Origin of the sequence: Burkholderia sp. AU30198, from assembly GCF_020419825.1 — a bacterium.
Lineage (GTDB): Bacteria > Pseudomonadota > Gammaproteobacteria > Burkholderiales > Burkholderiaceae > Burkholderia.
Window position 1 is genome coordinate 1,203,744 of the sequence record NZ_JAIZSA010000001.1, and the last position, 52,155, is coordinate 1,255,898.

The 52,155-nt window shown below is 66.6% G+C and carries 45 protein-coding genes (1 of these 45 cut by a window edge); 22 read left to right on the forward strand and 23 right to left on the reverse strand.

Features of this window, described 5'->3' with window-relative positions; translation table 11 throughout:
- From LGN19_RS05225 to LGN19_RS05260, 8 genes are all read right to left on the reverse strand, one after another.
- On the reverse strand, positions 1–888 hold the 5' end (the start) of the coding sequence (locus tag LGN19_RS05225; protein ID WP_226213474.1) for a hydantoinase/oxoprolinase family protein. The gene continues 1,110 nt to the left of window position 1, outside the view; only the first 888 of its 1,998 coding nucleotides appear in the window; its start codon is at positions 886–888; the stop codon falls past the left edge of the window.
- 252 nt (positions 889–1,140) lie between these two features.
- A complete protein-coding gene (locus tag LGN19_RS05230) occupies positions 1,141–1,956 on the reverse strand; it encodes an SDR family oxidoreductase (protein ID WP_174956224.1) in 816 nt (271 codons plus the stop codon).
- A gap of 34 nt (positions 1,957–1,990) precedes the next feature.
- The gene (locus tag LGN19_RS05235; protein ID WP_226213475.1) at positions 1,991–3,076 is read right to left on the reverse strand and encodes a porin; all 1,086 of its coding nucleotides are present in this window, start codon (positions 3,074–3,076) and stop codon (positions 1,991–1,993) included.
- A 539-nt stretch (positions 3,077–3,615) separates the two neighbouring features.
- Positions 3,616–4,152, reverse strand: a complete 537-nt coding sequence (locus LGN19_RS39740) for a MarR family winged helix-turn-helix transcriptional regulator (RefSeq protein WP_226213476.1) — start codon at positions 4,150–4,152, stop codon at positions 3,616–3,618.
- Between the two features lie 52 nt (positions 4,153–4,204).
- A complete protein-coding gene (locus tag LGN19_RS05245; protein WP_226213477.1) occupies positions 4,205–4,873 on the reverse strand; it encodes a TetR family transcriptional regulator in 669 nt (222 codons plus the stop codon).
- A gap of 98 nt (positions 4,874–4,971) precedes the next feature.
- Positions 4,972–6,420: an AdeC/AdeK/OprM family multidrug efflux complex outer membrane factor gene (adeC, locus tag LGN19_RS05250; RefSeq protein ID WP_226213478.1), complete on the reverse strand. Its 1,449-nt coding sequence runs from the start codon at positions 6,418–6,420 to the stop codon at positions 4,972–4,974.
- Positions 6,417–9,575, reverse strand: coding sequence for an efflux RND transporter permease subunit (locus LGN19_RS05255; RefSeq protein WP_226213479.1), 3,159 nt, complete (start codon positions 9,573–9,575; stop codon positions 6,417–6,419). Before LGN19_RS05255 ends, adeC begins: the two co-directional genes overlap by 4 nt.
- Positions 9,576–9,586: 11 nt before the next feature.
- A complete protein-coding gene (locus tag LGN19_RS05260; RefSeq protein WP_413227180.1) occupies positions 9,587–10,747 on the reverse strand; it encodes an efflux RND transporter periplasmic adaptor subunit in 1,161 nt (386 codons plus the stop codon).
- A 970-nt stretch (positions 10,748–11,717) separates the two neighbouring features.
- Between LGN19_RS05260 and LGN19_RS05265 the strand changes: the two genes are divergently transcribed.
- Positions 11,718–12,686, forward strand: a complete 969-nt coding sequence (locus tag LGN19_RS05265) for a LysR family transcriptional regulator (protein ID WP_226213480.1) — start codon at positions 11,718–11,720, stop codon at positions 12,684–12,686.
- A 96-nt stretch (positions 12,687–12,782) separates the two neighbouring features.
- Here the strand turns inward: LGN19_RS05265 and LGN19_RS05270 are convergent, their stop codons facing one another.
- The 3 genes from LGN19_RS05270 to LGN19_RS05280 form a co-directional block, all read right to left on the reverse strand.
- A complete protein-coding gene (locus LGN19_RS05270) occupies positions 12,783–13,442 on the reverse strand; it encodes a TetR/AcrR family transcriptional regulator (protein ID WP_226213481.1) in 660 nt (219 codons plus the stop codon).
- A 364-nt stretch (positions 13,443–13,806) separates the two neighbouring features.
- Positions 13,807–14,901 carry a potassium channel family protein gene (locus tag LGN19_RS05275; protein WP_226213482.1) on the reverse strand — a complete coding sequence of 365 codons (1,095 nt, stop codon included), beginning with the start codon at positions 14,899–14,901 and terminating at the stop codon, positions 13,807–13,809.
- Positions 14,902–14,983: 82 nt separating this feature from the next.
- Positions 14,984–16,318, reverse strand: coding sequence for an NAD(P)/FAD-dependent oxidoreductase (locus LGN19_RS05280; RefSeq protein WP_226213483.1), 1,335 nt, complete (start codon positions 16,316–16,318; stop codon positions 14,984–14,986).
- Positions 16,319–16,542: 224 nt separating this feature from the next.
- On the opposite strand from LGN19_RS05280, the gene LGN19_RS05285 reads away from it, so the two are divergent.
- Together LGN19_RS05285 and LGN19_RS05290 are read left to right on the forward strand one after the other, a co-directional pair.
- Complete coding sequence (locus LGN19_RS05285) at positions 16,543–17,397, forward strand: helix-turn-helix domain-containing protein (RefSeq protein WP_122947402.1); 855 nt, start codon at positions 16,543–16,545, stop codon at positions 17,395–17,397.
- Positions 17,398–17,522: 125 nt separating this feature from the next.
- Positions 17,523–19,190 carry an ATP-dependent helicase gene (locus LGN19_RS05290; protein WP_226213484.1) on the forward strand — a complete coding sequence of 556 codons (1,668 nt, stop codon included), beginning with the start codon at positions 17,523–17,525 and terminating at the stop codon, positions 19,188–19,190.
- Positions 19,191–19,245: 55 nt separating this feature from the next.
- Here LGN19_RS05290 and LGN19_RS05295 read toward each other — a convergent pair whose 3' ends face one another.
- Positions 19,246–20,805: a methyl-accepting chemotaxis protein gene (locus LGN19_RS05295; protein ID WP_122947404.1), complete on the reverse strand. Its 1,560-nt coding sequence runs from the start codon at positions 20,803–20,805 to the stop codon at positions 19,246–19,248.
- A gap of 230 nt (positions 20,806–21,035) precedes the next feature.
- Between LGN19_RS05295 and LGN19_RS05300 the strand changes: the two genes are divergently transcribed.
- Entirely contained in the window at positions 21,036–22,550 is a 1,515-nt protein-coding gene (locus LGN19_RS05300; RefSeq protein ID WP_122949550.1) for an MDR family MFS transporter, read from the forward strand.
- Between the two features lie 59 nt (positions 22,551–22,609).
- On the opposite strand, the gene LGN19_RS05305 is transcribed toward LGN19_RS05300, so the two are convergent.
- Positions 22,610–23,608: a quinone oxidoreductase family protein gene (locus LGN19_RS05305; protein ID WP_226213485.1), complete on the reverse strand. Its 999-nt coding sequence runs from the start codon at positions 23,606–23,608 to the stop codon at positions 22,610–22,612.
- Between the two features lie 131 nt (positions 23,609–23,739).
- Between LGN19_RS05305 and LGN19_RS05310 the strand changes: the two genes are divergently transcribed.
- The 7 genes from LGN19_RS05310 to LGN19_RS05340 all read left to right on the forward strand — a co-directional run bounded on the left by LGN19_RS05310 (position 23,740) and on the right by LGN19_RS05340 (position 30,487).
- A complete protein-coding gene (locus LGN19_RS05310) occupies positions 23,740–24,612 on the forward strand; it encodes a LysR family transcriptional regulator (protein ID WP_226213486.1) in 873 nt (290 codons plus the stop codon).
- A gap of 87 nt (positions 24,613–24,699) precedes the next feature.
- The gene (locus LGN19_RS05315; RefSeq protein ID WP_226213487.1) at positions 24,700–25,260 is read left to right on the forward strand and encodes a GNAT family N-acetyltransferase; all 561 of its coding nucleotides are present in this window, start codon (positions 24,700–24,702) and stop codon (positions 25,258–25,260) included.
- A gap of 9 nt (positions 25,261–25,269) precedes the next feature.
- Positions 25,270–26,109: a MerR family transcriptional regulator gene (locus LGN19_RS05320; protein ID WP_122947408.1), complete on the forward strand. Its 840-nt coding sequence runs from the start codon at positions 25,270–25,272 to the stop codon at positions 26,107–26,109.
- A 123-nt stretch (positions 26,110–26,232) separates the two neighbouring features.
- Positions 26,233–27,213: a sulfonate ABC transporter substrate-binding protein gene (locus LGN19_RS05325; protein WP_122947409.1), complete on the forward strand. Its 981-nt coding sequence runs from the start codon at positions 26,233–26,235 to the stop codon at positions 27,211–27,213.
- Between the two features lie 359 nt (positions 27,214–27,572).
- Complete coding sequence (gene ilvA, locus LGN19_RS05330) at positions 27,573–29,141, forward strand: threonine ammonia-lyase, biosynthetic (RefSeq protein ID WP_226213519.1); 1,569 nt, start codon at positions 27,573–27,575, stop codon at positions 29,139–29,141.
- A 641-nt stretch (positions 29,142–29,782) separates the two neighbouring features.
- Complete coding sequence (locus LGN19_RS05335) at positions 29,783–29,986, forward strand: cold-shock protein (RefSeq protein WP_006485974.1); 204 nt, start codon at positions 29,783–29,785, stop codon at positions 29,984–29,986.
- A gap of 276 nt (positions 29,987–30,262) precedes the next feature.
- Positions 30,263–30,487, forward strand: a complete 225-nt coding sequence (locus tag LGN19_RS05340; protein ID WP_122947410.1) for a hypothetical protein — start codon at positions 30,263–30,265, stop codon at positions 30,485–30,487.
- A 124-nt stretch (positions 30,488–30,611) separates the two neighbouring features.
- Here LGN19_RS05340 and LGN19_RS05345 read toward each other — a convergent pair whose 3' ends face one another.
- Entirely contained in the window at positions 30,612–30,839 is a 228-nt protein-coding gene (locus LGN19_RS05345) for a hypothetical protein (protein ID WP_226213488.1), read from the reverse strand.
- A 9-nt stretch (positions 30,840–30,848) separates the two neighbouring features.
- Positions 30,849–32,282 carry a CoA transferase gene (locus LGN19_RS05350; protein ID WP_226213489.1) on the reverse strand — a complete coding sequence of 478 codons (1,434 nt, stop codon included), beginning with the start codon at positions 32,280–32,282 and terminating at the stop codon, positions 30,849–30,851.
- A 103-nt stretch (positions 32,283–32,385) separates the two neighbouring features.
- Here LGN19_RS05350 and LGN19_RS05355 point away from each other — a divergent pair, with 103 nt between their 5' ends.
- Positions 32,386–33,681 (forward strand): citrate synthase family protein, encoded by a 1,296-nt coding sequence (locus LGN19_RS05355; RefSeq protein WP_226213520.1) that lies wholly within the window; start codon positions 32,386–32,388, stop codon positions 33,679–33,681.
- 228 nt (positions 33,682–33,909) lie between these two features.
- Here the strand turns inward: LGN19_RS05355 and speB are convergent, their stop codons facing one another.
- Entirely contained in the window at positions 33,910–34,878 is a 969-nt protein-coding gene (speB, locus tag LGN19_RS05360) for an agmatinase (RefSeq protein ID WP_089452548.1), read from the reverse strand.
- Between the two features lie 370 nt (positions 34,879–35,248).
- Between speB and LGN19_RS05365 the strand changes: the two genes are divergently transcribed.
- The 5 genes from LGN19_RS05365 to LGN19_RS05385 all read left to right on the forward strand — a co-directional run bounded on the left by LGN19_RS05365 (position 35,249) and on the right by LGN19_RS05385 (position 40,537).
- Entirely contained in the window at positions 35,249–35,920 is a 672-nt protein-coding gene (locus LGN19_RS05365; RefSeq protein WP_226213490.1) for a lysoplasmalogenase, read from the forward strand.
- A gap of 246 nt (positions 35,921–36,166) precedes the next feature.
- Positions 36,167–37,756: a flavin-containing monooxygenase gene (locus tag LGN19_RS05370; RefSeq protein WP_174956259.1), complete on the forward strand. Its 1,590-nt coding sequence runs from the start codon at positions 36,167–36,169 to the stop codon at positions 37,754–37,756.
- A gap of 21 nt (positions 37,757–37,777) precedes the next feature.
- Entirely contained in the window at positions 37,778–38,713 is a 936-nt protein-coding gene (locus LGN19_RS05375) for an SDR family NAD(P)-dependent oxidoreductase (protein ID WP_122947415.1), read from the forward strand.
- Positions 38,710–39,615 carry a metal-dependent hydrolase gene (locus LGN19_RS05380; RefSeq protein ID WP_122947416.1) on the forward strand — a complete coding sequence of 302 codons (906 nt, stop codon included), beginning with the start codon at positions 38,710–38,712 and terminating at the stop codon, positions 39,613–39,615. The genes LGN19_RS05375 and LGN19_RS05380 overlap by 4 nt, the downstream gene beginning before the upstream one ends.
- A gap of 4 nt (positions 39,616–39,619) precedes the next feature.
- Positions 39,620–40,537 (forward strand): alpha/beta fold hydrolase, encoded by a 918-nt coding sequence (locus LGN19_RS05385; protein WP_226213491.1) that lies wholly within the window; start codon positions 39,620–39,622, stop codon positions 40,535–40,537.
- Here LGN19_RS05385 and LGN19_RS05390 read toward each other — a convergent pair.
- Positions 40,492–41,052 (reverse strand): putative glycolipid-binding domain-containing protein, encoded by a 561-nt coding sequence (locus tag LGN19_RS05390; RefSeq protein ID WP_226213492.1) that lies wholly within the window; start codon positions 41,050–41,052, stop codon positions 40,492–40,494. The genes LGN19_RS05385 and LGN19_RS05390 overlap by 46 nt on opposite strands.
- A gap of 255 nt (positions 41,053–41,307) precedes the next feature.
- Between LGN19_RS05390 and LGN19_RS05395 the strand changes: the two genes are divergently transcribed.
- The 4 genes from LGN19_RS05395 to LGN19_RS05410 all read left to right on the forward strand — a co-directional run bounded on the left by LGN19_RS05395 (position 41,308) and on the right by LGN19_RS05410 (position 48,226).
- Entirely contained in the window at positions 41,308–42,201 is an 894-nt protein-coding gene (locus tag LGN19_RS05395) for an urea transporter (RefSeq protein ID WP_226213493.1), read from the forward strand.
- Positions 42,176–42,952, forward strand: coding sequence for a class II aldolase/adducin family protein (locus tag LGN19_RS05400; RefSeq protein WP_226213494.1), 777 nt, complete (start codon positions 42,176–42,178; stop codon positions 42,950–42,952). The genes LGN19_RS05395 and LGN19_RS05400 overlap by 26 nt, the downstream gene beginning before the upstream one ends.
- Before the next feature lie 51 nt (positions 42,953–43,003).
- Positions 43,004–43,192, forward strand: coding sequence for a 4-oxalocrotonate tautomerase (locus LGN19_RS05405; protein ID WP_226213495.1), 189 nt, complete (start codon positions 43,004–43,006; stop codon positions 43,190–43,192).
- Positions 43,193–43,384: 192 nt separating this feature from the next.
- Entirely contained in the window at positions 43,385–48,226 is a 4,842-nt protein-coding gene (locus tag LGN19_RS05410) for an NAD-glutamate dehydrogenase (RefSeq protein WP_122947421.1), read from the forward strand.
- Positions 48,227–48,248: 22 nt separating this feature from the next.
- On the opposite strand, the gene LGN19_RS05415 is transcribed toward LGN19_RS05410, so the two are convergent.
- The 6 genes from LGN19_RS05415 to LGN19_RS05440 all read right to left on the reverse strand — a co-directional run bounded on the left by LGN19_RS05415 (position 48,249) and on the right by LGN19_RS05440 (position 51,708).
- Complete coding sequence (locus tag LGN19_RS05415; RefSeq protein WP_226213496.1) at positions 48,249–49,109, reverse strand: class I SAM-dependent methyltransferase; 861 nt, start codon at positions 49,107–49,109, stop codon at positions 48,249–48,251.
- Between the two features lie 7 nt (positions 49,110–49,116).
- Positions 49,117–49,467: a VOC family protein gene (locus LGN19_RS05420; protein ID WP_174956265.1), complete on the reverse strand. Its 351-nt coding sequence runs from the start codon at positions 49,465–49,467 to the stop codon at positions 49,117–49,119.
- A 1-nt stretch (position 49,468) separates the two neighbouring features.
- Entirely contained in the window at positions 49,469–49,645 is a 177-nt protein-coding gene (locus LGN19_RS05425; RefSeq protein WP_122947424.1) for a ribbon-helix-helix domain-containing protein, read from the reverse strand.
- 86 nt (positions 49,646–49,731) lie between these two features.
- Entirely contained in the window at positions 49,732–50,562 is an 831-nt protein-coding gene (locus tag LGN19_RS05430) for an arylamine N-acetyltransferase family protein (RefSeq protein WP_226213497.1), read from the reverse strand.
- A 122-nt stretch (positions 50,563–50,684) separates the two neighbouring features.
- Positions 50,685–51,371: a hypothetical protein gene (locus LGN19_RS05435; RefSeq protein WP_226213498.1), complete on the reverse strand. Its 687-nt coding sequence runs from the start codon at positions 51,369–51,371 to the stop codon at positions 50,685–50,687.
- A 199-nt stretch (positions 51,372–51,570) separates the two neighbouring features.
- Positions 51,571–51,708 carry a hypothetical protein gene (locus tag LGN19_RS05440; RefSeq protein ID WP_174956268.1) on the reverse strand — a complete coding sequence of 46 codons (138 nt, stop codon included), beginning with the start codon at positions 51,706–51,708 and terminating at the stop codon, positions 51,571–51,573.
- Positions 51,709–51,889: 181 nt separating this feature from the next.
- Between LGN19_RS05440 and LGN19_RS05445 the strand changes: the two genes are divergently transcribed.
- Positions 51,890–52,155: hypothetical protein (locus LGN19_RS05445; protein ID WP_226213499.1), on the forward strand; the 266-nt coding region annotated here is incomplete at its 3' end.

Here is a 52,155-nt window from a genome sequence, read left to right on the forward strand (position 1 = left end):
GTCCATCGACAGCAGATGCGTCAACCCGTAGTGCCGGGCCAGCACGCGCGCGCCTTCCATCCCGCCGCGCGGGCCGGAACTGTAGGTCTTCAGCGCGATCGTCTTGGCGACGCGTCCCGCATATCCATCGTTGCGGAACACGAGCAGCGGGCTCTGCGCGCGCGCGTCGCGCAGCTTCTGTTCGGCGCTGTAGAGAAAGCGCTCCATCGCCGGATGCAGGAACGCGTTGAACAGCGCGGTCCACGTGCGGCGCACGTCGCTCGCATCGTCGGCGATTTCGTGCGCATACAGGATCGGCAGTGCGCCGAGCAGGTGCGGCGGAAAGCTGCGCAGCAGCCTGCGCTTCAGGCGCTGTTCGAGTTCGACACGCTGCGGGCCGCCGATCGCCACGACGAGCCGGTTGGCCCCCGACGCCGCGAGTTCGCCGACCGCGCGCACCACGTCGGCTTCGGGCGAATCGCCGGACAGCGTGATTGCGCGGCTGCCGATCACCGCATCGAACAGATCGGCGGCGCCGTCGGCGTCGCGCACCTGCGCGGCCGACAGCGTCCCGCCGACCACGAGCCCGAGCCGCGGCCCCTTGCGCTCCACGAGCGCGTTCGTCCCCTGTGTCGTCGAGTAGCGGATCGCAGCCGTCGACAACAGCAGCGCCTCCAGGTCCTCGTTGCCGTAAATCGCCACGGACGCCTTGCGCAGCCCGTCGAACAGGCATTGCGACAGGTCGTGCGGCGTGGTCAGCGTTTTCGTGCGGATCACGTTGTCGCCGTCCATCACGCAGATGTCGGTCAGCGTGCCGCCGTTGTCGATGTTGATCAGGCGATGCCGCGCGGTCCGTGTGCCGGACGTGCCCGATACCGCGGGCTGGATCGAATCGGTTGGGATTGTCATGAGCTCTCTCGCTTCGTGATCGGCCGGTTCAGGCGCGGCCCGGCTGCCGTGCCCGCGCGGCACGGCGCGTGTCGATGGGCTCGCGCGGTTCCGTCATGCAACCGTGCGGCGTCGGAAAAGGAAGGGAATGCACGTCGTCTCCTGTCTGGTTATGTTCGTCGTGGGATCAGTGTAGGCAGCGGCCTGTCGGCTGCCGCCACCCGTCCGGGTAGTTATCGGGTATGGATTGCCCGTATCGGTCGCGCTCGCGCGTCAGGCACCGGCCGACGCGTTCGCGCCCGCCCGTTCGATCGCCGGTTTCACGCTGTCGATCGCACCGCCGCCGTCACACGGAATCACGGCGCCGGACACGTACGACGCATACGGCGATGCAAGGAACAGCGCGAGATTGGCTATGTCGTCGGTCGTGCCGAACCGGCGCAGCGGCACGGCCGACTCGGCCAGCGCGAGTTCGTCGTCGGTGCGGGCGATCAGCTTGCGAAAGCCTTCCGTGCCGTCGATCGGGCCCGGCGAGATCGCGTTGACGCGCACACCGTCGGCGCCCCATTCCAGCGCGAGCACGCGCGTGAGTTGGTCGATACCGGCTTTCGCCGCGGAAGCGTGTGCCTGATGGCGCATCGGCACCGTCGCCTGCGGCGCGGTGATGCTGATGATCGACGCGCCGGGCTTGCGCAGATGCGGATAGGCCTGCCGCATCACGTTGAACGAGCCGACCAGGTCGATATCGATGACCGTGCGGAATCCGTTCGCCGACATCGCATTCGCGTCGCACAGGAAATTGCCCGCCGCGCCCGATATCAGCACGTCGATCGGGCCGAATTCGCGTGCCGCATCGCCGAGCGCGGTGCCCACCGCGTCGAAATCGCGTACGTCGGCGCATGCGCCGTACACCGATGCATGCGTCATGCGCAGCGTCTGCACGGCAGCGTCGACGTTCTCGCGTTTGCGGCTCGCCACGCTGACAGCCGCGCCGCATCGCGCGAAGGCTTGCGCGATGCCGAAGTTGATGCCGGTCGTGCCGCCGAAGACGAACACGTGGCGTTGCTCGAAACCTAACTCGATCTGCATGCTGCCCTCCTGTCGATATCTGGGAACCCCATCGTCAGAACAGGTGGCGCACGCCGAGCACGGTGCCGAACGTCGACCCGTTCGCGCCGTACAGCGCGCCGTTCGTCGACAGCCCCGTATTCATCTTGCCGTGGTTGTTCACATAGCCAAGCTGCCCGTACAGCAACGTCGCCTTCGACAGGCTGTAGGTCAGCCCTGCCGCGGCCATGATCGAGTGATTGTTGGTATCGTTGCCGTCGCTCGTGTACCAGACGCCGGCATCCGCGCTCACGACCGGCGTGAACTGATAGGCGGCGCCGCCGCCGTAGACGCGGCTGTCGAACGAACCCGCGATCTTGTAATTGACGTACGCGGCTTTCACCGTGAGCGCGTCGTACTGATAGCTCGCGCCGAGCGTGCGCCCGGTAAACGGCACCGTGCTCGGCACCGGCGTCGATGCGGCCGTGCCGCCCGCATTGCCGTTGTACATCGCGGCGCTGACGAGCAACGGCCCAAACGTGTAATTGAGGCTCGCCGAATACTGCCGGCCCGCCTGGAAATCGCCGGCCGTGCCGCCGAGCGCAAACATCGCACTGCCCTGGAAGCCCGCCACCACCGGGCTCGTGTATGAAATCGCATTCGCGTTGAAGATCCCGGTCACGAGCACGCCGCCGACATAGATCGGCACGCCGCTGCCGAAGTACGACACGCTGCGCGCATCGGTGGCGATCAACGACAGCACGAACGGCGAGAACTGGACGCCGGCCTTGACGGTGCCGTAGCCGCTTTCGATCCCGACCCACGCCTGCCGGCCGAACAGATTGCCGTTCGAATCCGCATAGCCGCCGTTCGACACGTCGATGCCGCTTTCGAGCGTGAAGATCGCCTTCACGCCGCCGCCGAGATCCTCGGTGCCTTTCAGGCCGAACAACGACGGTGTCATCCCGCCAGTGATCATCGATACCTGGTGCCCGGCATTCAGCCCGGTCTTCGGATCGATCGCCTTGCTCGTATAGAGGATGCCGGCGTCGACGACACCGTAAAGCGTGACACTGCTTTGCGCATGCGCGGGCAACGCGGCGGCGGCCAGCAGGATGCCGGCAACGGACGCGAAACGTTTACGGGAAGGGATGGTCGTCATCGGGGATGTCTCCTGTTCTAGTCTCTGTTTGTTGGATTTCAGTGCTTCGCTGGTGCGAATGCCCGTCGGACCGGATGCCGCGGCTTGCCCGGGCCCGTTCGACGCGCGGCGGAGTCCGGCCGGCCGTGCACATTGATCGACAGGATTGCCGTCGACGCGAATGCGTCAATCGGAAGCAGAACGAAACAAATCACGTCCCGCGTGCCTGTTTTTTGGCGCGGGAGTCACGACCCGGCGGTATCGCCGCCGTTCTGTCGCGTTGTTTCCGGAAAGGAGTGTAGGTTTGGGGGGGACGGGTGGCAGCTACCCGTTCGGGTAGTTTGAGAGCATGGATTCCCCTGATCGGGGGGTGTGCAGGCCAGCGTGGGCAACACCGGCCAATGCATGCGCGACGGCAAAGATATTACGAATTACTTTCGCGCAAGCCTGACCCGGTCACCCCGCGCGGTACGGGAACCCGTACGCTCGCCGCCTTCAACTCCGGGGAGGTACGGGCGAAGTCCGTATTTCGGTACGTACGAAGGACCCGGCCATGACGTTCATCCAGCCGCATCGCCCCTGGCAGCATTGATGAGCATGCGCGACAGCAAATTGTGCAGCATTCGACACTCGTCGTCGCTCACGAAGGCGCTCAACTCGCGCTGAATCCTGTATTGCATATCGCGCCACGCAGCCGCGATCCGGCGCCCGTCACACGTGAGCGACACGTAGACGATACGGCGGTCATCCGCGTTTTGCGTTCGCAACGCGAGATACTGCGACTCCAGCCGGTCCACGAGGCGCGTCACCGCACTGCGGGCAATGCAGCAGGCATCGGACAGTTCGCCCGCCGTCAACGGTTTCCCGCAATCGAGCACGTTCAGGATCGACGCCTGCGACTTCGTCATGCCGAGCGCCTGCTCGACACGCCGGTCGACGTACCTGGACCGCGACGATTCGGCGGCCGACAGCAGTTGCGCGATGGACATGCCATGGCGAATCCCTCCCGGTTGTCCGGACTCCGAATCCGACATTTCCGGCGCCATTTCATTGCATCCTTCGTTAGCGATTTCAAGCTCTTTCGAGTCGGGATTCACGACAACACGCGCGGAACCCGGCCCAGCACCGTTCACCGGCCCCCTGGCGCATTCATCCTTGAATCAGCGTCCGGACGACTTCGGTAATTTCAGCCATGTCCGGATTGCGACGCCCGGGCCGCGTCAACTCCCGATGCAGCAATCCGCTCAACGTCGCGTGAACCACGCTGGCGATCACCGCCGGTTCATGTTCGCTCACCAACTGTCCGGCCGATGTCGCACGACGCAACCATGCATCGATGCGCTGTTCCGCCGCGTACGCAGCCTGGCAAACACGTTCGCAGAAAACCGCCGTTTCCTTCGCGTTTTCGCATCGCGTGTACGACAGCGTGTACAGCCGGCGGGACAGTTTCGAACGTGTCGCCATCCGCCAGCACGCACCGAGTGCATCGATCAGCGCGTCGAGCTCATGCTCCGCATCGAGTCGCGAGGCAATCAGGAAAGGATCCAGCGGGATCGCCGCATCGGCGAAGATGGCATCGAGCACCTCGAGCTTGTTCTCGAAGTGCCAGTACACGGCGCCGCGCGTGACGCCGGCCCGGCGGGCGATTTCCTCGAGCGACGCATGCGCGAAGCCACGGTCGAAGAACACACCCTGTGCCGACTCGACGATGATGGCCCGTGTCGCCTGTGCCTGTTCACGGGTTCGTTTCACCATAACGTTTCCGAACGTCCATCCGGGTCGGGATGGCTCGCCTGTTACATCGCAGCGGCCCGGCAAGGGCATGCGATTGCGTGCCCCGGGTGTCGGGGCACGCATCCTGAATCACCGAACGGGCCGGGCCCGCTGCGGTGTCCTGCTTCACGTCAGCGCACGGGTCAACCCGGCGGATGCGCAGCTTGCCCGGTCGGCACGTCGGCTTTCACGGTCCGGTCCTGCCAGCCGCCGCCCAATGCGCGGTAGAGGTCGACCGTGTTCGTCATCCGCGCCAGCCGAACCTTCACCAGATTCTGCCGCGCGTCGTACAGCGACCGCTGGTTGACGAGCACGTTCACGTAGCCATCGACACCCTCGCGATAGCGTACGTCGGACAACCGGTACGCCGACTGGCTCGCCTCCACCAGCAGGCGCTGGGCCGTTTCCTGCTGGCCCCAGGTCGCCCGCCCGTCGAGCGCATCGGACACTTCGCGAAACGCCGTCTGGACCGCCTTCTGGTACGTCGCGACTTCGATGTCGCGATTGACCTTCGAGACGGCCAGGTTCGCGCTGTTGCGCCCGTAGTCGAAGATCGGCACGCTGATCGTCGGCCCGAACGACCACGCCGCGCTGCCGGGATCGAACAGGTTGCGCAACGATGCACTGGCCGTGCCGCCGCTGGCCGTCAGCGAAATGCTCGGGAAGAACGCCGCGCGGGCGGCGCCGATGTTCGCGTTGGCCGCCATCAGCTGATGCTCGGCCGCCATGATGTCCGGCCGCCGCGCGAGGAGATCCGACGGGAGCCCGGCCGGCAGATCCTCGTCGAGCCGAACCGTCGCCAGCGATTCGCGCGACAGCAGCGCATCATCGAGCGGCGCGCCGACCAGCAGCGTCAGCACATTGATGTCGGTCCGCACCTGCCGCTCGTACTGCGCGAGATTCGCTTCCGCGGCACGGACGGTCGTCTCTGCCTGACGCAGATCGAGCAGCGACGACGTGCCGTTCCGGTACCCCGATTCGACGATCTTCAGCGACGCGCGCTGGCTGGCGAGCGTATCGGCCGTCAGCGACTTGATGTCCTGGTCGGCCTGCAGCGTCAGCCACGCGGTGGCCACCTCGGCGATCAGGCTGATCTGGGTGGCCTTGCGTGTGGCCTCGGTCGCGAGATACGTCTGCATCGCCTGCTCCGTCAGGCTCCGGATCTTGCCGAACAGGTCCAGCTCGTACGACGCGACACCCCCGACGTTGTAGGACCGCGTGACACCGGCCTGCCCCGTCGTCGACAGGTCCGACGGCAGCCGCTGGATCGACCCGGACGCACTGGCCGACAACGTCGGCAGCAGGTCCGCCCGCTGGATCCGGTACTGCGCGCGCGCCGCTTCGATGTTCAGCACGGCCACACGCAGGTCGCGGTTGTTTTCCAGCGCCATGCCGATCAGCGTCTGCAGGTGCGGGTCGGTGTAGAAGTCGCGCCAGCCGACTTCCGCGGCCGACGGCTGGCCGGCGGTGTCCTGCGCGGCCGTCGCGTACTGCGCGGCGACCGACGGGTCGGGACGATGATAGGTTGGGATCATCGTGCAGCTCGCCATCAGCAGCGCCGCGGGCAATACCGCAAGTTTCAGGATCTTCATGCGGTCACCTCGTCAACCTTGTCGATGTCGTCGGCCTTGTCGGCCTTGCCTGTCTTGCCGCGCGAGAACAGGCCTGTCACCAGCACATAGAACAACGGCACGTAGAACACAGCCAGGAACGTCGCGGTCATCATCCCGCCGACCACGCCCGTGCCGACCGAATGCTGGCTACCCGAGCCGGCGCCGTTCGAGATCGCGAGCGGCAGCACACCGAGCACGAACGCCATCGACGTCATGATGATCGGGCGCAGCCGCAGCCGTGCCGCCTGAGTAGCCGCCTGCATCAACGACATGCCTTCTTTTTCGTACAGCTCTTTCGCGAACTCGACGATCAGGATCGCGTTCTTCGCCGACAGGCCGACCGTCGTCAGCAGGCCCACCTGGAAGAACACGTCGTTCGTCAGGCCGCGTGCCAGCGTGGCGACCACGGCGCCGATCACGCCGAGCGGCACGACCATCAGCACCGAGAACGGCACCGACCAGCTCTCGTACAGCGCGGCAAGACAGAGGAACACGATCAGGATCGACAGCGCATAGAGCGCCGGCGCCTGCGAGCCCGACAGCTGTTCCTCATAGGACAGCCCCGTGACCGCCAGCCCGAATCCGTTCGGCAGCTGCACCGCGATCTTCTCGATCTCCTGCATCGCTTCGCCCGAACTGTGGCCGGCTTTCGGCTGGCCCTGCAGTTCGACGGCCGGAATGCCGTTGTAACGCTCGAGCTTCGGCGAACCGTATTCCCAGTGCCCCGACGCCACCGCCGAGAACGGCACCATCTGGCCGTTGCTGTTGCGCAGATACCATTTGTACAGATCCTCCGGGCCGACGCGCGCATCCGGCACGCCCTGGACGTATACCTTCTTCACCCGGCCGCGATCGACGAAGTCGTTCACGTACTGGGAACCCCAGGCGGCGGTCATCGTATCGTTGATGTCGGCGATGCTGACCTGCAGCGCACGCGCCTTCTCATCGTCGATATCGATGTGGAACTGCGGCTCGTCGTTCATGCCGTTCGGGCGGACGTTGGCCAGCAGCGGATTCTCGTGCGCAAGCTTCAGGAACTGGTCGCGCGCCGCCATCAGCGCGTCGTGGCCCTGACCGTTACGATCCTGGAGATACACGTCGAAGCCCTGCGAGTTACCCATTTCCATGATCGCCGGCGGCACGATCGGAATCACGATGCCGTCCTTGATCTTCGAAAACGCCGCACCGGCACGCTGTGCAAGCCCGAACACGCTAGGGTCGCTACCCTTGCGCTTGTCCCACGGCTTGAGCGCGACGAAGGCCAGCGCAGAGTTCTGCCCGCGCCCCGCGAAGTTGAAGCCGTTCACGGTATAGACCGATTCGACGACATCCGCCTCGTCCTTCAACAGGTAGTCACGCACCTTCGCCAACGCGTCCTCGGTCCGTTCTGCCGATGCATTGCCCGGCATCTGGAGCTGAACGAACAGCGTCCCCTGGTCTTCGTCCGGCAGGAAAGCCGTCGGAATGCGCGTGAACAGGAAGCCCATGCCGACCACGATCAGCAGGTAGATGACGATGTAGCGCCCCTTCTTGCGCAGGATCGCCGCGACTGCGCCTTCGTAGCGGTCGGTACCACGGTCGAAGGTTCGGTTGAACCACCCGAAGAAACCCTTCTTCACATGATTATCGGCATCGCCCGGCTTGAGCATCGTCGCGCACAACGCCGGCGTGAACACCAGTGCAACCAGCACCGACAGCGCCATCGCCGACACGATCGTGATCGAGAACTGGCGATAGATCACGCCCGTCGACCCGCCGAAGAACGCCATCGGCAGGAACACGGCCGACAGCACCATCGCGATACCGACCAGCGCGCCCTGGATCTGCCCCATCGACTTGCTGGTCGCTTCCCGCGCGCTCAGCCCTTCCTCGGTCATCACGCGCTCGACGTTCTCCACCACGACGATCGCATCGTCGACCAGCAGGCCGATCGCCAGCACCATGCCGAACATGGTGAGCGTGTTGATCGTGAAGCCGAACGCGGAGAGCACGCCGAACGTGCCCAGCAGCACGACCGGAACGGCCAGCGTCGGAATCAGCGTCGCGCGGATGTTCTGCAGGAACAGGTACATCACCAGGAACACGAGGATGATGCCTTCGATCAGCGTCTTGACCACTTCGTAAATCGACGCGTGAACGACCGGCGACGTGTCGTACGGAATGACGATCTTCACGCCCGGCGGCAACAGCGCTTCCTGTTCCTTGAGCAGTTTCTTGACCGATTCCACCGTCTGGAGCAGGTTCGCGCCGGTCGCCAGACGCAGTGCGATACCGGCCGACGGCTTGCCGTTGTACATACTCGAGATCGAGTAGTTCTCCGGCCCGAGGCTCACGGTCGCGACGTCGCCGAGCTTGACCTGCGAACCATCGGCATTCACCTTGAGCAGGATCTGCTTGAACTCGTCGGCGGTACGCAGGCGCACCTTCCCGATCACCGTCGCGCTCAGTTCCACGCCGCGCCGCGTCGGCAGGCCGCCGAGCTGGCCCGACGACACCTGGACGTTCTGCGACCGGATCGCGTTCGTGACGTCGAGCGGAGTGAGCGAGTAGCTGTCGAGCTTCGCCGGGTCGAGCCAGATCCGCATCCCGTACTGCGAACCCATCAGCAGGTAGTCGCCCACCCCTTTCGTTCGCAGGATCGGATCCTGGAGGTTCGACGCCAGATAGTTGCCGAGGTCGCCGCTCGACATCTTCCCGTCTTCGGAGACGAGCGCCGCGACCATCATGAAGTTGATCTGGTACTTCACAACGCGAATCCCCTGCTGCTGCACTTCCTGGGGCAGAAGCGGCGTCGCGAGCGACAGCTTGTTCTGCACCTGGACCTGCGCGATATCGGGGTTGGTGCCCTGGTCGAACGTCGCGACGATCGTCATGCTGCCGTCGGCGTTACTTTCCGACGACATGTAACGCAGCCCGTCGAGGCCGTTGAGCTGCTGCTCGATCGGCTGGACGACCGTGTCCTGAACCGTCTGCGCGGACGCGCCCGGATAGCTGACCGTGATCGACACCGCGGGCGCCGCGATGTTCGGATACTGGTTGATCGGTAGCGAACGAATCGCCAGATAACCGGCCAGCATGATGACGATGGCGATGACCCACGCAAAGATGGGTCGCCTGATGAAGAACTGTGACATGCGCGCTCCGACTAGCTGCCGTTTGCCGTGGACGGCGCGGCAATGCGCGCGTCACCCAGGTCGACATGGACGTTCGTCGCGGGCACCGCAACGACCTTCATGCCGACCTGCAGTTTCTGCACGCCTTCGGTCACCACGCGTTCGCCCGCATTCAGCCCGGTGCGGACGAGCCACGTATTGCCGACTGTCCTGTCCACCGCGAGCTGCTTCAGTTGCACCTTGCCGTCGGCACCGACGACCCAGGCCACCGGCGTGCCCGTCGTATCGCGCGTGATGCCCTGCTGCGGCACCAGGATCGCGTCCCGTTTGACGCCCTCGTCGAGCTTCGTGCGCACGAACATGCCCGGCAGGATCTGGTGATCCGGATTCGGGAACTGGGCACGCAACGTCACCGAGCCCGTGCCTTCGTCGACACTGACTTCGGAGAACTTCAGCGTGCCGCCGTGCGCATACGACGTGCCGTCCTCGAGCAACAGCCCGACACTGGCCGCCCCTGCGCTGACCGTCTGCAACTGGCCGTCGGCGAGTTCCTTGCGCAGGCGCAGCATGTCGGACGACGACTGCGTCACGTCAACGTAAATGGGATCGAGCTGCGTGATGACGGCCATCGACTGCGCCTGGCCGTTCGTGACCAGTGCGCCTTCCGTCACGAGCGAGCGGCCGATGCGCCCGGCGATCGGCGCGTAGACCTTCGTGTAGTCCAGGTTGACCTTCGCGGTATCGAGATCGGCCTGCGCCTGGCGGTACGAGGACACCGAGTCGTCGTACTGCTGGCGGCTCACCGCGTTGTCGGCAAGCAGTTTTTCATTGCGCTCGGCGAGATGCTGCGCCGATACCAGCGCGGCACGCGCCTTTTCGTACGCGGCCTTGTACGGCGCATCGTCGATCTGGTAGAGCTGCTGCCCCTGCTTGACATCCTCGCCTTCGACGAAGAGCCGCCGCTTGATCAGGCCGTTGACCTGCGGGCGCACCTCGGCGACACGCCACGAATTCGCGCGACCCGGCAACAACGACTTGAGCGTGATCTCCTGCGGCTGCAGCGTGACCACGCCGACCTCGGGGACGGCCGCCACCGCGGTTTCCTTCTTCTGGCATCCGGCGACGGCCATCGACCCGACCACGACACACGTCGCAAGCAACGCGCTTCTCTTGGGAATGATCATCCGGTACATACAACATCCCTCACTGTTCGTTTCATGTTTCTCACTCTCAACGTTGCGAATCCGGCCACCACCGGGGAAGCCCCTCGGCGCGCCGGGCTGAACGACAAGTCCGGTTCGTCCATCCATATGGACGCCTGCGTGGCGCATCCGCCATCGCGACGCGCATACGATCCGCCACACGCAACCTCGAATCGGCAACGGGCACCGGATTCGACGATTTCTGCGCGCAGCATGACTCCCACCCATTACGTAGGTGTACTGATCTATAAGAAAGGACGTTAACGGTCCAGAACATCCCGCCCGTTAACGCACGACCCGACGCAACGAATCACCGCGTCCGAATGACGCGGGCGATGCGGCGGGACATCCACCCGACGGAGTAGGCATGCAGCCCGGGTTGCCGGGCGCCTGTCGTGCCGGGGCGGAAGCAAAGCGCGCTGCGCGCTATCCGTCCCCGATGGCCGGAATCCTCATGGTCGAAATTTATTCATCACTTGTTGATTTAATGCGATGGTAGGGCATCCGTCGCGACGCTGTCAACCGTTCGATCGTCACGCCACGCGGTATGACGGCACGCTCGAGGCAGCGCGAAGCCAGGCGCCAGCGGCGCTCATACGGCAGAACGGGTAGCAGATAGAAGTGCCACTCAGATCGGGGTAACGAGGCGCCAGGTGCACCGTCGGGCGACGGATTTCAGCGATTGCACCACCCGAACGGAGGGTCGGCGTCGAACCTGGCGAGCATGCCGCCAGCGCGACCGCCGGCCTTTGGCGCCGGCTCGATCGACGCGCTCAGACGTCGTGGCGTACATGACAGCGGGAAGCAGGTCGCGGGCACGCTTCACGCATGACCATTTTTGCGATATCATTTTATTCAACACGTGTTGAATAATGTCGGCAAACGACGCCGACGACCGTTCCCATGCACATGCCGAGCCCGTCGATTGCCGGGCACGACTTGTCCGGGATGGAAACGACGCGTGAACCCGGAAACCGAAATGGACAAACTTCAATCGATGCGGTCGTTCGTACAGGTCGTGAACGACGGGAGCTTTATCCGTGCGGCCACCAACCTCGGCATCTCTCAAATGATGATCAGCCGTCGCGTCAACTGGCTCGAGGAACAACTGGAAAGGCGCCTGCTCGTCCGCAAAACGAGAAGTGTGTCCCTCACGGATTTCGGGCGGATGTATTACACGCGTGTCAGCGACATTCTGGCGAAGCTCGACGAAGTCGAGCACGCGGTATCGGTGCCCACGCTCACGCCGTCCGGAACCCTGCGCGTGGCGGTCTCCGTCGGCCTTTCGCTGCGGCACCTGTCGTCGTGCCTGCGAGACTATTGCGATTCGTACCCGGAAGTGGTTCCCGTTCCCGTGCTGGTCGATCGCCCGGTCGATCTGGTCGCAGACGGATACGATGCCGGCATCGTCGACCTGTCGTCGTTGTCATGCACGAGCCTCGTCGCACGAGCGGTCTTCAGCTCGCCGCTCATCGCGTGCGCATCACCCGACTATCTTCAACGGCGCGGCGAGCCGACGCGCCCGGAGGCGTTGTCCGAGCACGCGTATCTCGCGATCTCGGGCCCCCAGCGCGGTAAATCCGAGCTTCAACTGGACAGTGCCGACGGCACCGTGACGATCACGTGCCATCCGGCCGTCGTGGCCAACAATATCGATTTTCTGATGCAGATGGTCCTGTCAGGTGCAGGCATCGCGTTGATCCATCCCGCACTGGTTGAGCGGGAACTCGAAAAAGGCACGCTGAAGCGAGTCCTCCCGGATTACTGGGCGCCCGCGCCCACGTTCGGCATCGTCTACCCGAGCCGTCGCCACTTGCCGGCCAAGGTGCGAACCTTCATCGACCATCTGCTGGCGACGTTCGACGAATCGGCGGCCACACCGCACGCCCCTGCACCGGCTCGATGCCAGGCCATCGCGGTTGGCGCGTGACAGCCCCTGCCCGCGCTGCGTCATGCGCCCCGCCCCGTGACTTCCGTGCGTCACATGCCGCCGAGACCTTGCGCCCCGCTCGGCACCGCTGCCGCACTATCGCAGCATCCCCATTACGATATCCAGGACGCCTTGCTTGAATTTCTCAGGGTGGTCGGGCAGCGTTGAAAACTTCGCGAACACGTGGCCATAGGAGATCGTATTGCTGATCGCATTCACGATCATCGCGTGCATCAGCTCGGGATCGTGAGACTTCATCTTTCCGGCTTCGATTGCATCCGCGAGAAGCGGAATGAACGCGTCACGATAAGGGCCGAGCAACCGTTCCACGAGCACGTTCAAGCGCTCGCCGTGCTCCGTCGTGGCGGTCGAGAAGAACATGCCGATATCCGGGTTGGCGAACACGTTGTCGATGAACAGTGTCAATGCCTGTCTGATCCGTTCGATCGGCGACATCCGGCTGTTGCGCAACTGGGTCGTCATCTCGATCAACTCCGCCAGCTGCGCGGCCAGCTGGTCGACGACCGCGATCCACAGCCCTTCTTTCGATCCGAAATGATGGGCCATCAATGCAGGATCGACGCCCGCGAGACCAGCAATCTCCCGTACGCTGGTTGCAGCGTAGCCCTGCTTGGCGAACCGCTGCCGCGCACATCGCAGCAGCGAATCGAATCCCACGTGCGACGTGCCGGACGGGCGGCCTCGGGTACGTTTGGCGGCAGGCTGGCGCTTGGCCGAAGTATCGGAGCTGGACATGCAGGCGTGACATCGAGGGCGGAAAGAGGTCGAAGTATACCAAGCGCATGGTGCCCGCCCCAGGCCGTTACCGTCGCAGATACCGCACTCGACCCAGGACGCTGGCATGCTGCTTACGCTTTCTCTTCGCGACTGCGGTTTTGCAACACGACCAGTCCGATCACACGCGTCACTACAACAAGCGTCGAGTCCTTGCTGGCATCGTTGATGAGATCTCGACGACGCATTTGATATCGATCTACGTGGATTCTCGTTGCCATAGATCGCCTACACAGCGCCTACGCGACAAAATATAAACACGCAATCACAAAACCGTTCGCCATCAAATCATGGACATCAATAGACTTTCCAGAACGCCCATCCTTCAAATATCCGGATCGGGAATCCGCGCCGACTGGATCACGACCAGCGTGTCCCCCGCCTCGATCCGGCACGGCGGGTCCTCGTAGAACGAAAAGATCTTCCCGCACCGGTCGAGCCCGACGACGATCGCGCCCGGCACGACGTTCGTCATGCAGCCGACCTCTTGCGGCATCGCCTCGCGCTCCAGCAGCGTCGCGCGGCCGCGCGTCGACAGCATGTCGTTCACGAACGGCACGATATAGCGGCTATGCACGGCATCCGCGAGCAGCAGCGCGCCGATCTTCGTCGACGACACGATCACGTCCGCCCCCGCCTGCCGCAGTTGCCGCTGGTACAGGTTCTCCTGGATCCGCACGACGATCTTCGTATCGGGTGCGATGCTGCGCACCGACAGCGTCAGCAGGATCGCGGTCGGATCGTCGGTCACCGAAATGATCACGGCCTTCGCTTCACGCACCTGTGCCTGTTGCAGCAGATCCTCGTGCGCGGGATCGCCGAGCAATCCTGCCACGCCGAGCGACGTCGCGGCCTCGATCGCCTGCTGCTGCGAATCGATCACGATGAGCGTCGCCGGATCGACGCCGCTCTCGAGCAGTTCGCGCACCGCGATCGACCCCGACAGGCCATAACCGCATACGACGATGTGATCGGACAGTTGCTTTTGCAGGCGTTTCATGCGGAATTCCTCGACGACGCGCTGGATCACGAACTGATACGCCGTGCCCAGGAAAATGAACCAGATGCCGATGCGGATCGGCACGATGAAGAACGCATCGATCAGGCGCGCCCGTGCGGTGACGGGCACGATGTCGCCGTAGCCGACCGTTGCGACGGTGACCATCGTGAAGTACACGAGATCGGCGACGGTCATCGGCGTGCTCTTGGTCGAATCGCGCAACCCGTCGCGGTCGAGATACAGCACGAGGAACGCGAGTGTGCACAGCAGCACGACCGCGCCGATACGGAACAGCAGCGTGCGCCGCGGCGACGTCGCGGGACGCGTGAACAGCGTGCGCGCACGCGGCGCCTGCCACGGATTGCGGGCGCGACGCAAGCGTGAGCGCAACGAGCGGCGCTGAGCGGAGGGCGAAGCCAACGGGGAATCTCCTGAAGGATGCGGGCTCGATTCTACGATGGGTCGGCCGCGACCGGCCGACGTCATCACGTCGATTCGTCCGTTACAGCATGCTGCGCGGCCGCACCATCGTTCCGTCGACGAAGCGCTGCGCGCGAAACGCCGACAGGTCGAGCGATGGCGCGCCCGTGTCGACCCATTCGGCAAGCAGCCGCCCGACGATCGGCCCCATCGCGAAACCGTGGCCACAGAACCCCGTCGCAATCGCGAGCCCGGACGGCGTGCCCGGCGCATCGATCACCGGAATGCCGTCGGGCAGCACGTCGATCAGGCCGGCCCAGGCCTCGACGATCTGCGCATCCTTCAGCGCGGGGAATATGGCCTTGAGTTTCGCGAGCGCGCGCGGCGCATGCGCACGATTCGGCTGTGGCTGCGGATCGCGCGGCTCGATCGGCCCGGTCGCACCGTTGATGCGGGCAAGCGCATCGCGCCACGCAGCTCCGTTCACGTGCAGCCGGAACTTGTCGCGCTGCGACCAGAATTCCGGCCAGAACAGGCTCAATCCGCGCAGGTGGCCGAGCGTCAGGTCGACGTCGACCTGCATGTCGTCGGCGAGATTGATCGCGCCATTCTTGCGCTGCCGGATGCCGAGGCCGTGCCCCCACACCGTCGACGCCGACACCGGCGGCACCACATTGGTGCGCATGCAGGTACCGCGGACGGCCTGCTGCGGCAGCCGGATGCCGACGCCGTCGAGCAGCCGGAAGCTGGTCGCGCCGGCCGCACAGATCACGCGACGCGTGCGGATCGTGCCGCGCTCGGTCACGACCCCGACCACCGCGCCGCCGGCCGTCTCGATCGCGGTCACGCCGCAGCCTTCGAAGAAGCGCGCGCCAGCCTCGGCGGCCCGCGCGGCGAACGCGGCGGCCACGCGGCGCGGCTCGGCCTGGCCGTCGGTCGCGGTGTACAGCCCGCCGAGCGTGCGTGCCTGCGACGAAAGGCCGCTGACGCGCTCGTCGATCTGCGCGCGCGTCAGCGTCCGCGTGTCGAGCCCGTGCTCACGCGCGACGGCGAGCCACGCGTTGAACGACGCCCAGTCCGTTTCGTTGTCCGCAATATAAAGACAGCCGCCCTGCCGCCATTCGAGATCAAAACCGAGGATTTCCTCTAGCCCCTCCCAGATCCGCATGCCGGCCATCATCAGTGGCACCTCGGCCGCTTCGCGGCCCTGCTGCCGCACGAAGCCCCACGCACGGGTCGACTGCTGTCCTGCGATGCGTGACTTGTCGAGCACGACGGCCTTCAGGCCGCGCAAGCCCAGGTAATACGCAGCGGCGCAGCCCATGATGCCGGCACCCGCGATCACGACGTCGGCTTCTGCCGGGAATGGCGTGCCGGCGAGGGTCAGGGCATCGTGCAGCGGATAAGTTGTCGTCATTGTTTCCTGTCAGGCGTTAATGCATCCGGATACGGACCGCGGTGGTAACGTCGTGACACACCTTTCACACAAACGCATCTTTCACGACGCTGAATACCGACCATTTTGCGGTAAAGTTATCTTTTCCGCGCGTGGCCGGTCGGCTCGCCCCTGGACGTCTTGAAGACTGTCCGTCGAGACTGCCGAAAGGCGTCGTTCTGAACGTCACGATCCGTTCCCGTAGCATGACCACTGAAGCAATCACCACGGATTCCCTCGCGGTTGCCGAGCGCGTGCGCGAGCTGATGACCCGCAACGGCATCGGCAAGCGCCAGCAGACCACCGAGCTGTGCCGCATCCTCGACCTGAGTTTCTCGCAAGGCCATCGCAAACTGCGCGGCAGCAGCCCCTGGACGCTCGCGCAAATCAAGAAAGTCGCCGAAGCCTACGGCGAACCCGCCGCCCAGCTGTTCGGCGCGCAGACGCTCGACCCCGGCATGGTCGGCGCCTATTCGCAGGAAGCCGTCCTTTACGCGGGCGTCGCCGAGATTCCGTGCACCGCATGGATCGGCGCGCCGCTCGAAGCCGGCGCACGCCCCGAGTTCGTCGCGTATGAACAAAACGGCCGCTGGCGCGTGCTGCGCCACTCCGGCGTGCTGTACCAGAACGCGTACGACGTGCACAAGATCGAGATCTATCCGCGCCGCGCGGAGAGCGACAAGCTCGTCGTCGCGGTGATCGACCCCGATCGCGTCAGCGCGACCGAGCTGTGCCGCTATCTCGAACGCCAGGGTTTCGCGACGGCCGCATTCGACGGCCTCGCGCCGTTCGTCGACGCGCTTCAGGGCCAGGCGTTCGACGCGGTCCTGACCGAATGGCTGTTCGACGACAGCACCGCCGCCACCGCGATCAAGGCGGTGCGCACGTCCGACAACCCGGGTGCGCCGATCTTCGTGCTGACGGGCGACCTGCTCACCGGCCGCGCGAGCGAGGCCGACATCAGCGAAGTGATCCGCGCGTTCGACGTGGTCTGCTACGAAAAGCCCGCGCGCATGGCGATCCTCAGCGCCGATCTCGCCAAACGGCTCGCGCGCGGGTAACGCCCCCGGGCCGTCCGCCTCCGGACGGCCAGCGTCCGCGCGGCACGGCGGTCGTGAACAGGTTCATGGCTCGGTACAATAGCCGCACCCGTTCACGCCCACGCCGGCTTCCGCCGCCCGACGCCATGGCCCGCCTCATCCCCGACGACTGGAAAAGCCTCGCCGCGACCGGCGCGGCCGAACGCGAGCGCGAAACGCTCGCCGCGCTCGAACACGCGCTGCCCGACAGCTACACCGTGTATCACGGCGTGCACTGGACCCGCGCCGACCAGGCATTCTCGGTGTTCGGCGAAGCAGCGTTCGTCGTCGTGAGCCCGGCCGGCCGCGTGCTGCTGATCGAGCAGAAAGCCGGCTTCCTGCGCGAAACGCCGAAGGGGCTCGTGAAGGTCTATCTGCAGAAGGAACGCAATGTCCCGATCCAGCTCGCGCGCACGCAGGAAACGCTGCACCGGCGCCTGACGGCCGCGCTCGGCGCGGGCGTCTACGGTGTCGAGGCGCTGCTGTACTGCCCCGACTACGCGATCCGCGACGCGTCGATCGCCGGCGTCGCGGCCGACCGCATCGTCGATGCGTCGCGCAAGGCGCAGCTCGCGCAGGTGATCCTGCAGATCCTGCCCGAGGACGACGAGCACTTTCCGAACGCGCCGAAGCTCCACCATTTCCTGGCCGACGAGCTCGCGCTCACGCCCGACACGAGCGCGCTCGTCGGGCAGGCCGGCACGCTCGTCACGCGGCTGTCGGGCGGGCTCGCCGCGTGGGCACGCCAGCTCGAATTCGCGCCGTTCCGGCTGCGCGTCACCGGCACGGCCGGCTCGGGCAAGACCCAGCTCGCGGTGCAGGCGATGCGCGATGCGGTCGCGGCCGGCAAGCGCGTGCTCTACGTATGCTTCAACCGGCCGCTGGCCGACTACATCGCGCGTATCGCGCCGCCCGGCGCGAAGATCGCGAACTACCACCAGCTGTGCGACTGGGTCGCGCGCGACGGCGGCTATACGCCCGACTTCCAGGTACCCGGCGAATTCGAGCGGCTCGAAGCACGCTTCGCGGAAGCCCCGATCCCCGACCACTGGCGCTTCGACGTGCTGGTCGTCGACGAAGGGCAGGATTTCCATGCGCCGTGGGCGGCCGCACTGGAGCGCTTGCTGGCACCGGATGGCGCATGGTGGTGGCTGGAAGATCCGCTGCAGAACCTGTACATGCGCGAACCCGTCGCGCTGCCGGGCTGGGTCACGCTGAAGGCGCTCACGAACTACCGCAGCCCGCGCGACCTGCTCGAATTCGTGCGCGGCATCGTCGGCCGGGTCGAGCCGCTTGCAGCCGAGCTACGCTCGGGCAGCCCGTTCGACGGTTCGGATCCGTCGGTGTCGGCATACGGGGAAGAAGGCGCGTCGGGAGACGCACTGGCCAACGCCTGCATCGATGCGACCAAGCGGGCGATCACGCACGCGCTGTCGCTCGGCTTCCGCAAACAGGACATCGCGCTGCTGTCGTATCGCGGCCGCGAAGGCTCGGTGCTCGCGTCGCTCGACCAGCTCGGCCCGCACCGGCTCAAGAGCTTCACCGGCAAGTACGACCTGTTCGGCAACCCGGAGTATCGCGAAGGCGACGTGCTGCACGATTCGATCTACCGCTTCAAGGGCCAGTCGGCGCCGTGCGTGATTCTCACCGAGGTCGACTTCGACACGCTCGACGCGCGTGCCGCGCGCAAGCTGTTCGTCGGCGCGACGCGTGCGACGATGAAGCTGCTGATCGTCGCGTCGTCACGCGCGGCCGCGCAACTCGCGGCCGTCTGAGGTAACGGGCGGACGACCGGCAGGCGAGCGCGCGCCCCGTCGCCGCCCCGGTCGATCAAGCGACCCGGAACGCGCCGACCGCGCGGCGCAGCCCGTCGGCCTGCTCTTCCAGCGACGCGGCCGCCGCCGCGGCCTGCTCGACGAGCGCCGCGTTCTGCTGCGACACCTGGTCCATCTGCGACACCGCCCGGTTCACCTGCTCGATCCCGTCGCGCTGCTCGTTCGACGCGGCCGCGATCTCCGTCATGATGCCCGTCACGCGCCCGATCGCCTGCTGGATGTCCTGCATCGTCGTGCCGGCCACGCCGACGAGCCGCGAACCGTTCGCGACACGCTCGACCGATTCGCCGATCAGCGTGCGGATTTCCTTCGCCGCCGACGCCGAGCGTTGCGCGAGCGTGCGCACCTCGCCCGCGACCACCGCGAAGCCACGGCCCTGCTCGCCCGCGCGCGCGGCTTCGACCGCCGCATTCAGCGCGAGGATGTTGGTCTGGAACGCGATGCCCTCGATCGTGCCGATGATGTCGGCGACCTTCTGCGAGCTCTGGTCGATCTCGTTCATCGTGCCGATCACCTCGCCGACCACCGTTGCGCCGCGCGTCGCGATCTCGCTCGCGCTGTCCGCGCACGCCTGCGCCTCGAGCGCATGGTCGGCATTCTGCTTCACGGTCGCCGTCAGTTGCTCCATGCTCGCGGCCGTCTCCTGCAGCGCGGACGCCTGTTCCTCGGTGCGCTGCGACAGGTCGGTGTTGCCGGCCGCGATCTGGTGCGTCGCCGTCGAAATCGCCTCGGAACCCTGGCTCACCTGGCGCACCGTGTCCGCGAGGCTGCGCTGCATGCCGGTCACGCCCTTGACCAGCTCGGCCATCTCGTCGTGCGACGACCAGCGCACCTCCGACGTCAGGTCGCCGTCCGACAGGCGGCGAAAGTGCGACAGCAGCCGGTTCACCGGCTGCGTGATCGCGTAATGCAGGCCGATCGCGCAGCCGAGGCATGCGGCGAGGCCGAATGCGATACCCGCGATCGCGCCCACGCGCATCCAGCCGTAATAGGTTTGCGCGGTGTCGTACACCTCCTTGCCACGCGCGGCCTGGTACGCGTCGAGCGCATCGGTCGCCTGCGTGAGCGCGACCGACAGCGGCGGCGCGACCTGCATCAGCAGCCGGTCGGCCTCGTCGCGGCGGCCGTCGCGCACCGCGTCGATCATCGGCTTCAACGCCTGCCCGATCAGCGCCTGACGCGCGGCGTCGAGGCGGCTCGCGAGCGGGCCTTCGTCGCCGTCGTGCGGCATCGCCGCGTAGCCGCGCCATGCGGTGTCGGCCTTCGCGAGATAGTTCTCGGCCTTCTGGACGAGATCGGGTACTTCCGGCGCTTCCGGATGCAGCAGCGCGCGGTCGAGCGTCGTACGCACGACCGTCAGGTTCAGGCTGGCCGCCGACAGCGCGGTCTTCGCAGCCAGCTGCTGCGTATAGGCCTCGTCCAGCGCGCGGTTCGAGCTCTGCATGCCGGCGAGGCCGATCAGCCCCGATACGACGAGCAGCGCGGCGACGAGGCCGAGCGTGGAGAAGATCCGCGTACGGATCGAGAAACGGGAAAACAGGACGTTCAGGTTCATGACGGGCCGTGAGCGATGAAAAGTGCCACGGCAATCGGTCCGCAGCACTCTGGATTACGGTTTGCCTGCAAAAAACTTGAGTCCGGCCCCGCTTTCCCCTGATCCCGGTCAATTTTTCGGGCCGGCAATCTCCTGTTACGGTTGCAACATATCGAGGCTGAGCAGAAATTGACCAGTCAACTATTCATGGCTATAGTTCGACACAATTCCCTGCCATGGCAGATATCTCGATGACCACCGACACCCTCCTCACTCCGCCGGCCGCCGAAACGGCCCGCCGCGACGCGCCGACCGGGCTGATCGTCGCCGCGCTGCTGCTGGTCATGCTGCTGTCCGCACTCGACCAGACGATCGTGTCGACCGCGCTGCCGACGATCGTCGGCGAGCTCGGCGGGCTCGACCAGTTGTCGTGGGTCGTCACCGCGTACCTGTTGTCGTCCACCGTCGTGCTGCCGCTGTACGGCAAGCTCGGCGACCTGTACGGCCGCAAGATCGTGTTGCAGGCCGCGATCGTGCTGTTCCTCGCGGGCTCCGCACTGTGCGGCGTCGCGCAGGACATGACGCAGCTGATCGTGCTGCGCGCGCTGCAGGGGCTGGGTGGCGGCGGCCTGATGGTCGTCACGATGGCCGCGATCGGCGATCTGGTGCCGCCCGACCGCCGCGCACGCTACCAGGGGATGTTCGGCGGCGTGTACGGCCTCGCGACGATCATCGGCCCGCTGCTCGGCGGCTTCCTGGTCGAGCACCTGTCGTGGCGCTGGATCTTCACGATCAACCTGCCGCTCGGCTTTCTCGCGCTCGCGGTGATCGGCGTCGCGTTCCGGCCGCACACCGCGCACGTGAAGCACCGGATCGACTACATGGGCGCCGCATTCCTCGCCACCGCCCTCACCTGCGTGATCCTGTTCACGAGCGAAGGCGGCTCGCTGCTGCCGTGGACGTCGCCGCAACTGTGGATGACGCTCGTGCTCGGCGTCGTCGCGATCGGCGGCTTCATTTATGAGGAACGGCTCGCGGCCGAGCCGATCATGCCGCTCGAACTGTTCCGTCATCGCACCTTCGTGCTGGTCAGCCTGATCGGCTTCGTCGTCGGCATCGCGCTGTTCGGCTCGGTCACGTTCATCCCGCTCTACCTGCAGGTCGTGAAGGGCTCGACGCCGTCGCAAGCCGGGATGCAGCTGCTGCCGATGATGGGCGGGATGCTCGTGACGTCGATCGTCAGCGGCCGGCTGATCTCGCGGCTCGGCTCGTACCGGATGTTCCCGATCCTGGGCACGCTGACCGGCGGTATCGCGATGGCGCTGCTGTCGACGCTGACGCTCGATACGCCGCTGCACACGATGTATGCGTACATGGCGCTGCTCGGGATCGGGCTCGGCATGGTGATGCCCGTGCTCACGCTCGCCGTGCAGAACACGGTCGAATTCCGGCACATGGGCGTCGCGACGTCGGGCGCGACGCTGTTCCGCTCGATCGGCGGCTCGCTCGGCGTCGCGGCGTTCGGCGCGCTGTTCTCGCACGGGCTGCAGTCGCGGGTGATGGCTGCGCTGCCGGCCGGCACGGAGCTGCCGCCCGCGCTCGGTCCGGCCGCCGTGCACCAGTTGCCGGATGCCGTGCGCGACGTGTACCTGCATGCGTTCGCCGGCTCGCTGCACGTCGTGTATCTCGCGGCGGCGACCGTCATCGCGATCGCGTTCGTGCTCGCGTGGTTCGTCGAGGATGCGCCGCTGCGCAAGCACCACTGAGCCTCCCGTGGATCGCGACGCGAGCATCGCGCCGCATCGCGATCCCCATCCGCCCGCCGTCAAGGCAGCAGCACGACCCCACCCGTCGTCGCGCGCGACTCCAGCAACCGGTGTGCATCGGCTGCCTGTTCGAGCGGTATCCGCGCACCGATCTCCATATGCATCCCGCCCGCCAGCCGGTCGAGCGTCGCGCGCGCAGCCTCCCGATATCCGTCAACGTCGCGCGCGATGAAGCCGAGCACGCTCGGCCGCGCCAGCGCGATCGACCGCGCCGGCCCCAGTTCGTCGAGATCGAACGTCTGCCGCGCACCGATCGCAGCCACCTGCCCGATGCTCGCGACCATCCCGAACGGACGGACCGCGCCGAGCGTGCGCGTCAGCACGTCGCCGCCGATCCCGTCGATCGCAAAATCGACCCCCGCGCCGCCGCCGAACGCGCGTGCCGCCGCGACAAAATCCGCCTCGCGATAATCGACGACCGCGTCGGCGCCGTGCGTGCGCGCGAGCGCGGCTTTCGCGGCCGACCCGACCGTGCCGATCACCCGCGCGCCGAGCGCACGCGCCCATTGCGTCGCCAGCAGCCCGACGCCGCCGGCCGCCGCATGCACGAGCACCGTGTCGCCGGCACCGACCTGCCGGACGCGATGCAGCAGCATATAAACCGTGATCCCTTTCAGCAGCCCGGCGGCGGCGGCTTCGTCGCTCAGGCCGTCGGGGATCGGCAGCACGCGCTCGACCGGCATCGTGCGCAGGCTCGCATAGCTGCCGGTCGGCATGCCCGCATACGCGACGCGCTGGCCGGGGACGAGTGCCGTCACGCCGGGCCCGACCGCATCGATCACGCCGGCCGCCTCGACGCCGAGCGCGTCCGGCAGCGCGGGCAACGCGTGCGCCCCCGTCCTGAAATAGATGTCGACGAAATTCACGCCGATCGCGGTCTGGCGAATCCGCACTTCGCCGGCGCCGGGCGGCGCGACGGCTGCATCGACGCGGCGCAACACGCCGGCGTCGCCGTAACGATCGATCCCGATCCGGATGGCAGTGGCAGTCTGGGGCATGACGTTCCTCGTAATCGAATGAAGTGACACGATCATCCCATCGTGCATAATCGAACGGAATTCACGCAAAACGCCCATCTACTGTGCAAAATTCAACCGATCAGGATTCCGCTCCCGCATCCGCGTTACCGATGAGCTGGGACGACATCCGCTATTTCCTCGCGGTGATGCGCAGCGGCAGCCTGTCGGCCGCCGCGCGGGCGCTGCAGGTTCAGCATTCGACGGTCGCACGGCGCATCGACGCGCTGGAGTCGGCGCTCGGCATCCGGCTGTTCGACCGGCTGCCGCGCGGCTGGCCGCCGACCGACGAAGGGCTGCACCTTGCCGAGCATGCCGCCCGCCTCGAAACCGACGCGCATGCGTTCGCGCGCGCCGCCCAGGGCGCGGCGGCGTTCGACGGCGTGGTGCGCGTATCGGCGTCGCCGGTGTTCGCGAGCCATTTCCTTGCGCCGCGGCTTGCCCGCGCGCAGCGCGCATGGCCTGCGCTGCGGATCGACCTGCTGGGCGAGATGCACGCGGCGAACCTGTACGCACGCGAAGCCGATCTCGCGGTGCGGCTGTCGCGGCCGACCGAGCCGGGGCTCGCCGCGCGCCGGCTCGGCACGATGCGCTTCGCGCTGTGCGCGACGCCGGAATGGGCGGACGCGCCGCCCGACACCTGGCCGTTCGTCGGCTACGACGATGCGCTCGCGCAAACGCCGCAGCACCAGTGGCTCGCCCGCTTCGCGGCCGGACGCCGTTTCGCATTCGTCACCAACGACCTGGCCGCCCAACATCGTGCGTGCGCGGCCGGTGCCGGCGTCGCGCTGCTGCCGAGGTTTCTCGTCGACGATCCGGCCGCGCACGCCGGCGCGCCGCTCGTCGAGCTGACGGCCGCACCGCGTTGCGACATCGAGCGCGAGATCTGGCTCGTCGTCCATCCGGACGTGCGTCGGTCGCCGCGCGTGCAGCGAGTCGCCGACGCGATCGCCGATGCCGTTCACGCGGCGGACGGACGGCTCTAGGCGGCCGCGGCCGCGCACGGCTTTGCCATGCGCCCAGGCGGCCGGCATAGTAGTGGTTTGCGTTCTGAATTCGCCGGACCCGCCGCCATGCACACCGCCCCCGCCTGCGTCGTTCGCGACGCGACCGACGCCGACCTCGATGCGATCCACGCGATCTATGCGCACCACGTGCACCACAGCGTCGCGTCGTTCGAGGAAACACCGCCCGACGTCGACGAACTGCGCGCGCGCCGCGACGCGGTGCTGCACCACGGACTGCCGTATCTCGTCGCCGAATGCGACGGCCGCGTGGCCGGCTACGCGTACGCGACGCCGTACCGCACGCGCAGTGCGTACCGCTTCACGATCGAGGACTCGATCTACATCGACGATGCGCAGCGCGGGCGCGGGATCGGGCGCGCGCTGCTCGCGGCGCTGATCGAACGCTGCGAGGCCGGCCCGTGGCGGCAGATGATCGCGGTGATCGCCGACGGCGGCACCGGCGGCTCGACGTCGCTGCATCGCGCGTTCGGCTTCGAGCCGGCCGGCATGCTGAAGGCGGCCGGTTTCAAGCACGGCCGCTGGATCGATACGGCGCTGCTGCAGCGCCCGCTCGGCAATGGCGCGAACACGCTCCCCGTCTCGCCGGAGCCTGTCGCGTCGCGCTAGAATGGCCGCATGTCAAAACAGACTCATTCCACACCCGACGAGGCGGCGCCGGACTCCCGCAACGAGTACACGGTCGACGAACTTGCACGCGTGTCCGACACGACCGTGCGCAATGTCCGCGCCTACCAGGATCGCGGGCTGCTCGCGCCGCCGGAAAAGCGCGGCCGCGTCGGCATCTACGACGACACGCACGTCGCGCGCCTGAAGCTGATCAACCACCTGCTCGCACGCGGCTACACGCTGTCGAACATCCAGGACCTGATCAAGGCGATCGACGAAGGCCACGACCTGCGCTCGATCCTCGGCCTCGAAAACGCGATCGGCGGCCGCTGGTCGCACGAACTGCCGAAAACGTATTCGCTTGCCGCGCTCGCGCAGATGTTCGGCCCGCAGGCGACCACGCAGCTGTCACGCGTGACCGAACTCGGCCTGCTCGAACGGCGCGGCCTGTCGTTCGTCGCGAAGAGCCCCGCGCTGCTCGAAGCGGCAGCCGCGATGACGAAGGAAGGCATCCCGCCGCGCGAACTGCTCGACGTGATCAGCCTCGCGCGGCCGCATTTCGACGCGATTGCGCGACTGCTCGTCGATCTCGTCGTGAAGCGGCTCGACCGCTACGACGCCGGCACGCTGCCGCCCGCCACCGACGTGCCCGAACTGGTCGATGCGATCTGGCGCCTGCGCCCGCTCGCGGCCGTGTTCGTCGAGGGCGAGACGAACCGCGCACTCGAAACCGCGGCGAGCGCGTATCTCGGCGGCCGCGTCGCGACGATCCTCGACAAGAAGCTCAGCGACGAGGCCGCGCGACAATCCGGCACGCCGGCATCGGAAAACGGCAGCGACGAAGCATAGGCGCGCCGCCGTCATATTGATATCGGCAATGCTTCGTTTGCGGGTGTGATCGCCCATGCGACGATTCTTCCAACCGAGCGGCACCACCGCTCGCCCGAAGACGTTTTGCATGGAGTCCGTTCGATGATTCGTTTCACCCGCTGGATCGCCCGCACCGCCGCCGTCACGCTCGTCGCACTGTCCGCCGCGTCGGCCTTCGCGCAAGGCGGCGCCGACAAGGTCGTGCGCATCGGCTACCAGAAGGCCGGCCTGCTGTCGGTCATCAAGGCGCAAGGCTCGCTCGAAGCGCGGCTCAAGCCGCTCGGCTATGGCGTCCAGTGGTTCGAATTCCCGGCCGGCCCGCAACTGCTCGAAGCGCTGAACGCGAACAGCATCGACTTCGGCTATACGGGTGCGCCGCCACCCGTGTTCGCGCAGGCGGCCGGCGTGCACTTCGTCTATGTCGGCGCGGAACCGCCGGCGCCGCACAATGAAGCCGTGGTCGTGAAGGCCGATTCGCCGATCCGTTCGGTCGCCGGCCTGCGCGGCAAGAAGATCGCGTTGCAGAAGGGCTCGAGCGCGAACTACCTGTTGCTCGAAGCACTGAAGAAGGCCGGCGTGCGCTACGACGAAATCCGCCCCGTGTACCTTGCGCCGGCCGACGCGCGCGCCGCGTTCGAGAGCGGCAACGTCGATGCGTGGGTCGTCTGGGATCCGTACTATGCAGCGGCGCAAAATGCGCTGAAGGTGCGCACGCTGTCCGACTACACAGGCCTCGCGGCGACCAACAACTTCTACGAAGCCACGCGCGATTTCGCGCAGCAGCATCCCGACGTGGTCGGCGCGATCCTGAAGCAGGCGCGCGAGACGGGCCAGTGGGTCAACACGCATCCGGCCGACACGGCCGCGCTGATCGCACCGAAGGTCGGCCTGCCGCAACCGCTCGTCGAAACGTGGATCAAGCGTGTCCCGTTTGGCGCAGTACCGCTCGACGAAAAGATCGTCGCGGCCCAGCAAGGTGTCGCCGATGCGTTTTATGCGGCGAAGCTGATTCCGCAGAAACTGAGCGTGGCCGACAACGCATGGGTCGACAAGCGCATCGCGCCCGCGCTCGCCGCAAAGTAACGCGAACATCGCGGCGCGCATTGATTCGAACCAGGCCGACCGGCACCCTGCCCGTCGGCCTGGTTCGCTGCTTGTCACGGATTGCCGGGAAAGGCGACGCGAAGTACCGGCACTCGACCAGGCAGCCATCCATGATGGCCGGAATTCGCTCGATACAGTTGACAACTACCGTTGCCATGGTTGATGCTTGAACACATGAGCTGCCGAGCATTCACCATCGCGCTGATTATTCGCACCATTCTTCGAATGGTGGGTTAGCGCGCATCCGGCTCAATGACGACAACCCGCCCCTGAGGCGGGTTTTTTCATTTCCGCCCAGGGCATTTCAAACCCGCCCTCGAAAGGAAATGACCGTGCCCTTGTACCGAAGCTCGCCTGACGCTTGCACCACGCTTGCCGCGCAAACCCGACCGCCAATCGACTACGTCAAGAAAATTCTCACTGCGCGTGTCTACGACGTCGCGCGCGAGACCGAACTCCAACCCGCCCGCAACCTGTCGGCCCGGTTGCGGAACCCCGTCTACCTGAAGCGCGAGGACAACCAGCCGGTGTTCTCGTTCAAGCTGCGCGGCGCGTACAACAAGATGGCGCATATTCCGGCGGACGCGCTCGCGCGCGGCGTGATTACGGCGTCGGCCGGCAATCACGCGCAGGGTGTCGCGTTCTCGGCGGCCCGGATGGGTGTCAAGGCGGTGATCGTCGTGCCCGTCACGACGCCTCAGGTGAAGGTCGATGCGGTACGCGCGCATGGCGGCGCGACGGTCGAGGTCATCCAGGCGGGCGAGTCGTACAGCGACGCGTATCAGCACGCGGTCAAGGTGCAAGCGGAGCGCGATCTCACGTTCGTCCACCCGTTCGACGATCCATACGTGATCGCCGGCCAGGGCACGGTCGCGATGGAAATCCTGCGCCAGCACCAGGGCCCGATCCATGCGATCTTCGTGCCGATCGGCGGCGGCAGTCTCGCGTCCGGCATTGCCACCTACGTCAAGGCCGTGCGCCCGGAGATCAAGGTCATCGGCGTGCAGACCGACGATTCATGCGCGATGGCGCAATCGCTCGCGGCCGGTCGACGCGTCGAGCTGACCGAGGTCGGCCTGTTCTCGGACGGCACCGCGGTGAAGCTCGTCGGCGAGGAAACGTTCAGGCTGTGTGCCGAACACCTGGATGGCGTCGTGACGGTCGACACCGATGCACTATGTGCGGCCATCAAGGACGTGTTCCAGGATACCCGCAGCGTGCTCGAACCGGCCGGCGCACTCGCGGTCGCGGGCGCGAAGCGCTATGCGGAACGCGAAGGCATCGAGAACCAGACGCTCATTGCGGTCACGTCCGGCGCGAACGTGAACTTCGACCGGATGCGCTTCGTCGCCGAGCGCGCGGAGGTCGGTGAGGCGCGCGAAGCCGTGTTCGCGGTCACGATCCCCGAGGAACGCGGCAGCTTCAGGCGTTTCTGCGCGCTCGTCAGTGACCGCAACGTGACCGAGTTCAACTACCGGATCGCCGACGCGCAATCCGCGCACTTCTTCGTCGGCATGCAGATCAAGCGCCGCGGCGAATCGGCCGAAATCGCCGCGAACTTCGAATCGCACGGCTTCACGACCATCGACCTGACGCACGACGAACTGTCGAAGGAACACATCCGCTACATGGTGGGCGGCCGTTCGCCGCTCGCACTCGACGAGCGCCTGTTCCGCTTCGAATTCCCGGAACGGCCGGGCGCGCTGATGAAGTTCCTGTCCGCGATGGCGCCGGACTGGAACATCAGCCTGTTCCACTACCGCAACCAGGGCGCGGACTACAGCTCGATCCTCGTCGGGCTGCAAGTGCCGCAGGCCGATCGCGTCGAATTCGAACGCTTCCTGTCGACGCTCGGCTATCCGTACATCGAGGAAGGCAACAATCTCGCCTATCGCTTGTTCTTGTAGTACGGAGCGCGCCTGTCGACGATGCGGGCCTTCAGGACAGTTGATCGTCCTTGCCGCATCGGAAGCAGCTGTCATCCATCTCGCACGATCGGTGGCGCATCGGAACACGCGCCGCCGATTGCTTCGGCCGTTTGCTCCGGCGCATGACGGGTGCACGACGCATCGGCCTTTTTCGTTCTTGTCGAATTTTCAGGAAACGCGGGACGAACGGTCGGCGTTCGACCAGAGCGCGGGTCTCGCTTTTATGTTTATCGAGGACGACCGCGAAGCGATGCCCCGTCGCAAGGTGATCCCCGATTCGAATGGCGGCTTTGGATCAGGCTCTGTGGCTGCTTCGGGTCGTTCAGCGCCACCAACCCCATCAGGCCCTGTTCAACCTGCACGTCATGCCGGGGAGCGCGCGCAGCCTGGCAGGGCCACATCGCTTCATCCGCCAATCCGACCGCCTGGTGAAATAGTTACAAGTTAACGATTGACGCCAGCACCGCCCAGCGGTTAATGTTTCGACCGAAGTTCAAGAAGTCCGATTGCTGTTCATCAATTGATCGCTCCTCGGCGGTATTCGTTGTCCTCTCCCTCCTTGACGCTTCACGCGCTCTTTTACAGAGCAAATCTTCATATTTTTTTCTCAAGGAATCTTCATGGATACCGGTATCGTCAAGTGGTTCAACGACAGCAAAGGCTTTGGCTTCATCACGCCCGACAACGGCGGCGACGATCTCTTCGCTCATTTCTCCGAAATTCGCGCCGACGGCTTCAAGACGCTGGCTGAAAATCAGAAGGTGAGCTTCGAAACGAAGCAAGGCCCGAAGGGTCTGCAAGCGGCCAACATCAAGCCGCTGTAAAGTTTGAAGGACCCGGCCTCCCGTAACGGGCGCCGGGTTGCAGCGACATCCTCGCGGAGATTGGTCTCCCAAAGTTGGCGCAATTGCTCTTAGCTGCAACGGTTCATTCCGCAGCTCGCCTAGCGCCACACGCCTCGTTGCACTTCATTCCCCCTCTGGCTGCGAAGCCCTTTTTCGCTTTACGACTGCTTCAGATTCAGCTCGCAATGGCTTGAATCGGCGCACCCGTGCACATTCCGCACGGCACGCGCGCACTCGAACATTATTAAAATTAAAATGCAGAACAAACAAATTCAACAATACAACGGCTATGCCGTTCACCCCTCGGCGCATCGTTTGCCCGACGGAAGCTTTTCATCCAACTTGCTGCTGGAACGCGCCGGCAGCCCACGCACCGAAGGCCGCTACCAGTTCTATTCGCTCGATTACTTCACGAGTGAGGAGCAGGCATTGCAGCATTCGGCCCGCTGGGCACGCAACTGGGTCGACACGCGCGGTTAAAGGCAACGCCCGGCCATCGATCCAGCAACGCGCCGGCGGCCTGCGCGCGCCTATTTGCTTCACTCGCCCGCCCCCTCTCCAGCGGCCGCGTTGACCACCATATCGAGGGTCTCGAACCGCTCTGTCAGCGTATCCCGATCGCGTTCCACCCGATCAGGCACGCCCACGCCGGCAGCCAGGGCACGGTGGAGGGCGCATCGGGAAACACGCCTTCGATCGCTTCGGCCGCGTGTTCCAACACGTTCACGCGCAGTCCGATGATGACAACCTGCGCATTGCGCTGAGCGCAATGCGTCGCCGTGGCCGGGTCGATTCCCGTCCCGCCGCCACGCACCGACACCCGCCGATTCATCGCCCCGCCTCAAAGATCGCCGTTCGAAGACAACCACTCGGGTTCGTACGCACCTAGCGCGCGTGCCGGATAAAACCATCGGAGCGGTGCATCGTCGATCTGCACTGGCGGCAGGAGCCGGGATGCCGGCCCCCATGACGTCGGTTCGACGTGCTCCGCACGATCACCTTGACCGTCGGCGACCAGTTCGACCACCTCGCTCATGGGCTCCGACCGCAGCTGCAAATCGACCGCCGTACGCGCCAGCGACGCGCGGACCTCCGTACCGACACCCTGTTTCATTCGCGTCGTCAGCCCGCGGATCGCGGCCGTCGCCATCAGGTAGCCCGTCGCGTGGTCAATGGCCTGAACGGGCAGGTTCACCGGTGCATCGCCGCCCATCACGCGCATGCCCGCCTCAGCGATTCCCGTGCTCGTTTGAATGAGGCTGTCGAAGCCGCGCCGGCACCGCCATTCACCGCTCCAGCCATAAGCGTCGAGCGACACATCGATCAGCGCAGGATTCAGTTCGCGCCGATGCGCAGCGTCGAGCCCGAGGCGCGCCAGCGCGTCGGACCGGTAACCGTGCACGACGATATCCGCGCTGCCGAGCAGCTGCTTGAGCGTATCGAGATCCGCGGCATCCTTCAGGTTCAGCCGCGCACATCGCTTGCCGAGGACGACTTCGGGCACCGTACCCGGTTCTTCCCAACCGTACGGATCGATCCGCAGCACGTCGGCGCCCAGGCCCGCAAGAAACCGCGTCGCCACCGGGCCGGCGAGAATGCGCGTCAGGTCGAGCACGCGAATGCCGCGCAACGGCCGGTCTTTCGCCGGCCGCCAGTCACGCGCGACGGCATCGGTCCCGGCATGAACATGCAGCAACGGTTCGGTTGCGACCGCCTTGCCCTGCGGATGCTCGGCCCACTCCTGTGCCGAGTACATCGCCGCGGCACAACCACCGCGCTCGACGATCGCGTCTTCGAGCGCACCGGCATCCCAGCGACTCACCGCTTGCGCGACCGCCTGTGCATCGGCGGCACAGTCGAGCACCGACAAGGCGGCCAGTCGGTGATGCGGCGCATTGGTGTGCAACCGGATCCAGCGATCGCGCGCCCGATAGTTGCCGGCCACCGGATCCCATTGAGGCGGCATCGTCCAGCCCTGCGGACGCAGCGACGTGCCGAACCACAGCGACGCCATGCGCCGGTCGACCCGCACCGACGGCGTCGTTCCGGTCGACGCATGCAGCAATTCGGCAACGGACGTCCCTGCCGCGCCGATTGCCGCCGTGGCCAGGTCGGTTACGCGAAACGCGGAAACCAGCTCGCCCGACCCGCTGAAGCTGCACGATTCGAGGAACGCCTGAGACCCACCCGCCGCCAGCCAGAACGCCCGCAGATGACGCGACACCCGATCCTCATCGGCCACGGCCCATTCCCTCGACATTTGATCGATACGCATGTTCGCCTCGCATGAATTAGGTGACGCAAAGATCGTCTCGCTCGCATTTGCTGTCAACGTTGATTATCCTGATCAACCTGTCGAACGATTCCCCCTGCGCACGATGTCGAACTACCTGAATTCGACCGAAGCCGCGGCAAGGCTCGGTGTCTCACGGCAAACCCTCTATGCATACGTCAGCCGCGGCCTGCTTCGCGCGGAACCGGGCGGCAGCCACCGTGAAAGCCGCTACCTCGCGGCCGATGTCGAGCGGCTCGCGGATCAACGCGCACGAGGCCGCAAGCCGAAGGAAGTGGCGAAGGCCGCGCTGAACTGGGGCTCGCCCGTGCTCGAGTCGAGCATCACGTTGATCGATGGCGGCCGGCTCTTCTATCGCGGTGTGGATGCACTCGATCTCGCTGCCCGCACGAGTCTCGAGGAAGTCGCGGCGCTGCTATGGCGATGCGACGAGGAGACTGCTTTCGGCCGTCACGTTCCCGCTACGCCCGCGGTACTGCGAACGCTCTTCAGGCACTACGCCGATCAACGCGCCGAGCAGGCCCTGCTACCGCTCTTCACCGTCGCAAGCGAGGACGCGCCAACCGCGATCTGGCAGCAATCGACCGATCGTCACGCGCAGGGTTGTGGTGATCTCGTGCGGATTCTGGCCGCCTGCCTGTTGCGAACCCGCATCGACACAGCGCCCATCCATGTGCAATGCGCGCGGGCGTGGGGCGTCGGGCCTGCGGGTGCAGAACTGATCCGGATGGCACTCGTGCTGTGCGCGGACCACGAACTGAACGCGTCGAGCTTCACGGGGCGATGCATCGCGTCGACGAACGCGAGCTTGCGTGCCGTCGTGGTCGGCGGCCTGGCCGGCCTGTCGGGCGAGCGGCACGGCGCCACTACCGCGCGTGGCGAAGCCCTGTGGGACGAGCTGGGTAATAAGGACATCGAGCAAAAAATGGGCGCGCGTCTGGCCCGGGGAGACGGCTTGCCCGGCTTCGGACATGCGCTCTATCCCGACGGCGACGTGCGCGCGACGTATCTGTTGTCGCGGATCCTGCCGCGCCATCCTCAATGGAAAAGGATGATCGATGCTGGCAGCGCGCTCGTCGGCCACAAGCCCTCCCTGGATCTCGCGCTGGTGGCACTGCGCAGACATTTGCGGCTTCCCGTCGGTGCCGCATTCGGCCTGTTCGCGCTTGGCCGCTCGATCGGCTGGATCGCGCATGGGCTGGAGCAGCGCGAGCAATCCGATCTCATCAGGCCGCGTGCGGTTTATACGGGAACGTGGCCTGATGGCGCCGGCATCGAGGCGGATCATTCGCGATCCCGTGGACGGTCGGGAAAGCAGCAGGCGACGCATCGTGCGGCTCCGGAAGACGACATGCTTGCTGCTTTTTTCAGGAGTCGCTAGCTTCTCGGTTGATGTTGTCCGCGCATGTCATCAGTGACACGCCAACGCCTCGTTGGCATATGGAAGCAGCCACCCGCTGACGTTTCGCGGATGTCGCCAACGAGTCGGCACGGCCCCTCTACGGAAATCCGTGAAGACTTTTTCGCCGAATCCACGGAATGCAAACAGCACATCGATCCGGCGATACGCGCACCGCGCCGGCGGCACGCGCATGCCCGGCATGCCGACTTACTTCAGCGCCCCCGCCACCTTCTTCTGCCGCCACAAACACAGCAAATCGCACGCGACATGCGCGGCCGCGATCGCCGTGATGTCCGCGTGGTCGTAAGCAGGCGCCACCTCGACCACATCCGCACCGACCAGGTTCACCGCGCCGAGCGCGCGCACGATCGCGAGCGCCTGTGCCGAAGAAAGCCCGCCCGCGACCGGCGTGCCCGTGCCGGGTGCGAACGCCGGATCGAGGCAATCGATATCGAACGTCAGGTACGCGGGCCGCGCACCGACGATATCGACGATCCGCTCGACCGCCGCGCGCGAACCGTGGTCATGTACCCACGCCGCATCGAGCCGCTCGATGCCGAGAAAATCGTCGTTCCATGTGCGGATGCCGACCTGTACCGACGTCGCCGGATCGATCAACCCTTCCTTTACGGCCTTGTAGAACATCGTCCCGTGATTGAGGCTGTCCGGATCGTCGTCGGCCCACGTATCGCAGTGCGCGTCGAAATGGATCAGCGACAGCGGCTTGCCGTAGCGCTCCGCATGCGCGACCAGCAGCGGATACGTGATGTAGTGGTCGCCGCCGAGCGTCAGCATCTTCGCGCCGGAACCGAGGATCGTGCGCGCATGCTCGACGATCGCGGGCTTGATCGACAGCGGGTTGTGCGCGTCGAACCAGCAGTCGCCGTAGTCGATGGCCGCGAGATCGTCGAACGGGTTGAAGCCCCACGGGTACGGATGAAGCTCCGCGAGCTGCACGCTCGCCGCGCGGATCGCGGCCGGGCCGAGCCGCGCGCCGGAGCGGTAAGTCGTCGCGAGGTCGAGTGGCACGCCGGAGATCGCGACGTCGACGCCGTCGAGTTCGCGCGAATAGTTGCGGCGCATGAACGACAGCACGCCCGCATAGGTGTTTTCGATCGACGAGCCGTACGGCGTCGTGCGACGGATCGCGCCGTCGCCGTGGAGAAGTTCGGTCATGGTCGGACCTGTTTTCGTGGGGAGGTCAGCCTGCCCCGCTTCGCATGAGCACACGGGCCGGGCACGGCATGGATTCATCGGGCCCGCATCGGCTTGCGCATCCAGTCGCGCGGCCGGGCGGAACAACGACAGCGACAGCAACAACCACATCGACAACGGCAATACCGCGGCGATCATAGCAAGCCGAATTGAAGTCGTTGCCCCGGTTCAACCGGGGCAAAGTGCAGAAGGCAACCGCTCCCGCACCGCCTTCGATTCCTAGAAGGATTCGCCGGTTTTCGCCCGCCCTTTCTTCCGGATAATGGCCGACAGCCGCGCCCTCGACCGCGCGCCGTCCACCGCAGACAACAACAAACCGGAGACACCCGCCTTGATCGCCACGCTTCCCGCCACCTACCGCCGGCTCTGGCCGCTCGCCGTCGCCGCCGCGTTGCTGTACGGGCTGTCGCTCGCCGCCGCGCCCTATCCCGGCCAGGCCGTCGCGAAAGCGGCGATGGGCATCCTCCTGCTCGCAGCGGGCAGCACTTGCGCCGCGCCGCGCGAACGCGCGTGGCTGTGCGCGGCACTCGTGACAGCCGTGCTCGGCGACGTGCTGCTCGCGCTGCCCGACTGGCCGCTGTCGTTCGTGCTCGGCCTCGGCGCGTTCCTGCTCACGCACCTGTGCTATTGCGCGATCTTCATGCGCTGGCGCACGCGGCCGCACGGCTGGCGCATCGTCGCGCTCGTCGGGCTGTGGATCGCCGCGCCGGCGTTCTACGTGGCCTTCCTTCCGCACCTCGGCGAGTTGCTGGCACCGGTCGCCGTCTACATGCTCGTGCTGTGCGCGATGGCGAGCTTCGCGCTCGCTGCCCGCACGCGCGGCCCGCTGGTGGCCATCGGCAGCCTGATCTTCGTCGGCTCCGATACGCTGATCGGCGTCGGCCGCTTCCTCGGCGGCTTTCCGGGCATCGATTACCTGATCTGGGGCCTCTACGCGCTCGCGCAGGTCACGATCGTGGCCGGGGTTTTCCATGAGACGGCCGCCCGAACGATCCGTCCCTGATACTGTTTCAAACAGACCGCCGCGTGCCGGCGGTCTCGTCCGCCGTCTCTCTCGCCCTACCGACGGCCCTTCCCACGCCTCCCGCGATGCGGAAAGCGGCCCGTTCCAAACCCCGCTCAGCCTTTTCCCGTCTGGCTTCCGGCCCTTAGAGCGCCGCTTCTAGCCTCTTGCGGTTTCCGGGCTCACCCACTATCGTTACATCAAACAATGTAACATTCGAAAATGAGCCAAATCGGAGACACCCGGATGAATGCTCGCACGTTGCCTTTCGGTCCGCCCGGCCACGACGGCCTGGACGAAACCATCGACATCGCCATCATCGGCACCGGCTTCGCCGGCCTCGGGATGGCGATCCGCCTGCGTCAGACAGGCGTGACCGACTTCGTCGTCCTCGAGAAGGCCGCGTCGGTCGGCGGCACGTGGCGCGACAATCATTACCCCGGGTGTGCATGCGACGTGCAATCGCACGTCTATTCGTTCTCGTTCGCGCCGAACCCGCGCTGGACGCGCATGTTCGCGCCGCAGCCGGAGATCCGCGCCTATCTGGAAGACTGCGTGCAGCGCTTCGGCGTCGGCCCGCACCTGCGCCTGAACCACGAGTTGCAGCGCGCCGAGTACGACGAAGCCGCGCAGCGCTGGCGCCTCACGTTCGCGAACGGCAAGCGGCTGTCCGCGCGCGTGCTGGTGTCAGGAATGGGCGGCCTGTCGCGCGCCGCGCTGCCGTCGATTCCCGGCGTCGAGAACTTCAAGGGCCGCGCGTTCCATTCGCAGCAGTGGGATCACGACTACGCGCTCGAAGGCAAGCGCGTCGCGGTGATCGGCACCGGCGCGAGCGCGATCCAGTTCGTGCCGCAGATCGCGCCGCGCGTGAAGGAACTCGCGCTGTTCCAGCGCACGCCGCCGTGGATCATGCCGAAACCCGACCGCAACCTGACCGGGCTCGAGAAATGGCTGTTCCGCACGCTGCCGTTCACGCAGAAGGCCGTGCGCAGCAGCATCTACTGGATGCTCGAATCGCGCGTGCTCGGCTTCGCGATCCATCCGTCGCTGATGAAGAACGTGCAGAAGCTCGCGCTGCGCCACATCCGCAAGCAGATTCCCGATCCGGAACTGCGCAAGACCGTCACGCCGAACTACACGCTCGGCTGCAAGCGCGTGCTGATCTCGAACGACTACTACCCGGCGCTGTCGCGCAAGAACGTCGACGTGATCACGACCGGCATCGACCACATCGAAGCCGACGCGGTCGTGACGACCGACGGCCGCCGCCATGAAGTCGACTGCCTGATCTACGGCACCGGCTTCCAGGTGGCCGATCCGTATCCGCGCGGCGCGATCATCGGCCGCGGCGGGCTCGACATCGTCGACGCATGGCGCGACGGTGCGCACGCGTATCTCGGCTCGACGCTGCCCGGCTACCCGAACTTCTTCATGATCGTCGGCCCGAACACCGGCCTCGGCCACAACTCGATGGTGTTCATGATCGAGTCGCAGATCGAATACATCCTCGGCGCGCTGCAGGCGATGCATCGCGAACGGGCGGATGCGATCGAGGTGCGCCCGCTCGTCGAGGCGCAGTTCAACAGCGACCTGCAAGGCCGGCTCAAGAAGGCGATCTGGTCGACGGGCGGCTGCAAGAGCTGGTACCTCGATCCGCGCACCGGCAAGAACACGACGCTGTGGCCGGGCTTCACGTGGCGCTTCCGCCAGGCGACCGCGCACTTCTCGATCGCCGACTACCACGCGTATCGCGCGCCGCAACACGACACGACCGCGCGGCCCGTCGCCGCGCCCGCCGCTTCCGCTTCGACTTCCACGTCCGCCGAAGCGGCCTGAGCCAGACAAGGAGCAACCGACATGAGAGATTTCGCCAACAAGGTCGCCGCGATCACGGGTGCCGGCTCGGGCATGGGCCGCTCGCTCGCGATCCAGCTCGCGCAGGCAGGCTGCCAGGTATCGCTCGCCGACAAGAACGGCGTCGGCCTCGCCGAAACCGAACGGATCGTCCGCGCGATCGCGCCGAACGTGCGCGTGTCGACGCGCGTGCTCGACGTCGGCGACCGCGAAGCAATGTTCGCGTGGGCCGACGACACCGCGAAGGAACACGGCAAGGTCAACCTGATCTTCAACAACGCGGGCGTCGCGCTGTCGAGCACGATCGAGGGGATGGAATACAGCGATCTCGAGTGGATCGTGAACATCAACTTCTGGGGCGTCGTGCACGGCACGAAGGCGTTCCTGCCGCACCTGAAGGCATCGGGCGACGGCCACGTGATCAACACGTCGAGCCTGTTCGGGATCTTCGCGCAACCGGGCATGAGCGGCTACAACGCGACCAAGTTCGCGGTGCGCGGCTTCACCGAATCGCTGCGCCAGGAACTCGACATGATGAAGTGCGGCGTGTCGGCAACCTGCGTGCATCCGGGCGGCATCCGCACGAACATCGCGCAGGCCAGCCGCGTCTCGAAGAACATGGTCGGCTTCATGGTCGCGAGCGAGCAACAAGGCCGGGACACGTTCGAGAAGTTCTTCATCACGACCGCCGACGACGCCGCGCGCACGATACTCGCCGGTGTACGCCGGAACAAGCGCCGGGTGCTGATCGGCCGCGATGCGAAGGCCGGGGACTGGATGGCGCGCGTCCTGCCGTGTGCGTACCAGGCGCTCGTCGTGCTCGCGACGCGCCGCGAGGCCGCGAGGGCCCGCCGCGACGCCGCGCGCGGCACGCCCGCGGCCGCACCGCTGCACGCCACCTACAACAATGCAGGCAACCAGGGAGGAGAACAATCATGACCACCCCGAACATGATGCCCGTGCGGCGTGACATCCGTTTCGCGCTGCCCCCCGAACGCGCGCGCGACTGGCACGTGCAGGGCGTGCCGGTCACGCACTTCATGAACGCGCTGTCGCTGCTGTTCCCGGCCGGCGAACGCTTCTTCATGGATTCGGTGCGCAACTACCGCGACCAGATCGAAGATCCGGAACTGAAGAAGCAGGTGCTCGGCTTCATCGGCCAGGAAGCGATGCACACGCGCGAGCACATCGAGTACAACGACCTGCTGCAGTCGTCGGGCCTGCCCGCGCACAAGCTCGACAAGCGCCTGTGGACGATCCTCGGCTGGTTCAAGAAGGTGCTGCCGCATTCGATGCAGCTCGCGATCACGATCGCGCTCGAGCACTACACGGCGATCCTCGCGAACCAGTTGCTGTCGGGCCACGAGCACCGGATCGACGGCTCGGTCGAAGGCTACCAGCAGATGTGGATGTGGCACGCGATGGAGGAAACCGAGCACAAGGCGGTGTCGTACGACGTATGGGCCACCGTGATGAAGCCGGGCCTCGGCAGCTACCTGCTGCGCACGGGCACGATGCTGACGACGACCGTGCTCTTCTGGGCGATCGTGTTCGACTTCCACGTGCGCCTGATGCGCGCGCACCGTCGCGAACACGGCAAGTTCGGCGGCATGTGGCGCCTCGTGAAGTACCTGTACAGCCCGAAGCACGGCGTGTTCCCGAGCATCGCGCGCGAATGGCTCGACTATTTCCGCCCCGGTTTCCACCCGTGGGACCACGACAACCACCAGTACCTGCAGGGGCTCGACACGCTGCTCGAGAACATCGACGCAACCAACGCGCGCTACGCCGCGCAAGCCGCCCCGCGCCGCGTGCCGCTGCACCCGGTTCCGCAGGCATGACGTCATGGCGCGCGCCCACGAGATGCTGACCGTCCAGTCCGGCGACGTGAAACTCGCCGTCTACGTAAGCGGGTCGCGTCGCGCCCCGCCACTGATCCTCGTGCACGGCTACCCCGATTCGGCGGCCGTGTGGGCACCGATCCGCGCGCGGCTCGCGAAGCGTTACCGCGTGATCGCGTACGACGTGCGCGGCGCCGGCGCGTCCGATGCGCCGCGCCGCCGCGCCGACTACACGCTGGAGCGGCTCGCCGGCGATCTGAAGGCGGTGGCCGACGCAACCTGCGGCGGCCGGCCGTTCCACCTCGTCGGTCACGACTGGGGGTCGATCCAGTGCTGGGAGGCCGTGACCGACCCCGCGTTCCGCGGCCGGATCGCGTCGTACACGTCGATCTCGGGCCCGTGCCTCGATCACGTGTTCCGCACGAAGATGCGGCTCAAGCAGAGCCTGAAGTCGTGGTACATCGCGTTCTTCCACCTGCCGCTCGTGCCATCGCTGGTGTGGCGGCTCGGCGGCGCGGCGTTGTGGCCGCGCTGGCTGCAGCTCACCGAACGCGTGCGCGCCGAGCGCGACCCCGTGCAACTGAAGAACGCGCTGAACGGCCTGCAGCTGTACCGCGCGAATTTCATCGCACGGGCCCGCAAGCCGCGCGAACGGTATGCACAGGCGCCCGTGCAGATCCTCGTGCCGGTGCGCGACCGCTATGTGACGCCCGAGATGTCGGTCGATCTCGACCGCTGGCTCGGCGACCACGTGCGCGAGGAAATCGACGGCACGCACTGGATCGTGTTGCGCCACCCGGACATGATCGCGTCGCGGATCGACCGCTTCGCGTCCGCGCAGGAGCGGCCGGCGCTCACCCCGGCCGTGGCCCGGGTTCAGCGCACCGCCGGCGCCGGCAGGCGTCTGAACAGCGTCTCGTAATCGACGACGAGCCCGTCGTCGTCGATGTCCATCTCGGCCGTGAAATCGCGGAAGATCCCTTCGTAGCGGTAGCGCCGGCCCGGCTCGATGCACGCGTAGGCCTGCTTGACCGGCGTGACCTTCAGGTCCGGCGTCGAGATGTACGCGACGTCGATCGGCCGCCGCTCGCCGCGCGCGAGCCCGAGGCGGCCGATCGGCAGCGAATTCGTGAACGGCGTCGCCGCGATGTCGATGTCGATGCAGCCGTCGAGCTCCGGCAGTGCGCGGCCTGAACCGTCGTGCCAGCGGCCGGCGCCGTCGCTGCGCAGTTCCAGCGTGCCGCCGCCCATCACCTTGAGCACCGCATAGGTCACGCGCCAGTGCGCGTCGCACTCGACGCGATACGCGAGCCCGTACGCACGGCCATACCGCTGGCCGACCACAGCGCTTTCGACGACGATCCCGCCGCCGCTCCGGTCGAACGTCAGATGTTCGACCCCGTCGCCTTCGAGCGACGCCCAACGCACTTCGCGCATCCTTCCGCCTCCCGGTATTCCCGATGCGGGGCATCGTCGCACAGATCGCTCGACGAAAGTGCCGGCCACCGCCGGGATGCGAGTCCCAAGCGGGCAACCTGCCGAAAGCGCCAACGGCGCGCCGTTCGGGCACGAATCGATATCTACGTTCACCGTTTCGGGGCATCGACCACAAATCCTGACTATCCAGAATTCCCTATTCCGGTGCATGGCATTGTGTCCTATGCTCGCGGCTCGTCCTGTTCCGCCGCCATCATGCCTACCGCCCGCCCCGTCCCGCCGTCGATCGACCTGCGTATCTTGCTGCGCGGCATCGGGCAGATCGTGCTGCAGGCGAATGCGCTCACCGGCGCACTGCTGCTCGCCGCGCTGGCGCTGACCGACCTGCGGCTCGCGAGCGCGGCGCTGGTCGGCTCGGCCGCCGCCAGCATGACGGCCGTGCTGACGGGCGCCGAGCGCCGCGACGTCGAACAGGGGCTGCACGGCTTCAACGGCGCGCTCGCCGCACTGATCGCCGTGCTGTTCGCGCCCCATCAGCTCACCGCCGTCGCGCTGGTGCCGCTGGCCTCGATCGGCGCGGCGCTCGTGCAGCGCGCGATGCGCTTGCCGCTCGCACGCTGGCGCCAGTGTCCGTATTCAAGCCCGTGCCTCGTCGTCACCGCGCTGTGGTTGCCGTTTGTCGCGCTGCAGCATGCAAGCGGCGTGACGGCCAGCCCGGCGCTGACGTTTTCATCCGCGGCCGACGCACTGCTCTCCGGCGTCGCACAAACCACCTTCGCGCAAGGCGCGTGGGCCGGCGCGCTGATCGTCGCCGGCCTTGCCGCTGCGTCGCGACGCGCGGCCGCGTTCGCAATGAGCGGCGCGATCGTGTCGACCGTATTGTTGGTCGCGCTCGGTGCCAGCGGCGTATCGTTCGCCGACGGCCTGCTCGGCTTCAACGGCGCGCTCGCCGCGCTTGCGCTGATGCCGCGCGGCCCGCGCGCGGCGCTCGCGGCCGCCGCATTGGCTGCACTGATCCAGTGGCTCGCGACGCGCGCCGGCATTCCCGCGTTCACGGCCCCGTTCGCGCTCGCATCGTGGGTCACGGTGATCGTCGCGCGCCGCTTCACCCTCGGAGAACCCGATGTCGTCATTCGTACACCGTCCTGATGCCGTGAAATCCGGCGGCCCGATCTCGGACGCCGAACGTCGGATGCGCGTGGACCTCGCCGCCGCGTACCGGCTCGTCGCGCTGAATGGCTGGGACGACCTGATCTATACGCACCTTTCGGCAACCGTGCCCGGCGAGCCCGGCCACTTCCTGATCAACCCGTTCGGCCTCACGTTCGACGAAGTCCGCGCGTCGAATCTCGTGAAGATCGACCTGGCCGGCAACCGGATCGGCGACAGCGAGCATGCAGTCAACGTGACGGGCTTCGCGCTGCACGCGGCCGTGCACGCCGCACGCACCGACGCCGTGTGCGTGATGCACCTGCACAATACGGCCGGCATCGCCGTATCGATCCAGCGCGACGGGCTGCTGCCCGCGTCGCAGCATGCGCTGCGGTTTCATGGCGACCTCGCGTACCACGACTACGAGGCGCTCGCGTTCTCGCCGGCCGAAGGCGCGCGGTTGACCGCGAGCCTCGGCACGCAATCCGCGATGCTGCTGCGCAACCACGGCACACTGACGGTCGGCCGCACCGTGGCCGAAGCCTATGTGCTGATGGATACGCTGATCAAGGCGTGCGACATCCAGGTGCGTGCGCAGGCCGGCGGCGGTCCGCTCGTGCTGCCCGACCCGGCCATCGCCGCCCGAACCGCGGAACAGCTGCGCGACGGTGGCGCAATCGAAGGCGAACTGGAATGGCCGGCGCTGCTGCGCCGGCTCGACCGGATCGATCCGACGTATCGCGACTGACGCCGCCGGCGCCCCACGCATCATTCACCCCAACCATCGGAGCACTCCGTCATGCCGACTTTCAATATCCAGCTCTTCGAAGGCCGCACCGTCGACCAGAAGCGCGTATTCGTCGAAGCCATCACGCGCGTCACGTGCGAGACGCTCGGCTGCGAGCCGGGCTCGGTCGATATCATCCTGACCGACGTGAAAAAAGAGAACTGGGCGACGGCCGGCAAGCTGTGGAGCGACGAGCGCTGAGCGTCAAAGGCGGCGGCGCTTCGGCGCTGCCCACCCTGCACTGATTTACCTACTGCAGCGCCCGCGACGGGTGCTGCACGCGGCCGCCTCCAGCCGCCTCTCGTTGTGCGCCCGCACATCGCTTTGTCACGCAATCGGCGCATAATGCCGGACAGACGCAGCAGCCGATGGCCACCCGACGAGGAGACCGCCATGGAAGCGAAGAACGAGGAAGTCGTCGCACACCTGCTCTCGGACGTCGTCGAATTCGCGCGCGGGCGCCTGCCCGAAGCCACGTTCCGGATCGTCGAACCGTTCCTGCGTCATTACTACGACTTCGTCGATGCCGACGATCTGCAGAGCCGCAGCATCGCCGATCTCTACGGCGCCGCGATGGCGCACTGGCAGACCGCCCAGAAATTCGTGCCGGGCAGCGAACGGCTGCGCGTGTACAACCCGATCCTCGAACAGCACGGCTGGCATTCCGACCACACGGTCATCGAGATCGTCAACGACGACATGCCGTTCCTCGTCGATTCGGTGACGATGGCCGTCAACCGCCTCGGGCTCGCGCTGCACTCGGCACTGCACCCGGTATTCCGCATCTGGCGCGGCCGCGATGGCGGCATCGAGCGCGTCGATGCGGGCGGCGCGACGCCCGGCGACGGCCAGTCGCAGCTCGCGTCGTTCATCCATTTCGAAGTCGACCGCTGCGGCGATGCCGCGCTGCTCAACACGTTGCGCAACGATATCGCGCACGTGCTCGGCGACGTGCGCGCGTCGGTGGAAGACTGGCCGAAGATCGTCGACATCGCGCGCGCGACGATCAAGGAAATGAAGGCGCGCGAATCGACCGCGGAAGACATCGAGGCACGCGCGTTCCTCGAATGGATGGCCGCCGATCACTTCACGTTCCTCGGCCAGCGCGACTACGCGCTGGTATCCGACAGTTCCGGCTTCGGGTTGCGCGGTATCGAAGGCTCGGGTTTCGGCCTGCTGCGCGAATCGTTGCGCGCGCCCGATGCGCCCGACGTGACGCCGCTGCCGACCGCCGCCGCCGACATCATCACCGGCCCGTGGCCGATCTTCCTCACCAAGGCGAATTCGCGGGCGACCGTACACCGGCCCGGCTATCTCGACTATGTCGGCGTGAAACTCGTCGGCGCCGACGGCAAGGTCACCGGCGAGCGCCGCTTCATCGGGCTCTACACGTCGACCGCCTACATGGTGTCGAGCGCCGAGATCCCGATCGTGCGCCGCAAGTGCGCGAACATCGTGCGACGCGCGGGCTTCTTGCCGAAGGGGCATCTCGGCAAGTCGCTCGTGACGGTGCTCGAAACCTATCCGCGCGACGAACTGTTCCAGGCCGACGAAGACCAGCTCTACGACATCGCGCTCGGCATCCTGCGGCTGCAGGAACACCAGCGCACGCGCCTGTTCGTCCGCCGCGACCGCTTCGACCGCTTCGTGTCGTGCCTCGTGTTCGTGCCGCGCGACAAGTACAACACCGACCTGCGCCGGCGCATCGCGAAGCTGCTCATCGATGCGTACAACGGCGTGAACGTCGAATTCACGCCGCTGCTGTCGGAATCGGCGATCGCGCGGATCCATTTCGTCGTGCACGCGGAACCGGGCACGATGCCCGACGTCGACACGCGCGAGCTCGAAACGCGGCTCGTGCAGGTCGCGCGCCGCTGGCAGGACGATCTCGCCGACGCGCTGCTCGACGCATTCGGCGAGGAGCAAGGCAACCGCCTGCTGCAGCGCTATGCCGACTCGTTCCCGGCCGGCTATCGCGACGACTATCCGGCGCGCACCGCCGTGCGCGACATCGAGCTGATCGAGCGCGTGAAGGATTCCGGGCAGCTCGCGATGAACCTGTACCGGCCGATCGAGGCCGAGGCGCGTGCGTTCCGCTTCAAGGTCTATCGCGCGGGCGACCCGATCGCGCTGTCGCGCAGCCTGCCGATGCTCGAGCATCTCGGCGTGCGCGTCGACGAGGAGCGGCCGTACCGGATCCAGACGCAGGATGCCGCGCATGCGTGGGTACACGACTTCGGCCTCGAGCTCGCCGACGATACCGAATTCGACATCGAACGCGTGAAGGGCCTGTTCGAAGATGCGTTCGACCAGATCTGGAGCGGTCGGATCGAGAACGACGACTTCAACCGCCTCGTGCTGCGCGCCCACCTGAGCGCGCGCGAAGTGACGATCCTGCGCGCGTATGCGAAGTATCTGCGGCAAGTCGGCTCGACCTTCAGCGACGCCTATATCGAACGCGCGCTGACCGGCAATCCGGCGATCGCACGGCAGCTCGTCGAGCTGTTCCTGCTGCGCTTCGACCCGGCCACCGGCGACACGCGCGACGTGCAGGCCGAACGGCTGCTGAAAGAGATCGAAGGCGCGCTCGACCAGGTGCCGAACCTCGACGAGGACCGCATCCTGCGCCAGTTCCTCGGCGTGATCAACGCGACCGAGCGCACCAACTACTTCCTGCGCGACGCGAACGGCGAATCGAAACCGTACCTGTCGTTCAAGTTCAATCCGGCGAAAGTGCCCGGCCTGCCCGAACCGAAGCCGATGTTCGAGATCTGGGTGTATTCGCCGCGGGTCGAGGGCGTGCACCTGCGCGGCGGGCGCGTCGCGCGTGGCGGCCTGCGCTGGTCGGATCGCCGCGAGGATTTCCGCACCGAAGTGCTCGGGCTGATGAAGGCGCAGATGGTGAAGAACGTCGTGATCGTGCCGGTCGGCTCGAAAGGCGGCTTCGTCGTGAAGAACCCGCCGCCGCCGAGCGATCGCGAAGCATGGATGCGCGAAGGCATCGCGTGCTACCAGACCTTCCTGCGCGGCCTGCTCGACCTGACCGACAACCTCGTCAGCAACGCGATCGTGCCGCCGCCCGACGTCGTGCGTCACGATCCGGATGACCCGTACCTGGTCGTCGCCGCCGACAAGGGCACGGCCACCTTCTCCGACTACGCGAACGCGATCTCGCACGAATACGGCTTCTGGCTCGACGACGCGTTCGCGTCCGGCGGCTCGGTCGGCTACGACCACAAGAAGATGGCGATCACCGCGCGCGGCGCGTGGGAATCGGTGAAGCGGCACTTCCGCGAGATGGGCATCGATACGCAGACGACCGATTTCACGGTGGTCGGCGTCGGCGACATGTCGGGCGACGTGTTCGGCAACGGGATGCTGCTGTCGCCGCATATCCGGCTCGTCGCCGCGTTCGATCACCGGCACGTGTTCCTCGACCCGAACCCCGATCCCGCGACGAGCTTCGCGGAGCGCGCGCGCATGTTCGCGCTCGAACGCTCGAGCTGGGCCGATTACGATCCGGCGTCGATCTCGTCGGGCGGCGGCGTCTACCCGCGCACCGCGAAGACGATCCCGCTGTCGCCGGCCGTGCAGGCCGCGCTCGGCATCGACGCGCATGCGCTGCCGCCGGCCGAGCTGATCCGCGCGATCCTGCAGGCGCCGGTCGACCTGCTGTACAACGGCGGCATCGGCACCTACGTGAAGGCCGCGCGCGAAACCCACCTGCAGGTCGGCGACCGCGCGAACGACGCGGTGCGCGTGAACGGCACGGACCTTCGCTGCAAGGTGGTCGGCGAAGGCGGCAACCTCGGCTGCACGCAGTTCGGCCGGATCGAGTTCGCGCAGCGCGGCGGCCGCATCAACACCGATGCGATCGACAACTCGGCCGGCGTCGATTGTTCGGATCACGAAGTCAACATCAAGATCCTGCTCGGGCTGGTCGTGTCCGACGGCGAGATGACCGAGAAGCAGCGCAACGCGCTGCTCGCGGAGATGACCGACGAAGTCGGACTGCTCGTGCTGCGCGACAACTACTACCAGACGCAGGCGCTGTCGATCGCCGGCCGCTATGCGGTCGAGCTGCTCGACGCCGAGGCACGCCTGATGCGCTGGCTCGAACGCGCGGGCCGCCTGAACCGCGTGATCGAATTCCTGCCGACCGACGATGAAGTCGCCGAACGGCAAGCTGCGAAGCTCGGCCTCACGTCACCGGAACGCGCGGTGCTGCTCGCGTACAGCAAGATGTGGCTGTACGACGCGCTGCTCGAATCCGACGTGCCCGAGGATTCGCTGGTGGCCGCGATGCTCGTCGACTACTTCCCGAAACCGCTGCAGCAGCGCTTCAGCGAACCGATGCGCCGCCATCCGCTGCGCCGCGAAATCCTCGCGACGCACCTGACCAACGCGCTCGTGAACCGCGTCGGCTGTGCATTCGTGCACCGGCTGATGGAGGAAACCGACGCGCAGCCCGGCGACATCGTGCGGGCGTGCATCATGGCGCGCGACGTGTTCGACCTCGATGCGGTGTGGCGCGACATCGACGCGCTCGACAACCGTGTCGCCGACGACGTGCAGGCGCGCATGTTCGTCGACGTCGCGCGGCTGCTGGAGCGCGCGGCACTGTGGTTCCTGCGGCATCTGCAATCCGGCGCGGTGGCCGACGGCGGCGTCGCCGAGCTGATCGCGCGCTGCCGCGACGCGGCGGAGCGGCTCGCGCCGCAACTGCCGTCGCTGCTGCCGGCCGACGATCTCGAGGCGCTGTCCGAGCGGCAGCGCGTGCTGGTCGAAGCCGGCGTCGACAGCGCGCTGGCGGTGCGCGTCGCGAGCGGCGACATCTCGGCCGCGCTGCTCGACATCGCCGAAGTGGCCGCGACCAGCAACCGCAGCCTCGAACTCGTCGCGGGCGTCTATTTCTCGCTCGGGACGCTGCTCAATTACAGCTGGATCGGCGAACGCGCGGCGACACTGCCGACGCCGACCCACTGGGACATGCTGGCGCGCGCGGCCGCGCTCGCGGAAGTCGCACGCCTCAAGCGCACGCTCGCGACGAGCGCGCTCGCGGAATCGCCGGATTCGACCACGCCGGAGACGATCGTCGGCGCGTGGCGCGCGCGCCGCGAAGCCGCGCTCGTGCGCTACGAGCACCTGCTCGCAGACCTGCGCGCGTCCGGCGGCGCGAGCCTCGCAGTGCTGCTCGTGGTCGTGCGGGAAATGGCCGTGCTCGAACGCGCGTGACGGGTGTGATGAACGCGACGGCTCAGACCGTCGCGACCAGCAGCTCTTCCGCGTTGTTCGGCGGCCGCAGGCCGTCGGTGCGATCGGCGAAATAGCGGTGCGTCAGATCGGCGGCCGATACATGCGCGGCCGCCGCGAAACCGGCCTCCCGCGCGAGCGCCCGGATCTGCGCCGGCATGAAGAAGCTGACGAACGGCGTGCCGCTTGCGCGCGCGCCCTTCGCAGCCATTTCAAGCCCGGGACGCACATCGGGATCCGCATTCTCCAGCGGCAGCAGGAACGTCATCGCGAGCGTCGAGCCCGGCGCGAGCGAGGCGACTTCGCGCAACGCGGCCGCATTCGCGTCGTGCGTCAGGTACATGCTGACGCCGGTGGACACCACGACCGCCGGCTTGCCGGCATCGAAGCCCGCGCCGACGAGCGCTGCGCGCCATGACTGCTTCGCCTCGAAATCGACCGGCACGAAACGCAGCCAGTCGGGCACGCCGAAACCGAGCTCGACCAGGCGGCGCTGCTTCCAGGCCTGCGGCGCGGGCGGGTCGACTTCGAAGACGGTCACGCGCGACGCCATGTCCGGCCGGCGCTGTACGAAGCTGTCGAGGCCCGCGCCGAGGATCACGTACTGGCTCACGCCGCGCGCGGCCTGCTCGATCACCAGATCCTCGATGAAGCGTGCCCGCGCGACGATCGACGCGCGGAATGGCCGCGTGAATTGCGGATCCATGTCGCCACGCTGCTGCCAGCCAGGCTCGGGCGCAAGCAATTGCAGCCCGACTTCGTCGGCGAGCACATGCGGCGGTGCGTCGAGTTCGACGTGCAGCGCGCGCCACAGCGCGACGCGCGCAGCCGTGCTGTCGGGGGCGCTTTCGCGGGGTTCGGTCATGGCCGCCTCACGCGCCCTGCTTGCCCGGCGCCTGCAGGCGCCATACACGACCGTCCGGGTCGCGCACGGTCATGTCGCGCGTGCCCCAGTGGGTGTCCTCGAACGGCGTGACGACGTCGACGATCGGCTGCGGCTGCACCGCGTGCTCGTCCGCCACCTTGAGCACGACCTGCAGGTCCGGCGTCTCGCCCGGCGGCACTTCGGCGATGAACAGAAAGGGGCCGTCGCCACTGCGCAACTGGCCCGAGTGGTGATCGGTTTCGAACTCCAGCTTGAAGCCCAGCGCCTGGAAGAACTTTGCCGACTTGCCCCAGTTGTGCGTCGTCAGGTACACGGCTTCGATTCGCTCGGATGACATGTCACTCCTCCTTGGTGGACGGCCCCGCGCCCGGCGGCGGCACGGCCAGGTACGCGCGCAATGCGTCGGCCACCAGCGCGGACAGCGACTGCTCCGTTTCGATGGCGCGATGCTTGACCTGCCGGATCAGGCTGAGCGGCAGGTACACGTTGAATTGCTTGACTTCTTCGTCGGTCATGATGGCTAGTATGCTAGCAATCTAGCAAAAGTCAACCGCAGGCGCGGCCCGTGTGTGCGGGCCGCCATTGATTGTCGTGATCCGGATTACGTCGCGGCGCGCGCCGCCAGCCGCGCGAACAGCGCGTCGAGATCGAATCCCGTCGTGTCGATGCCGATCGTGTCGCGCAGGCATGCGCCCCAGGCGGCCGCATCGTCGAACGTGACGGCGTGCCCGACGCCCGCCGCGTCGCGGATCGTCAGCGTGGTGTTGCGCAGCGCCGCACGACCGTCCGGCAGCACGCGGCAGGCAATCAGGTTGTGCAGGAAGATCGATTCGGGATACGTCGACGTGAACCAGTTCGCGGCGTCGTAATCGATCCACTCGACCCGCTTCGGCTGGAAGCGGTAGGTGGTCTGCCAGCCGTCGGGCGTCTCGACCTGCACCTCGAATTCCCCGTCGACCGGTGCGGCGACGACGCGGAACGCGCCGTGCGGCGTCTGCTGCCGCTCGTCCGGCACGAAACGCAGCGGCGCAGTCAGCGTCGCGCTGCCGAAGCCGATGTCCGCGAGCCAGGCCGCGCCGTCGAGATCGATGCGCAGCAGCATGTGCGTGTGCGCGGTGGCGACTTCCGGCGGCAACATCCAGCGCACGCGCGCGATCATCGGCGTCACGCGAAAGCCGATCGTCGTGAGCGCGGTGTAGAACAGCTTGTTGAGTTCGAAGCAGTAGCCGCCGCGGCGATGCGCGAGCACCTTGTCGACGATCGACGGCAGGTCGAGCGCGACGCGCGCACCTGTCAGCGGATTGAGGTTTTCGAACGGAATCGCCTGCGGGTGCAGCAGGTGCAGCCGGCGGAGCACGTCGAGCGTCGGCTCGACCGGGCCGTCGTAGCCGATGCGGGAGAAATAGCGCGAGAGGTCGAACGAGTCTGTCATGAACCTGCACCGAAAAAAGGGACACGCCACGATAGCATCGCGGGCAATCCCCATGTTGGGCGAGGCGATCTTCGTCTTCGCACGCGATGCCGGCACCGCATCGCGCGCAGCCCCGCGCAACGTTACGGCAGCAGCTTCAGCGCGGACGATGCGATCGACGGCACTGAAATGCCCTGGCTCGTCGCGAACTGCACGGCCTGGCTGAGCGTCGCCGCGAGCGACTGCAACTGGCCCGGCGCGCTTTGCGCGATATACGACGCAGCCTGCATGTTCTGCGGATTCAGGCCCGACTGCAACAGCGACGCCGCGCTCGTCGAACCGAGATTGCCGAGCCCCGACTGCAGCTGCGAATACTGCGTGAGCCCCTGCCCGAGCGACGCGAGGCCGTTGCTGAACGCCTGCTTGTCGATCGGCCCGTGCGTCGCGCCACCGCTCGCGAACGCCTGGCCGAGCGCCTGCGACACGGATTGCTGCGCGCCGCCCATCTGCGACAGCGCAGCCGGCGTCAGCGCATTGCCGCCGGCGAGCTGGCTCGCGGCCTGCTGCGCCTGCCCGGCCGCACCGGTAAGCCCCATCGCCGACGCGAGCGAAGACTGGCCGGTCAGCACCTGCTGGTTCGCGCCGACATAGGCCTGCAGCAGTTGCCCGACACCGCCCTGCGCGGGCGCCGCCTGCTGCTGCCCGCCGCCGAGCAGCGATGCGCCGATCGACTGCAGGTCGAGCTGCGCGTGCGCGGCGCCGCTTGCCAGGATGCCGAACGCGATGCCTGCCGAGGCCAGGTACCGGCCCGTCGCGCGAATCTGCTTCATGTGTTTTCCTCGTGCCCGAATTGTTGAGGCCGATATTGTCGAAGCGCGCCGCGCGCGGCCGCAACGACTGAAACACATCGAAACGAAATCACGCGGCGCGGCCGCTTGCAATTCCGCGACCGGCTTACGCGGTCGGGCGGATTCGTCTGCGTTTGCTGGGCGATATCGGGTGGGGGCTGGAATTCGTTCGCGAGCCGCATCAATGGCGGTGGAACTGGCCGTCGCAGGCGACGTCGGAGGTGGTCGGCCAACCGTCGCGCGTATCGCACTGCACGTCGAATTCACGATCGAACGGCACAGCGGCGACACGGAACGTGCCGTGCAGCGTCAATGACATGACGCCACACCGTCGCACAACGCACCCGTGCCCGGCGTGACGCGCGCCGTCGAACGACACGTTCGGGAATCAAAGCAAAACGGGCGGCTTGTCGCCGCCCGCTTCTCCATCCGCCATGTGTCTCCGTACCGGCTTGGGCTTGGGCTTGGGCTTGGGCTTGGGCTTGGGCTTGGGCTTGGGCTTGGGCTTGGGCTTGGGCGTCGGCGTCGGCGTCGGCGTCGGCGTCGGCGTCGGCGTCGGCGTCGGCTTCGGCTTCGGCGTCGGCGTCGGCGTCGGCGTCGGCGTCGGCGTCGGCGTCGGCGTCGGCGTCGGCGTCGGCTTCGGCTTCGGCTTCGGCTTCGGCTTCGGCTTCGGCTTCGGCTTCGGCTTCGGCTTCGGCTTCGGCTTCGGCTTCGGCTTCGGCTTCGGCTTCGGCTTCGGCTTCGGCTTCGGCTTCGGCTTCGGCTT

What these genes read in the sequence shown, in the direction of transcription:
- LGN19_RS05405 (WP_226213495.1), top strand. Translation starts at nt 43,004, where the DNA reads ATGCCGACTTTCAATATCCAGCTCTTCGAAGGCCGCACCGTCGACCAG.
- adeC (WP_226213478.1), bottom strand. Translation starts at nt 6,420, where the DNA reads ATGAAGATCCTGAAACTTGCGGTATTGCCCGCGGCGCTGCTGATGGCG.
- LGN19_RS05425 (WP_122947424.1), bottom strand. Translation starts at nt 49,645, where the DNA reads ATGACCGACGAAGAAGTCAAGCAATTCAACGTGTACCTGCCGCTCAGC.
- LGN19_RS05380 (WP_122947416.1), top strand. Translation starts at nt 38,710, where the DNA reads ATGACCACCCCGAACATGATGCCCGTGCGGCGTGACATCCGTTTCGCG.
- LGN19_RS05385 (WP_226213491.1), top strand. Translation starts at nt 39,620, where the DNA reads ATGGCGCGCGCCCACGAGATGCTGACCGTCCAGTCCGGCGACGTGAAA.
- LGN19_RS05325 (WP_122947409.1), top strand. Translation starts at nt 26,233, where the DNA reads ATGATTCGTTTCACCCGCTGGATCGCCCGCACCGCCGCCGTCACGCTC.
- LGN19_RS05300 (WP_122949550.1), top strand. Translation starts at nt 21,036, where the DNA reads ATGACCACCGACACCCTCCTCACTCCGCCGGCCGCCGAAACGGCCCGC.
- LGN19_RS05390 (WP_226213492.1), bottom strand. Translation starts at nt 41,052, where the DNA reads ATGCGCGAAGTGCGTTGGGCGTCGCTCGAAGGCGACGGGGTCGAACAT.
- LGN19_RS05320 (WP_122947408.1), top strand. Translation starts at nt 25,270, where the DNA reads ATGTCAAAACAGACTCATTCCACACCCGACGAGGCGGCGCCGGACTCC.
- LGN19_RS05430 (WP_226213497.1), bottom strand. Translation starts at nt 50,562, where the DNA reads ATGACAGACTCGTTCGACCTCTCGCGCTATTTCTCCCGCATCGGCTAC.
- speB (WP_089452548.1), bottom strand. Translation starts at nt 34,878, where the DNA reads ATGACCGAACTTCTCCACGGCGACGGCGCGATCCGTCGCACGACGCCG.
- LGN19_RS05255 (WP_226213479.1), bottom strand. Translation starts at nt 9,575, where the DNA reads ATGTCACAGTTCTTCATCAGGCGACCCATCTTTGCGTGGGTCATCGCC.
- LGN19_RS05375 (WP_122947415.1), top strand. Translation starts at nt 37,778, where the DNA reads ATGAGAGATTTCGCCAACAAGGTCGCCGCGATCACGGGTGCCGGCTCG.
- LGN19_RS05310 (WP_226213486.1), top strand. Translation starts at nt 23,740, where the DNA reads ATGAGCTGGGACGACATCCGCTATTTCCTCGCGGTGATGCGCAGCGGC.
- LGN19_RS05355 (WP_226213520.1), top strand. Translation starts at nt 32,386, where the DNA reads ATGTCGAACTACCTGAATTCGACCGAAGCCGCGGCAAGGCTCGGTGTC.
- LGN19_RS05400 (WP_226213494.1), top strand. Translation starts at nt 42,176, where the DNA reads ATGTCGTCATTCGTACACCGTCCTGATGCCGTGAAATCCGGCGGCCCG.
- LGN19_RS05270 (WP_226213481.1), bottom strand. Translation starts at nt 13,442, where the DNA reads ATGTCCAGCTCCGATACTTCGGCCAAGCGCCAGCCTGCCGCCAAACGT.
- LGN19_RS05285 (WP_122947402.1), top strand. Translation starts at nt 16,543, where the DNA reads ATGACCACTGAAGCAATCACCACGGATTCCCTCGCGGTTGCCGAGCGC.
- LGN19_RS05295 (WP_122947404.1), bottom strand. Translation starts at nt 20,805, where the DNA reads ATGAACCTGAACGTCCTGTTTTCCCGTTTCTCGATCCGTACGCGGATC.
- LGN19_RS05350 (WP_226213489.1), bottom strand. Translation starts at nt 32,282, where the DNA reads ATGCGTATCGATCAAATGTCGAGGGAATGGGCCGTGGCCGATGAGGAT.
- LGN19_RS05235 (WP_226213475.1), bottom strand. Translation starts at nt 3,076, where the DNA reads ATGACGACCATCCCTTCCCGTAAACGTTTCGCGTCCGTTGCCGGCATC.
- LGN19_RS05260 (WP_413227180.1), bottom strand. Translation starts at nt 10,747, where the DNA reads ATGTACCGGATGATCATTCCCAAGAGAAGCGCGTTGCTTGCGACGTGT.
- LGN19_RS05420 (WP_174956265.1), bottom strand. Translation starts at nt 49,467, where the DNA reads ATGTCATCCGAGCGAATCGAAGCCGTGTACCTGACGACGCACAACTGG.
- LGN19_RS05280 (WP_226213483.1), bottom strand. Translation starts at nt 16,318, where the DNA reads ATGACGACAACTTATCCGCTGCACGATGCCCTGACCCTCGCCGGCACG.
- LGN19_RS05335 (WP_006485974.1), top strand. Translation starts at nt 29,783, where the DNA reads ATGGATACCGGTATCGTCAAGTGGTTCAACGACAGCAAAGGCTTTGGC.
- LGN19_RS05410 (WP_122947421.1), top strand. Translation starts at nt 43,385, where the DNA reads ATGGAAGCGAAGAACGAGGAAGTCGTCGCACACCTGCTCTCGGACGTC.
- LGN19_RS05305 (WP_226213485.1), bottom strand. Translation starts at nt 23,608, where the DNA reads ATGCCCCAGACTGCCACTGCCATCCGGATCGGGATCGATCGTTACGGC.
- LGN19_RS05290 (WP_226213484.1), top strand. Translation starts at nt 17,523, where the DNA reads ATGGCCCGCCTCATCCCCGACGACTGGAAAAGCCTCGCCGCGACCGGC.
- LGN19_RS05315 (WP_226213487.1), top strand. Translation starts at nt 24,700, where the DNA reads ATGCACACCGCCCCCGCCTGCGTCGTTCGCGACGCGACCGACGCCGAC.
- LGN19_RS05345 (WP_226213488.1), bottom strand. Translation starts at nt 30,839, where the DNA reads ATGAATCGGCGGGTGTCGGTGCGTGGCGGCGGGACGGGAATCGACCCG.
- LGN19_RS05370 (WP_174956259.1), top strand. Translation starts at nt 36,167, where the DNA reads ATGAATGCTCGCACGTTGCCTTTCGGTCCGCCCGGCCACGACGGCCTG.
- LGN19_RS05440 (WP_174956268.1), bottom strand. Translation starts at nt 51,708, where the DNA reads ATGTCATTGACGCTGCACGGCACGTTCCGTGTCGCCGCTGTGCCGTTC.
- LGN19_RS05435 (WP_226213498.1), bottom strand. Translation starts at nt 51,371, where the DNA reads ATGAAGCAGATTCGCGCGACGGGCCGGTACCTGGCCTCGGCAGGCATC.
- LGN19_RS05230 (WP_174956224.1), bottom strand. Translation starts at nt 1,956, where the DNA reads ATGCAGATCGAGTTAGGTTTCGAGCAACGCCACGTGTTCGTCTTCGGC.
- LGN19_RS05415 (WP_226213496.1), bottom strand. Translation starts at nt 49,109, where the DNA reads ATGACCGAACCCCGCGAAAGCGCCCCCGACAGCACGGCTGCGCGCGTC.
- LGN19_RS05340 (WP_122947410.1), top strand. Translation starts at nt 30,263, where the DNA reads ATGCAGAACAAACAAATTCAACAATACAACGGCTATGCCGTTCACCCC.
- LGN19_RS05395 (WP_226213493.1), top strand. Translation starts at nt 41,308, where the DNA reads ATGCCTACCGCCCGCCCCGTCCCGCCGTCGATCGACCTGCGTATCTTG.